At 42.0% G+C, this 57671-nt stretch carries 42 protein-coding genes and 1 tRNA gene (2 of these 43 cut by a window edge); 32 read left to right on the top strand and 11 right to left on the bottom strand.

Annotated features, from left to right (window positions below):
- The 3 genes from gpmI to CZ367_RS06420 form a co-directional block, all read left to right on the top strand.
- Nucleotides 1–88, top strand: the end of a protein-coding gene (gene gpmI, locus CZ367_RS06410; protein ID WP_077196107.1) for a 2,3-bisphosphoglycerate-independent phosphoglycerate mutase. 1433 nt of this gene lie to the left of the window's left edge; the window shows 88 of its 1521 coding nt (coding positions 1434–1521); the start codon falls outside the window, past its left edge; the stop codon is at nucleotides 86–88.
- 299 nt (nucleotides 89–387) lie between these two features.
- Nucleotides 388–1050 (top strand): uracil-DNA glycosylase, encoded by a 663-nt coding sequence (ung, locus tag CZ367_RS06415; protein ID WP_077196108.1) that lies wholly within the window; start codon nucleotides 388–390, stop codon nucleotides 1048–1050.
- 63 nt (nucleotides 1051–1113) lie between these two features.
- Nucleotides 1114–1716, top strand: coding sequence for a DUF3109 family protein (locus tag CZ367_RS06420; protein WP_077196109.1), 603 nt, complete (start codon nucleotides 1114–1116; stop codon nucleotides 1714–1716).
- Nucleotides 1717–1954: 238 nt separating this feature from the next.
- On the opposite strand, the gene CZ367_RS06425 is transcribed toward CZ367_RS06420, so the two are convergent.
- From CZ367_RS06425 to CZ367_RS06440, 4 genes are all read right to left on the bottom strand, one after another.
- The gene (locus tag CZ367_RS06425) at nucleotides 1955–2821 is read right to left on the bottom strand and encodes a helix-turn-helix domain-containing protein (RefSeq protein WP_077196110.1); all 867 of its coding nucleotides are present in this window, start codon (nucleotides 2819–2821) and stop codon (nucleotides 1955–1957) included.
- A gap of 546 nt (nucleotides 2822–3367) precedes the next feature.
- Nucleotides 3368–5338, bottom strand: a complete 1971-nt coding sequence (gene gyrB, locus CZ367_RS06430; RefSeq protein WP_077196111.1) for a DNA topoisomerase (ATP-hydrolyzing) subunit B — start codon at nucleotides 5336–5338, stop codon at nucleotides 3368–3370.
- Between the two features lie 295 nt (nucleotides 5339–5633).
- Nucleotides 5634–5888 (bottom strand): 30S ribosomal protein S20, encoded by a 255-nt coding sequence (gene rpsT / locus CZ367_RS06435; RefSeq protein WP_077196112.1) that lies wholly within the window; start codon nucleotides 5886–5888, stop codon nucleotides 5634–5636.
- A gap of 27 nt (nucleotides 5889–5915) precedes the next feature.
- Nucleotides 5916–5987: transfer RNA gene (locus CZ367_RS06440), tRNA-Glu, on the bottom strand.
- 112 nt (nucleotides 5988–6099) lie between these two features.
- On the opposite strand from CZ367_RS06440, the gene recO reads away from it, so the two are divergent.
- Nucleotides 6100–6825, top strand: a complete 726-nt coding sequence (recO, locus tag CZ367_RS06445) for a DNA repair protein RecO (protein ID WP_077196113.1) — start codon at nucleotides 6100–6102, stop codon at nucleotides 6823–6825.
- A gap of 731 nt (nucleotides 6826–7556) precedes the next feature.
- Nucleotides 7557–7703, top strand: coding sequence for a hypothetical protein (locus CZ367_RS14890; protein ID WP_202613116.1), 147 nt, complete (start codon nucleotides 7557–7559; stop codon nucleotides 7701–7703).
- A 42-nt stretch (nucleotides 7704–7745) separates the two neighbouring features.
- On the opposite strand, the gene CZ367_RS06455 is transcribed toward CZ367_RS14890, so the two are convergent.
- Together CZ367_RS06455 and CZ367_RS06460 are read right to left on the bottom strand one after the other, a co-directional pair.
- Nucleotides 7746–9077 (bottom strand): SLC45 family MFS transporter, encoded by a 1332-nt coding sequence (locus CZ367_RS06455; protein WP_077196115.1) that lies wholly within the window; start codon nucleotides 9075–9077, stop codon nucleotides 7746–7748.
- A gap of 115 nt (nucleotides 9078–9192) precedes the next feature.
- Nucleotides 9193–10218: a LacI family DNA-binding transcriptional regulator gene (locus tag CZ367_RS06460; protein ID WP_077196116.1), complete on the bottom strand. Its 1026-nt coding sequence runs from the start codon at nucleotides 10216–10218 to the stop codon at nucleotides 9193–9195.
- Between the two features lie 263 nt (nucleotides 10219–10481).
- Between CZ367_RS06460 and CZ367_RS06465 the strand changes: the two genes are divergently transcribed.
- The 5 genes from CZ367_RS06465 to CZ367_RS06485 all read left to right on the top strand — a co-directional run bounded on the left by CZ367_RS06465 (nucleotide 10482) and on the right by CZ367_RS06485 (nucleotide 20370).
- Nucleotides 10482–13568 (top strand): SusC/RagA family TonB-linked outer membrane protein, encoded by a 3087-nt coding sequence (locus CZ367_RS06465; protein ID WP_077196117.1) that lies wholly within the window; start codon nucleotides 10482–10484, stop codon nucleotides 13566–13568.
- A 19-nt stretch (nucleotides 13569–13587) separates the two neighbouring features.
- Nucleotides 13588–15222, top strand: a complete 1635-nt coding sequence (locus CZ367_RS06470) for a RagB/SusD family nutrient uptake outer membrane protein (protein WP_077196118.1) — start codon at nucleotides 13588–13590, stop codon at nucleotides 15220–15222.
- 62 nt (nucleotides 15223–15284) lie between these two features.
- Nucleotides 15285–16469: a SusF/SusE family carbohydrate-binding protein gene (locus CZ367_RS06475; RefSeq protein WP_077196119.1), complete on the top strand. Its 1185-nt coding sequence runs from the start codon at nucleotides 15285–15287 to the stop codon at nucleotides 16467–16469.
- Nucleotides 16470–16589: 120 nt separating this feature from the next.
- Entirely contained in the window at nucleotides 16590–17981 is a 1392-nt protein-coding gene (locus CZ367_RS06480) for an Outer membrane protein SusF domain-containing protein (protein ID WP_077196120.1), read from the top strand.
- A gap of 964 nt (nucleotides 17982–18945) precedes the next feature.
- A complete protein-coding gene (locus tag CZ367_RS06485; RefSeq protein WP_077196121.1) occupies nucleotides 18946–20370 on the top strand; it encodes an aspartate ammonia-lyase in 1425 nt (474 codons plus the stop codon).
- A 107-nt stretch (nucleotides 20371–20477) separates the two neighbouring features.
- Here the strand turns inward: CZ367_RS06485 and CZ367_RS16430 are convergent, their stop codons facing one another.
- Complete coding sequence (locus CZ367_RS16430; RefSeq protein ID WP_262500721.1) at nucleotides 20478–20603, bottom strand: hypothetical protein; 126 nt, start codon at nucleotides 20601–20603, stop codon at nucleotides 20478–20480.
- A 750-nt stretch (nucleotides 20604–21353) separates the two neighbouring features.
- Here CZ367_RS16430 and bcp point away from each other — a divergent pair.
- The 4 genes from bcp to CZ367_RS06510 all read left to right on the top strand — a co-directional run bounded on the left by bcp (nucleotide 21354) and on the right by CZ367_RS06510 (nucleotide 28065).
- Nucleotides 21354–21812 carry a thioredoxin-dependent thiol peroxidase gene (bcp, locus tag CZ367_RS06495; RefSeq protein WP_077196123.1) on the top strand — a complete coding sequence of 153 codons (459 nt, stop codon included), beginning with the start codon at nucleotides 21354–21356 and terminating at the stop codon, nucleotides 21810–21812.
- 226 nt (nucleotides 21813–22038) lie between these two features.
- Nucleotides 22039–22836: a TIGR02757 family protein gene (locus CZ367_RS06500; RefSeq protein ID WP_077196124.1), complete on the top strand. Its 798-nt coding sequence runs from the start codon at nucleotides 22039–22041 to the stop codon at nucleotides 22834–22836.
- 413 nt (nucleotides 22837–23249) lie between these two features.
- Nucleotides 23250–25400: a helix-turn-helix domain-containing protein gene (locus CZ367_RS06505; protein WP_077196125.1), complete on the top strand. Its 2151-nt coding sequence runs from the start codon at nucleotides 23250–23252 to the stop codon at nucleotides 25398–25400.
- Between the two features lie 475 nt (nucleotides 25401–25875).
- Complete coding sequence (locus CZ367_RS06510) at nucleotides 25876–28065, top strand: glutamine synthetase III family protein (RefSeq protein WP_077196126.1); 2190 nt, start codon at nucleotides 25876–25878, stop codon at nucleotides 28063–28065.
- Nucleotides 28066–28352: 287 nt separating this feature from the next.
- On the opposite strand, the gene CZ367_RS06515 is transcribed toward CZ367_RS06510, so the two are convergent.
- Together CZ367_RS06515 and CZ367_RS06520 are read right to left on the bottom strand one after the other, a co-directional pair.
- Nucleotides 28353–29345 (bottom strand): glycine N(alpha)-acyltransferase GlsB, encoded by a 993-nt coding sequence (locus CZ367_RS06515; RefSeq protein ID WP_077196127.1) that lies wholly within the window; start codon nucleotides 29343–29345, stop codon nucleotides 28353–28355.
- Nucleotides 29346–29420: 75 nt separating this feature from the next.
- Nucleotides 29421–30236 carry a lyso-glycine lipid O-acyltransferase GlsA gene (locus tag CZ367_RS06520; protein WP_077196128.1) on the bottom strand — a complete coding sequence of 272 codons (816 nt, stop codon included), beginning with the start codon at nucleotides 30234–30236 and terminating at the stop codon, nucleotides 29421–29423.
- Nucleotides 30237–31158: 922 nt separating this feature from the next.
- Between CZ367_RS06520 and mraZ the strand changes: the two genes are divergently transcribed.
- The 18 genes from mraZ (at nucleotide 31159) to CZ367_RS16220 (ending at nucleotide 51416) form a co-directional block, all read left to right on the top strand.
- Complete coding sequence (gene mraZ / locus CZ367_RS06530; RefSeq protein WP_077196130.1) at nucleotides 31159–31632, top strand: division/cell wall cluster transcriptional repressor MraZ; 474 nt, start codon at nucleotides 31159–31161, stop codon at nucleotides 31630–31632.
- Nucleotides 31633–31637: 5 nt separating this feature from the next.
- Nucleotides 31638–32573 (top strand): 16S rRNA (cytosine(1402)-N(4))-methyltransferase RsmH, encoded by a 936-nt coding sequence (gene rsmH / locus CZ367_RS06535; protein WP_077196131.1) that lies wholly within the window; start codon nucleotides 31638–31640, stop codon nucleotides 32571–32573.
- The gene (locus CZ367_RS06540; protein WP_077196132.1) at nucleotides 32574–33248 is read left to right on the top strand and encodes an FtsL-like putative cell division protein; all 675 of its coding nucleotides are present in this window, start codon (nucleotides 32574–32576) and stop codon (nucleotides 33246–33248) included.
- A gap of 4 nt (nucleotides 33249–33252) precedes the next feature.
- Complete coding sequence (locus CZ367_RS06545; protein WP_077196133.1) at nucleotides 33253–35409, top strand: penicillin-binding protein; 2157 nt, start codon at nucleotides 33253–33255, stop codon at nucleotides 35407–35409.
- A 41-nt stretch (nucleotides 35410–35450) separates the two neighbouring features.
- Complete coding sequence (locus tag CZ367_RS06550; protein ID WP_077196134.1) at nucleotides 35451–36911, top strand: UDP-N-acetylmuramoyl-L-alanyl-D-glutamate--2,6-diaminopimelate ligase; 1461 nt, start codon at nucleotides 35451–35453, stop codon at nucleotides 36909–36911.
- Between the two features lie 118 nt (nucleotides 36912–37029).
- Nucleotides 37030–38301: a phospho-N-acetylmuramoyl-pentapeptide-transferase gene (locus tag CZ367_RS06555; protein ID WP_077196135.1), complete on the top strand. Its 1272-nt coding sequence runs from the start codon at nucleotides 37030–37032 to the stop codon at nucleotides 38299–38301.
- A 98-nt stretch (nucleotides 38302–38399) separates the two neighbouring features.
- Entirely contained in the window at nucleotides 38400–39731 is a 1332-nt protein-coding gene (gene murD / locus CZ367_RS06560; protein ID WP_077196136.1) for a UDP-N-acetylmuramoyl-L-alanine--D-glutamate ligase, read from the top strand.
- A 325-nt stretch (nucleotides 39732–40056) separates the two neighbouring features.
- Nucleotides 40057–41331 carry an FtsW/RodA/SpoVE family cell cycle protein gene (locus CZ367_RS06565; protein WP_077196137.1) on the top strand — a complete coding sequence of 425 codons (1275 nt, stop codon included), beginning with the start codon at nucleotides 40057–40059 and terminating at the stop codon, nucleotides 41329–41331.
- Between the two features lie 319 nt (nucleotides 41332–41650).
- The gene (murG, locus tag CZ367_RS06570; RefSeq protein ID WP_077196138.1) at nucleotides 41651–42766 is read left to right on the top strand and encodes an undecaprenyldiphospho-muramoylpentapeptide beta-N-acetylglucosaminyltransferase; all 1116 of its coding nucleotides are present in this window, start codon (nucleotides 41651–41653) and stop codon (nucleotides 42764–42766) included.
- Nucleotides 42767–42822: 56 nt separating this feature from the next.
- Nucleotides 42823–44202 (top strand): UDP-N-acetylmuramate--L-alanine ligase, encoded by a 1380-nt coding sequence (gene murC / locus CZ367_RS06575; protein ID WP_077196139.1) that lies wholly within the window; start codon nucleotides 42823–42825, stop codon nucleotides 44200–44202.
- A 5-nt stretch (nucleotides 44203–44207) separates the two neighbouring features.
- A complete protein-coding gene (locus CZ367_RS06580) occupies nucleotides 44208–45065 on the top strand; it encodes a cell division protein FtsQ (protein WP_077196140.1) in 858 nt (285 codons plus the stop codon).
- Between the two features lie 34 nt (nucleotides 45066–45099).
- Nucleotides 45100–46548 (top strand): cell division protein FtsA, encoded by a 1449-nt coding sequence (gene ftsA, locus CZ367_RS06585; protein ID WP_077196141.1) that lies wholly within the window; start codon nucleotides 45100–45102, stop codon nucleotides 46546–46548.
- A gap of 38 nt (nucleotides 46549–46586) precedes the next feature.
- Complete coding sequence (gene ftsZ, locus CZ367_RS06590; RefSeq protein ID WP_077196142.1) at nucleotides 46587–47897, top strand: cell division protein FtsZ; 1311 nt, start codon at nucleotides 46587–46589, stop codon at nucleotides 47895–47897.
- Between the two features lie 140 nt (nucleotides 47898–48037).
- Nucleotides 48038–48163: a hypothetical protein gene (locus CZ367_RS16435; protein ID WP_262500722.1), complete on the top strand. Its 126-nt coding sequence runs from the start codon at nucleotides 48038–48040 to the stop codon at nucleotides 48161–48163.
- Nucleotides 48164–48497: 334 nt separating this feature from the next.
- Nucleotides 48498–49463: an IS30 family transposase gene (locus tag CZ367_RS06595; protein WP_077196143.1), complete on the top strand. Its 966-nt coding sequence runs from the start codon at nucleotides 48498–48500 to the stop codon at nucleotides 49461–49463.
- Nucleotides 49464–49547: 84 nt separating this feature from the next.
- Nucleotides 49548–50027 (top strand): Csac_0668 family 2Fe-2S cluster-binding (seleno)protein, encoded by a 480-nt coding sequence (locus CZ367_RS06600; protein ID WP_077197386.1) that lies wholly within the window; start codon nucleotides 49548–49550, stop codon nucleotides 50025–50027.
- A 380-nt stretch (nucleotides 50028–50407) separates the two neighbouring features.
- A complete protein-coding gene (gene tnpB / locus CZ367_RS06605; RefSeq protein ID WP_077195214.1) occupies nucleotides 50408–50752 on the top strand; it encodes an IS66 family insertion sequence element accessory protein TnpB in 345 nt (114 codons plus the stop codon).
- Between the two features lie 442 nt (nucleotides 50753–51194).
- The gene (locus tag CZ367_RS16220; RefSeq protein ID WP_237581564.1) at nucleotides 51195–51416 is read left to right on the top strand and encodes an IS66 family transposase; all 222 of its coding nucleotides are present in this window, start codon (nucleotides 51195–51197) and stop codon (nucleotides 51414–51416) included.
- Nucleotides 51417–51630: 214 nt separating this feature from the next.
- On the opposite strand, the gene rpoC is transcribed toward CZ367_RS16220, so the two are convergent.
- Together rpoC and rpoB are read right to left on the bottom strand one after the other, a co-directional pair.
- The gene (rpoC, locus tag CZ367_RS06615) at nucleotides 51631–55989 is read right to left on the bottom strand and encodes a DNA-directed RNA polymerase subunit beta' (protein ID WP_077196145.1); all 4359 of its coding nucleotides are present in this window, start codon (nucleotides 55987–55989) and stop codon (nucleotides 51631–51633) included.
- Between the two features lie 26 nt (nucleotides 55990–56015).
- On the bottom strand, nucleotides 56016–57671 hold the final stretch of the coding sequence (gene rpoB, locus CZ367_RS06620) for a DNA-directed RNA polymerase subunit beta (RefSeq protein WP_077196146.1). Its footprint extends 2154 nt past the window's final position; only the last 1656 of its 3810 coding nucleotides appear in the window; the start codon falls outside the window, past its right edge — the gene reads right to left on this strand; the stop codon is at nucleotides 56016–56018.

A 57671-nucleotide genomic window follows, 5' to 3' on the forward strand; every position in this document is an offset into this window, starting at 1 on the left:
GGCTGACGTTGCACCTTCTATTCTCCATATTATGGGCTTAGCGCAACCTGAAGCAATGACAGGCGAGAACTTGATAGAAGATAAATAATTAAGAGATAAGCATTTTGCCCTATTGTCCATTATGGGACGATAGGGCTATTTTTTGTTTTATTGACTTGTAAAAGGTATTAAACCCAAATCGGTCATTAGCCCGCAAAGGCTTTTTAAAGCGTTTAGCTGTTATGCTTTTCTTCGTCTTTGCACCTTATTTTGGCTTTTTTCGTTTGTTTTTTCAGTTGTTTAGCTCGCTAAACGTCTTCAAAAACAACCAAAAATAGCTCAAAATAAGCTCGCAAATTTCGAAGAAGTCTAACGAGCGATTTGGGTTAAAGCAAGAGAAAAAATACTATGGTAAACATCGAAAAATCGTGGAAGGAAGTATTAAAGGACGAGTTTGAGAAGCCTTACTTCTTACAGCTGACCGACCAAGTACGCACAGAATATAAGCAAGGAAAGTGCTTCCCACCTGGGCGACTTATTTTCAATGCTTACAACCTTTGTCCTATTGACAATGTCAAGGTGGTAATCCTTGGGCAAGACCCTTATCACGACGATGGCCAAGCTATGGGCTTGAGCTTCTCTGTACCTGAGAATGTTGCGCTTCCGCCATCGCTTCAGAATATCTATAAGGAAATTCAGCAAGACTTAGGATTACCTGTTCCGCAGTCGGGCGACCTTACCCATTGGGCTAACCAAGGTGTTTTGTTGCTCAATGCTACCCTTACCGTGCGTGCCCATCAAGCCAATAGTCACCAAAGATTGGGTTGGGCAAACTTTACCGATGCTACCATTAAAGCCATTAGCAACCACAACGAACACGTGGTGTTTATGCTGTGGGGCGGTTTTGCACGCTCTAAGAAAAACCTTATTGATGCTTCTCGCCATCTTATCTTAGAGTCGGTTCACCCCTCTCCCCTCTCTGCCAATCGTGGCGGTTGGTTTGGCAATCATCATTTCTCACGTTGCAATGCCTATCTTACCGAAAACGGACTTACGCCTATTGAATGGTAAAGGTATAAGAAAGCAATAACGGACGACAAAAACATTAGAAAACGACAAGTAAACAAACGATAAATGGACAATAAAAAAATGATGCCTATCATTCAGGTGGGCAATGTTTTGGTATCTCCCGATATACTGACAGAGAAATTCTGTTGCGACCTTGATGCGTGTAAAGGCATTTGTTGCGTGGAAGGAGATGCAGGCGCACCTGTTAAAATGGAGGAAATAGCCGAGATAGAAGAGGTGGTAGACGTGGTTTGGAACGACCTTACAGCTTCGGCACAAAGCATTATTGACAAGCAAGGTGTGGTATATACCGACCGTGAGGGCGACCTTGTTACAAGTATTGTGCACGGCAAAGACTGCGTTTTCACCTGTTATGAGAATGGCTATTGTCTATGTAGTTTGGAACGTTCGTATCGTGCTGGCAAGACAAAGTTTGTGAAACCCATTTCGTGTGCGCTATATCCTATTCGTGTAAAAGAGTTTTCTAACAACCTTGTAGGCTTGAATTACAATCGTTGGGACATCTGCAAAGATGCCGTAAAGAAAGGTAAGGAATTGGATTTGCCTATCTATAAATTCTTAAAAGACCCACTAATACGCCGCTTTGGTGAAGAGTGGTATGCAGAATTGGAAGCTGTGGCAGCGCAATTGCTTGCAGGGGAGGAGTAATTCTTAAACTCAAATCGGTTGTTAGACTAATCATTTTGCAAAGGTAACATTTTGACGAGAAATATTCGCTACCTACCCACACAGTTCGTTATAGAGCCATTTTTTGTGTATTATACATAAAAAGAGCTGAGACTACTTTTGGTGAAGTGTCTCAGCTCTGTATCTTTTTTTTGATACGTGTTTAGCAAATTAACATTATTAGTCGTGTTATTTAAATCTGTTATAGTTTTGTCTAAGTTTAGCTTCTTCTGTATTGCGAAGGGCTCATTCCATAATGTTCTTTGAAGTATTTGCCCAAGAAACTTTGGTTAGGGAAGGTGAGTTCTTCGGCAATTTGTTTAATGCTCATCTTTGTATTTTTAAGCATTACACGTATTTCAAGCATTACGTAGTAGTCTATCCAGTCGCTTGGTGTACGTTTACTAATGTGCTTTATTGTTTCTGAAAGGTACTTTGGTGTGATGCACAATTGTTCTGCATACCAGCTTACGCGACGTTCTGTGCGGAATTCTTTCTCTACCAACTTGATGAAGTCGGCAAAAATAGACTCTGCACGTGTCTTTCCAGTCTTCTCCACATTATGCAAACGGTAGATGACATTGCACATATCGTAAATCAAAACCTTGAGGATTGTGCTCACCATTTCACGACGGAACTGGTGGTCAAGGTCCAACATCTTGATTTTAACCGATTGTACATAAGCTATCAACTCTTTCACCAAGCGGTCGTCGGCGTGGAACACAGGGTGCAAGCGAGCAAACAAGAAAAGAGCCGAAAGCTCTCTGATGCCGCTTACTATTTCTTGAAAGAAGTCTTTCGACAGTGCCAAAACAGTGCCTTTGCAGTCTGCTGACATTTCGAAATCTCCTATCACTTGGCCTTCGCTTATTATCATAAGGTCGCCTTTGCCAATTCTTTGTTTCTCTGTATCCACCGTGTATTCAATATGTCCTTCGGTGCATATTGCCAATATTAGGCATCTCATACGCGAAATTTCCTTCAGACTTGGTAGTCCTGTTGTTTGATCGTATAGCAGACAATCCTTTTCTATGTTGAAGCCATTGGGGAACTCCTGCTTGATCAAGTCTACATTTAATTCTCTCATAATAAAAAAATGATAGGTTAATTTGCTAACTTTTCGAATGCAAAAGTAATCAAAAAAATGGGAAAATCATAACTAAAGGAATTAAAGAACAATATTTTTCAATTTTATAACGTTGGTATATTCTATTTTCAACGATTAATGTTTCTTAATTCCAAATTTTAGTTTTTTCTTCGCATAAGTTGGTTTATAGATTGCAAATTTACTTTACATTACCAATATTTAAATCTCCTTTTCTGGGTTCATTTTGTTAGTATTATGTTGGCATAAGTTCTATTTTGTAAGTTGAACTGTTTCCTTTCATCTCTTTAAATGGTACATTTTGCAGTTGAATTATCAGTGCATAAAAATCCCCTTTTAGATGTTTTAAGTTTGCAAGTGTTGCTTCCCATACCGCTTTCTAAGCTTTTTGGTTGCTTCTTTACAAACCCTTTTTATCTAAAAGGGGATTTTTATAGTTTATGAGGTTGAGGCTTAACGCTTCACTTCTTGCTGTTGAGCTATCAGGTGTGCCTTTGTCAGCCTCTTCTGTTTTCGTTGTTTTACGCTTTATGCGTCAATGTTAGCGTAGGTAGCGTTCTGCTCAATGAACTCTCTACGAGGTTCTACATCGTCTCCCATCAACATAGAGAACATTTCATCGGCAGTAGTTGCATTCTCAATAGTTACTTGTTTCAAGAGGCGTGTCTTAGGGTTCATTGTTGTTTCCCAAAGCTGTTCGGGGTTCATTTCACCCAAACCTTTGTATCTCTGTGTGTGTACTGTCTTTCCGTCTTCCACGCCATTGGCATATTTGTCAATAAACTGTTGGCGTTGTTGCTCGGTGTAGCAGTATTCGCTAATTTTCTTATAGGTACACTTGTACAATGGTGGAGTAGCGATATAGAGGTGTCCTTCCTCGATAACACGTGGCATATAACGATAGAAAAGTGTCATAATAAGGGTGTCGATGTGCGAACCATCGACATCGGCGTCGGTCATTATGATAATCTTATCGTAACGTAGCTTGTCAGTATTTGCCTCAAAGTCAGACTCGCCTTCCACACCAAAGCGCACACCGATACTCTGAATAATATTCATTACCGACTCTGCTTCGAATACACGATGGCGTTGTACCTTCTCTACGTTGAGGATTTTACCACGCAAAGGCAAGATAGCTTGTGTGTAACGGTCACGACCTTGCTTTGCCGAACCACCAGCCGAGTCACCCTCGACAAGGAATATTTCGCAATCCTTAGGGTCTTTGTTAGAGCAGTCGGCAAGTTTTCCAGGCAGGCCACCACCTGTCATTACATTCTTGCGCTGTACACTTTCGCGTGCCTTGCGTGCAGCAATACGAGCTGTGGCAGCAAGGATAACTTTATCGCAAATGAGCTTTGCTTCGGTAGGATTTTCTTCCAAGTAGTACGAAAGTGCTTCACCCACAGCCTGCTGAACTGCGCCCGAAACCTCGCTGTTACCGAGTTTGGTCTTTGTCTGACCCTCAAACTGTGGTTCTGCCACCTTGATAGAGATAACGGCTGTCAATCCTTCACGGAAGTCTTCACCTGTAATTTCTATCTTAGCCTTCTCTATTTGCTTTGCAATAGAAGGTTCGTTGTCTGCATACGACTTGAGTGTACGGGTCAACGCTGCACGGAAACCAGTGAGATGTGTACCACCTTCAATGGTGTTGATATTGTTGACGTACGAGTGGATATTCTCGTTGTAGTCGGTGTTGTACATCACAGCCACCTCGATAGGTATGCCTTGCTTCTCTGTTTTGAGATAGATAACATCGTCAAACAAGTGGGTGCGATGGCGGTCTACGTATCTTACAAACTCCTTCAATCCCTCTTCTGCGTGGAAAACCTCTTGTTTGGTTTTTCCTTCTTCGTTAGGGCGAAGGTCGGTAAGGGTTATTTTGATCCCTGCGTTGAGGAATGCTAACTCGCGCATACGGCGTGCCACGATGTCCCATTGATAAACGGTAGTGGTGAAGATGGTTGGATCGGGCCAGAACTGTTGGCGTGTACCCGTCTTGTCGGTATCGCCTACAATCTTCACATCGTATAGTGGCTTTCCCTTTTCGTATTCCTGCTGATAAATTTTACCACCGCGGAATACTTGCGACGTCATGTGATAAGAAAGAGCATTTACACAGCTTACACCCACACCGTGGAGACCACCGCTGACTTTGTACGAGCCTTTGTCAAACTTACCACCAGCGTGGAGAACTGTCATTACAACTTCGAGTGCGCTTTTGTGCAGTTTTTCGTGCATATCAACAGGAATACCACGACCGTCGTCTTCTACGGTGACAGAGTTGTCCTCGTTAATAGTTACCTCTATATGGCTGCAGTAGCCTGCCATAGCCTCGTCAATCGAGTTGTCTACAGTTTCGTTGATGAGGTGGTGCAGACCCTTTTCGCTTATGTCGCCAATGTACATTGCAGGGCGTTTGCGCACTGCTTCGAGTCCTTCAAGGACTTGAATATTACTTGCCGAGTAATTGTTCTCGTTTTGTTGTATATCTGCCATTTTCTTTTGATTGTCGTAATTCTTTCTTTGATAGCGTCTTTTTAGTTCAGAAATGCGCCCGTATGGCTATTTCTTAATTGTTACTATCTCCTTGCAAAGATACAAAATATTATTGAGTTATGGCAATATTTCTAATCAAAAAAACACTAAAATATAGGCTCTGTACGCTTTGTTGTAAATAGTAGGGTTGGTGGTTGGGTTTTGTGGTTTAGAGTAGTGTAGATATAGCAAAGGTCGCAACCTATTGTGGATTGCGACCTAAATTATTCTTTATTAGCTATGACGAAGTCGAAGATTAACCTAAGCTTGCAATGTGCTTGCAAAGGCCTGACTTCAAGTTTGCTGCCTTATTCTTGTGAATAATATTTGTCTTAGCAAGCTTGTCGAGCATCTTCTGTATTGTAGGATACAGTTTAACAGCTTCTTCCTTGTCAGCGATATTGCGGAACTTGCGAACAGCATTACGCATAGTCTTTGCATAGTACTTATTGTGCAAAGTCTTCACTTTGTCCTGACGGATTCTCTTAAGTGATGATTTGTGATTTGCCATCTTTACTTTCTCTATTTATTTTGTTTGTAGTCTCTAGGGGAATCGAACCCCTCTTGCAAGAATGAAAATCTTGTGTCCTAACCGATAGACGAAGAGACCATTGCTTGATTGCGGGTGCAAAGGTATAGCATTATTTTGAATGTGCCAAATTTTTCTATAAAATTTTTTAGTTTTGGGCGCATTTTTTGTAATTTTGCCCCGTATAAGGCTTATGATAACAAAAACAAAGGGCATTGTGCTGCATAATATAAAGTATGGAGACGCTTCCTTGATAGTGGATGTTTTTACAGAAACTATGGGTAGAGTGGCTTTTCTTGTGCGTATTCCTAAAACTTCGAAGGGTAGGGTGAAGAAGCAGTATTTCCAACCTTTAACGCTTTTAGACCTTGAGTTTGATTACCGACAGCGCAGTTCGTTGCAGCATATTAAGGATGTTCGCATTGCTGTGCCTTATGCTTCTATTGCTTTCGATGCAGTAAAATCTACGCTTTCGCTCTTCCTTGCAGAGTTTTTATACCACGTTACGAAGAGCGAACAGCACAATCCCACCTTATTTAATTATATAAGCAATAGTTTTCAGTGGTTGGACGGGGCTGTGGAAGGTTATGCCAATTTCCATCTTGTGTTTATGATGCGCCTTACCCGCTTTGTGGGTTTTTATCCCAACCTTGACGATTACACCCGTGGGTGTTACTTTGATATGCGCGAAGGAGCATTTACGCCTGTGCCTACCCTCCATTCCGATTTTCTTTCGCCCGATGATGCAAGTAGGGTACACCAATTGATGCGAATGGATTACGAAACGATGCACCTTTTTAAGCTGTCGCACAACGAGCGCAACCGCATCACCGACCTTGCTTTGCATTATTATCGCCTGCACGTACCTACAATGTCCGAACTTCGGAGTTATGATGTACTGCGCGAAGTGTTTAGATAGTTTGTCGTCCTTGGACTTTTTTATAAATATAATAAGGTGTACAAATAGTGTGCCAAACAAAAGTGTGGAAATTTGTGATTTAACATTTGAAATAACGAAATAGGAATGTTTGAAATGTCTTGTTTTGTGTTCTAAAACTCCACTCTTCGGTCTGCTGCTTGTCAAAGTTCAACTTTGATACTGCCAAACATATATGTTTTACCACGCCAAAGTTGAACTTTCAGCTTCTCAAAGTTGAACTTTCATCTCCTCATTTGCCCATAAAACGTGCTTTTTTCTCGTTTTCTTCCTTTAAAAAGTTCTATGTTTCTGCTCTTGGTATGCCTTGTTTTTGCACAATAGGGTTGAAGTTGTTGTAATGTAAAGATAATCAGCGAGTTGTCATTGCACACGCATAACGCTCGTATTTGCTTACTCCTTCCTTGTTGGTTGCAAATACGAGCGTTATGCTCCCTTGATTTAACACATTCTTTGCTTAAAACCGAATAAACGAAAAGTATAGGCGATAAATCTATTAGGGCGTGTAGGGGAGTCAAAGGGAGCTATGCTCAAATGTTTGTGGGGGCTTGTAGGGGGCTTGATTTATTCGCAAGCTCATCAACACGTATCAAGTTCCGATTAACAACTTGTGAGGAGCGGAACTTGATAAATCGAGCCCCTGCACACCCTTGCGCACATTAAAATCTGTTTTAAAAGGAACTTTCTCTTACACTTTTCGTACACCTGTTTAGATGTTTTATTACATTTCACATATTTTGTTTTACACGCTTCATCTTATATTGTTGGATTTGTCGGACCTGTCGGACAGGTCTGACCCGTCCGACAGGTCCGACAGGTCCGACAAGTCCGACTTGTCCGACAGGTCTGACAAACCTTGACTAAAATGTGTAGATGGTGTGTGAAATCATTGAAACAACGACTTATTTCTTGTCCTTTATCATTCCTACGGCGAAGGCACCTATTACTAACGCCACACCAGCCACAATCATCATATTGCTTTGAATCGAACCCACAGCGTTGAGCAATACACCACCTACGAGGGCTGCAATGATTTGAGGAATACAGATAGTGCCGTTGAATAGTCCTAAGTATGCACCCATATGGCCATAACCCTCCAAAGCGTTGGTTACAAAGGTGAAAGGCATAGCAAGGATAGCTGCCCAAGCACAACCGATGAGAAGGAAAGGAATGAACATAACATACTGGTCGTGAACGAAAACAGTCATAGCAAAGCCAATACCACCTAATACCAATGAGAGCGCATAAGCAAACTTGCGATTAGCAATTTGTGGGAGTACCATTGCCCAACCCACAGAACCTATGGCTTGAACGGCAAAGAGAATACCCACCCAGTTGCCTGCTTCCTGATAGCCCGCAGTGGCTGTGGCGTCTGCTGCAAGCATATCTACGCCCCAGCAATTGGCAGCTACTGTGCCGTTGGTATAAGTCCACATATACATAAATGCAAACCAAGAGAAGAATTGTACCAAGCCCACTTTCCAGAAAGTAGAAGGCGCATTCTTTAAGAGTGTTATCCAGTTGGCGTTGCTCTCGTTGTCGGTTTCGCTAAGATTGTGATATTCTGCATATTCTTTTGGTGGCATTTCCTTTACCTTGAGCGTGGTATAGAGTACGCAAAGAATAAGAAAGGCAGCACCTACATAGAACGAGTAGATAACCGAGTCGGGGACAACACCGTTAGGAGCAGAGTTTTTGATACCTATATAAGTAAAGAGGAAGGGGAAAACATAGCCCACCAACGAACCAGCATTGCAAAGAAAACTCTGAATAGAGTAAGCTAAGCCCTTTTGTTTTTCGTTCACCTCGTCGCCTACAAGCATCTTGAAGGGTTGCATTGCCATATTGATACTCGTGTCTAATAGCATTAAGGCAATCAATCCAAATATCATTGTTGTACCAACCGCCATTCCGAACGAACCAGAGTTTGGCAATAAGCACATTACCAATACGGCTACGGCTGCACCAACAAAAAGATAAGGAATACGGCGGCCGAAGCGTGTCCACGTTTTGTCGGACATCGTGCCAACAATGGGTTGAACAAGGATACCCATCAGTGGAGGGAGAATCCAAAAATAGCTCAAGTTGTGAGGGTCAGCCCCCAATGTTGCGAAAATGCGCGATATGTTTGCACTCTGCAATGCGTAAGCGATTTGCACACCAAAAAATCCAAAGCTAAGGTTCCAGAGCTGCCCAAAGCTCTTGTCGGGACGAGTTTTTAATTGTTTATCCATAATCTTTTATTTTTTTTGTTTCTTATTTTCTTTTCGTTTTTGTGGGGGGATTGGACGGGGCAGACGAGTCTGACAGGTCGGACAAGTCTGATGAGCGTAAGCAAGAGCGCTTTTCTTATCGGGTTGTTCCTCTGAGTATGAGTCTTGTTCTTACAATTCGCTTTTCTACTGACTCCATTGGCAGTGCGCCTTCCACCTTATCTATAAGTATGTTGGCAGCCTCTTCGCCTACTCGTATGCCGCGTTGCTCTACGGTGGTGAGCATAGGGTCGCAACTTGTTGCACGCTCTCCATTGGTGAAACCACAGATAGAAACTTCTTCGGGAATACGTTTGCCCATTCGTTTGCACGAGTAAAGAATACCGATTGCAGTGTCATCGTTTACTGCAAAGAAAGCGTCGGGCGGTTCGGGCAGGTCGAATAAGTCGGGCGTGATGGCTTCAGCGTCTGTACGATTGTCACACATACGAATAAGTTGTTCGTCGGGCTCGATGCCGTGTTTGCGCAATGCGTCAAGATAACCATTGTATCTGTTCTTTCCTATTTCGAGATTGAGCGACACCCCATAGAAGGCTATGCGTTTGCACCCACTATTAATAAGGTGGGTAACGGCAGCCATCGAGCCCATGTAATCGTCTATCACCACACGGCTTGCGTGTACACCAGTGCTAATGCGGTCGTAGAAGACGAGTGGGAGACCCTTGTTGATGAGTTGTTGGAAGTGGTCGTACTTTATCGTGTCTTTTGCTTGCGATACGATAACACCACATACTTTATTCTCATAAAACGACTTACATATCTGTACTTCCTTTTCGTAGCGTTCGTCACTTTGAGCTACCATCAGTCGGTAGCCACGTGCCGAAGCCTCTTCCTCTATACCAGCAAGGATAGAAGAGAAGTAGAAGTGAGTGAATTTTGGTACAATTACACCGATAACTTTGAGCGGTTGCACTTTACTTTTGCGCAACGCTTCTGCAAGAATGTTGGGTGAGTAATTGTGTTCGCGTGCAAAACGCTTTATTTCTTCACGCTTTTCAGCAGAAATTCTTGGGCTGTCTTTTAGCGCACGTGATACTGTAGCCACCGAAACACCGAGTTCGCGGGCTATATCCTTCATTGTGTAATTTCTGCTTGTTTGCATAACAAATGTTTGTTTTTAGTTATCTTTTCTATTTTATAGGGCAAATATACACAATTTTACAATAACATTGACCTGTATCAAATAATTAATAATTTTATCACAGTGCAATCGTTTGTCTAAGTTAATAACTGTTTTTAAATAAAAAAAGACTAAACTAAGGGCAAAGTGTCCTATCTTTGCCACAAATATGCCTTGATTGGCTATTAACCAATGCGAATTTATGCAGATTATTATCAATTTTAAATAACTATAAATGTAAAAAGATGAAGCAGGTAAAATGCAAATTCTCTGTCAGGATGACGACACTTATTTTAAGTTTCCTCCTGTCAATCAGTGCCTTTGCACAGTCTACTATTAACGGACACGTTAAAGACAACACGGGCGAACCTCTCATTGGTGCTTCCATTCTTATCAATGGAACAACAGATGGAGCTATGACCGACCTTGATGGTAACTTTGTGCTTAACAACGTGAAACCTGGTGCAACAATCACCGTATCTTACATAGGATACGTGAAACAGCAAGTAACGGCAACTGATGGTATGGTAATCACAATGCTTGAAGATGCTGCACAGCAGATGAACGAAGTAGTTGTGATTGGTTATGGTGTGGCAAAGAAGAGCGATCTTACTGGCTCGGTGCTTGCAATGAAACCCGATGGTAAAAACAAGGGTGTGGTTGTAAACGCACAAGACATGATGCAAGGAAAGATGGCTGGTGTGAATGTAACAAGCGATGGCGGTACTCCTGGTGGCGGTGCGAAAATCCGTATTCGTGGTGGAAGTTCATTGAACGCTTCTAATAACCCACTTATCGTAATCGATGGTGTGGCTATGGACAATACAGGTATTAAGGGTATGTCAAATCCATTGTCAATGATTAACCCTCAAGATATTGAAAGCTTCAACGTTTTGAAAGATGCTTCTGCAACTGCTATCTATGGTTCGCGTGGTTCTAATGGTGTAATCATTATCACAACAAAGAAGGGTCGTGCTAACCAACCTCTTGCAATTTCGTATGCAGGAAGTGTTACTTCAAGTATGAAGAAAAAGAACGTTGATGTAATGGACGGTAACGAATATCGTAAGTTTATTACAAATCTCTTTGGTGCAGACAGCAAGCAGGTAGCTGCTTTGGGCAAGGCTAACACCAATTGGCAAGATGAAATCTACCGCACAGCTTGGTCGCACGACCACAACTTGACACTTACTGGTGCAACAAACATCGGTATTGGTTCGCTTCCATTCCGTATTTCGGCTGGTTATACCAATAATCAGGGTATCTTGAAGACCTCTAATTTTGAACGTTACACTGCAGCTGTTAGCTTGACTCCTTCGTTGCTTGAGAACCATTTGAACATTACTTTGAATGCAAAAGGTATGTATGGTAAGAACCGTTTTGCTGATGGTGCAGCCATTGGCGCAGCTGTTGCATACGACCCAACACAAAGTATTTATGACCACGAGTCGCCAGATGCAGCTAACTTTGGCTTCTATCATACTTGGCGTGGTGCAGGTCTTGCACCATCAGAAGACCCAACTTGGCCTTCTACATACAACTCTTTGGCGACAAAGAACCCACTTGCTATTCTTAATTTGAAGAACGACCACTCTCGCAGCCGTGATGTTATTGCTAATGCAGAGGTAGATTATAAAATCCACGGATTTGAAGATTTGCGCTTGCACGTTACAGCTGGTGCAGACATTGCACAGGGTCAACAGGATACACATATCGACCCAACTTCTCCTTTGGCTTCATACTACGGTTATGATGGTTGGAGCAAACAGTTGAAACGTAACCTTACTTTGAGCTCATACGCTCAGTACTATCACGACTTCAACGACGAAGCTAAGAACCACTTCGATATTATGGGTGGTTACGAATGGCAGCACTTCTGGAGAAAAGAAACAAGTCGTTCATTCAAATATTATCCAAGTACTAACATCGCCAATGCAGGTAAAATCTATAAAGACGACGGTAAGGACTATAACAACGACGGAAAATTGGAAGACTATCGCTACCTCACTGAAAACTATCTCGTATCATTCTTTGGTCGTGCAAACTGGAGTTTGATGGATCGTTACTACGTTACAGCAACCTTCCGTGCTGATGGTGCATCTCGTTTCAAGGAACACTGGGCATACTTCCCATCATTTGCATTCGCTTGGAAGATGAAAGATGAGAACAAGTTCCGTGAAATCAATTGGTTGAGCGACTTAAAGCTTCGTCTTGGTTGGGGTATGACTGGTCAGCAAGAAGGCATTGGCGACTACAACTACTTTGATATTTATCAAACAGGAAAAGGCACAAATGGTTTCTATCCTACCACAGGTGATGGCGTTATCGTTCGCCCACAAGCTGTAAACAAAGACCTTACTTGGGAAACAACTACTACATATAACGTAGGTTTGGATTGGGGTATCTGCAATCAACGATTGACAGGTAGCTTGGATTGGTACTATCGTAAGACCACCGACCTCTTGAATACTGTATATGTACCAGCTGGTTCTAACTTCCGCAACCAAGTATCTTCTAACATTGGTTCATTGACAAATACAGGTATCGAAGCTGCTATTAGTTGGAAAGCTATTCAAGCCAACGATTGGTATTGGACAATTGATTACAACTTGACATACAACAAGAATCAAATCACAAGTTTAACAGGCGGTAGTGATGCTAATTACTTTATCCCAACAGGAGGTATCTCTTCAGGTACAGGCGGTAATGCTCAGGCACACGCTGTAGGTCATCCTGCATCTTCATTCTACGTATATCAGCAGATTTACGACAAAAATGGTAAGGCTATCGAAGGTGCTGTTGTAGACCGCAATGGCGATGGTCAGATTACAGAAGCAGACAAATACTTTTATAAGAGCCCTATGGCTCCTATCACAATGGGTCTTGCTTCACGTTTAGAATATAAGAATTGGGACTTCGGTTTCTCACTTCGTGCAAGCATAGGCAACTATGTATTCAATGATAGAATGGCAGGTCAGGCTAACGTATCAGCAGCTGCAATATGGGCTTCTTCTGGTTTCTTGTCAAACCGTCCTATAGCTTCGATTGCTGATAACTGGCAGACAGGTCATACCACAGCTATCCTTTCAGACCGTTGGGTACAGAACGCTTCGTTCTTGAAGGTAGACAACGTAACCCTTGGTTATAGCTTTGCAGACCTCTTCAAGGTAGGTAGTTGGCGCGGACTTAGCGGTCGTGTGTACGGAACAGCTTCAAACATTCTTACGCTTACAAAGTATGATGGCATCGACCCAGAAGTATTTGGCGGTATCGACAACAATCTTTATCCACGCCCAATGTCGTTTATTCTTGGTCTTAACTTGAATTTCTAATTCTTTAAAGATAATTACAATGATACAATATATTAAGAAAATTGCTCCCGTTGCAGCATTGATGCTCACAATGAGCATTACTTCTTGTGTAGGCGACTTGGATGTTAAACCAATCGATCCTAACTTGCAAACGGAAATTACACCTGATAATTTGTTTAACAAGTGTTATGCAAACTTCGGATTGGCTGGTAATGGTGGTCCTGATGGCGACTGCGATATTGATGGTCTTGATGGAGGTACAACAGGTTTTGTACGCCAGTTGTTCAACTCAAACGACCTCACAACCGATGAAGCTATCTGTAACTGGACAGGTGACGAGGGTATTCCTGAGTTCAACTTCAACAACTATGGTGGTTCTCACCCAATGCTCAAGGGCTTCTACTATCGCCTTTATTTCGGTGTAACTGTATGTAATCAGTACATCAACAACTTTGGTGATGCCGACAAACAAAAGACAGCAGAGGTACGTTTCATTCGTGCTTTGAACTACTATTTCTTGATGGATGCTTTCGGAAACGTACCATTTACAGAGAAAGTATCTGCAGAGCCTGCTAAGCAATACACCCGCAAGGAGATGTACGACTATGTAGAAAAAGAACTTTTGGCTATCGAACCAGACTTGATGGCTGCACAAGCTAAGACTTCAAGCGACCCTAACTATGGTCGTGTAGACAAGGCTGCTGCTTGGTTGTTGCTCTCTCGTTTGTACTTGAACGCTGAAATCTATACAGGTACACCACAATGGGAGAAAGCTGCAAAGTATGCTAAGATGGTTATCGACTCTCCATACAAGCTCTATACAGGCGCAACTAAGAATGGTTGGACAGCTTACCAACAACTCTTTATGGGTGATAATGGAGAAAATGGCGCATCAGTTGAGGCTGTATTCCCAATCCTTCAAGACGGTAAGACAACCGCATCATACGGTACTTCAGTATTCTTGATTAATGCTTGTTATGACGCAGATGCTGTTGTTAATAGCAATGGTGCAAAGGGAGGAAACCTTTACGACAATGCCAACTGGAGTGGTGTTCGTGCTCGTCCAAACTTGATTGCCAAGTTCTTCCCTAATAACAATGCACCTCAGGTTACAGCAGTAGAGATGCCACGTGAGGCAGGCGACGACCGTGCGTTGTTTGATGGTGCTGGTCGCGACCTTAAAGCTGTAAACTCTAAAGACATTGCTGTATTCAAGAAAGGTTATGCTGTATTGAAGTTTAACAACTTCTATTCAACAGGTGCAGCAGCTCACGACCTCCGTTTTGCAGATACCGATTTCTTTATGTTCCGTGCAGCTGAAGCATATCTTACTTACGCTGAGGCTACCGCTCGCACCAACGGCAACCAGACAACTGCTGAAGGTACAGACCTTATCAACCAACTCCACGCACGTGCCCACGCTCAATTGCGTACTACAGGTGCATACTCGCTCGATGATATTCTTGACGAATGGAGCAAGGAATTCTATTTTGAAGGTCGTCGTCGTGTAGACTTGATTCGTTTCCACAAGTTTGGTGGTAATGTAAATTACAACTGGGCTTGGAAGGGAGGCGAAGTTAATGGTCGCAATTTCTCTGAAACACGCAACATCTTTGCTATTCCTACCAGCGACCTCACTGTAAATCCTAACTTGAAACAGAACGCTGGTTATTAAGAATAAACAAGTTGGGGGACTATATTTCTCCAACTTTCACAAACTTTAAAATAATAAGAATTATGACAAAGATATTAAAGTCTGCATTGCTACTCCTTTGTGCTGTTTGTTGCTTTACAGCGTGTAGCGATGACAACGACAATAATCCAGTGGTAACAAAGCCAACAATGTTCCACCTTAACACACCTGCACTTGCTGCAAATGGTGTGTACGATTTGGCCAACTCAAAGGTAGTAGAGCTTACTTGCTCACAACCTAACTATGGTTATCCTGCTGTAACAAAATACACAGTAGAGGTAGCTACCAATGCTGATATGTCAGACGCAAAGGCACTTTCAACTACCTTTACTACTGCTAAGATGAATGTTGATGCAGCAGAGTTGGCAAGCACACTTACCAACTTGTACGTAGCAAAGGGCAAGCAAGAGAAAGATTTCCCTATCACTGCTCCTGTTTACATTCGTGTAAACGCTGTTCAGACTACTGCTGATGGTAAGGATATTGAAGGCACATCAATCACTTCAAACACAATTACCCTTAGTAATGTTCACTTGCGCTTCTCACTTCCTCCAGTTAAGACTCCTGAAAAGCTCTACATTGTAGGTAACTTCAACAAGTGGAGTTGGGACAGTGCATTGGAAATGATTCCTGTAAATGGTGCAACAAACATCTTCTGGCACCTTGTATATATTGGTGGCGAAGGCGATGGTGCTGGTATCAAGTTCAACCAAACTAAGGCTTGGGACAAGACAGCTGCTGGCTTCAACGAAATCAAGATTAACCCTGCAGGCGAGAAAGCAAGCGACATTATCAATGTTAATGGCAATATTGGAACTTCTAAGCCAGGTTGGTACTTGATGATAGTAAACTGCACTGTGGAAGGCCGCGACATTAAGTATAACGTGAGCTTCAACGAACCTAACGTTTACCTCCAAGGTGCTTGTACAGCTTCAGGCAAGTGGGATCTTCTCCCTGAAAACCTGTTCACTGTACCTGCTACTGCTGACGGCGAATTTGTCTCTCCTGCTATTGGCAATGCGGTGGCTGGTGGACCTACCAACGACGACCCAGGTGTACGTATCTGCGTTAAGATACCTGAACAAGATTGGTGGAGATCAGAGTTCATTATCTACAACAACAAGATTGCGTACCGTGGCAATGGCGGTGACCAAACCCCACGTGTTGCAGGTGCAGTAGGTCAGAAGGTGTACTTGAACTTCACAACCGAAGCAGGTGAAATAAAGTAAAAGGAAAATGTAATTGGAAGCGTCCTACCTGTCCTACCTGTCCGACCCGTCTGACCCGTCCGACCCGTCCGACACTTCCAATTAACAACCCCTTAAAAACAATAAAACAAGAAAATAGTTATGAAGAAATTATCATTATATATCACCCTCGCACTTGTAAGCCTTTTCCTTGGGGCTTGTAGTGATGAGTATCAGCCTTGGAGCGAGCCACAAGCTAATCAGCAAGAGGACGCAATCACTTTCCCAGGGCTTAAAGCATTGGAGGTAGCACCACAAGACTTGGCTACCGTTGGCGAACAAGTGCCATTGTTTACACTTACTTCTGCTCAGCTTCCTGAAGGTTTCGAACTTCAGAATGCACGTGTAGAATTGTTGGCTTACGACCTCAATAACGATGGTATCACCCCAACAACTATCCAAACTTCTGTTGATGGCAAGGCTATCACAAAGGATATGCAAGCTATAGCAGAAAAATATTATGGCAAGCGTCCAGAAGCACACCGCTATACAGCTCACGTTTACTTGAATGCTGTTAAGGGTGGTCAGGCTGTACTTATCGATGCGGGCAACATTATGCTCACCGTTACTCCTGCTGCACCATTCATTGACGAGGCTTACTACATTGTAGGCGATATGAGCAGCTGGGATAAGGCAGGTGCAATACAGTTCAAACATAGTGCAGAAGATGTTTACAAAGACCCTGTCTTTACTGTATTCATCGAAACCAAGAAGACTAACAGCCATTGGAAGATTATCACCAAGACCAACTATGACGGCGATTTCTGGGCAAATGGTAAAACTGGTGTTCTCGGTACAGCTGTCGATGGCGATGCAAGTATGGAAGGTACACTTACCACTAACAACCCACAAGCAGGCAAATTGGCTGAAATAGGCAAGTATCGCATTACTATCAATATGTTGAACTACACCTATAAGATTGAAAAAATCAACTTTGGCGAGTTCCTCTATATGGCTGGCGATGCTAACTCTTGGAAGCACAGCGACATTCTTGCAGGTCCAGCATTCGATGGTAAGTACACAGGCTTTATGTACCTCACACAAAAGGGCTTCAAGTTTAGCACAGAGCAAGGTTGGAACGGTACAAACTATGGTGAAAACTTCAGCACCGAAGGCAACGCAGGTAATATTATGATGACCGAAGCTGATGGTTTCTATAAGGTAGAAGTAGACTTGCAGGCATTGGCTTACAAGCTCACAGCTATCAATTCTATCGGTATTGTAGGTTCAGCTGCACCAGGCGGTTGGGATACCGATGTAAAGATGGAATACGATATGGCATCTCACACTTGGACAGCTCAACACGTAGCACTCAAAGATGGCGAAATCAAGTTCCGTGCTAATGGTGCTTGGGCTATCAGCTGGGGTGGTACAGACCTTACAAAGTTGACATCACAAAATGGTGCAAACATCGCTGTTAAGGCTGGAACATATACCATCAAGCTAAAGCCTTCTTATGATGGCAATACTGTAGCTACACTTATTGCAGAATAAGAACTAAGGTGTAGAAATAAAAAATAAAACTTTTTCACTTGAGACGAGCATATTTTTTTGCTCGTCTCTTTTTTTTTGTATGCGGTTGTTGTTGCTTTCTTGCTACCGACAAATAGAACAACCGCACCTGTTCCCTTATTGTTTGCTATTCGTGCTTTTAAAGTATTGATAGTCAGGCGATTAATTTCTTGTTGTAAAACATATATGTTTTGCCGTCCCAAACATATATGTTTTACCTTGTCAAAGTTCAACTTTGACCGTGTCATACATATATGTTTTGCTTCTTAAAGGTTGATGTTTTGTTTTTCATTCTTGACTTAAGGAAAGATAGAACAAAATTCTCACGCTCCTTAAGGTTGTTTTGGGGTTTGAAATTCTGAATTGTTTTAACCCAAATCGGTCGTTAGACTTCTTCGAGATTTGCGCGCTTATTTTGAGCTATTTTGGGTTGTTTTTGAAGACGTTTAGCGAGCTAAACAGCTGAAAAAACAAACGAAAAGAGCCAAAATAAGGTGCAAAGACGAAGAAAAGCATAATATCTAAACGCCTTAAAAAGCCTTTTCGGGCTGATGACCGATTTGGGATGAATATCCTGAGGTAGTTTGCTTAAAGTTGTAAAATATCTGTTTGTACAGTCAATAATTGTGTTGTAAGTGATATAATCGTGTCAAAATGTTTTCTTTAGTTCTGCTTATGCTACAAAATGGTGATATTTGGTACTTTTTAACAATGCGTTAAATATACTTAACATTAGAATGTTTCACCCTAAAACTTGCATAACAAACTAATAATTTGCTACATTTGCAGTGTTAATCAAAGATGGAAGCAATAGCACTTGGTTACTTCTCATCGACACCAATCTATCATTGAAAAAGACAGTGCCTGATAGAGATTGAGCCGATATTGATATTCCAAAGGAAATAACTAAAACAATATACTATCAATTAATAAAATTTGCATCAACATGGCAAACGAGACAAACAACAAAGAATTCCGTATTGAGAGCGACCTCTTAGGCGAACTCCAAGTACCAGCTAACGCATACTACGGTGTGCAGACACAGCGTGCTGTGAATAACTACCACATCTCAGGCAAGAGAATGTGTGACTACCCCGACTATGTTATCGCAATGGCTTACGTAAAGTTGGCTGCAGTTGAAACAAACCGCGAATTGGGAGAAATAGACGGTGCTATTTGCGACGCAATGGCTCAAGCTTGCCGCGAAATTATAGATGGTAAGTTCCACGAAGACTTCGTTACCGATATGGTACAAGGTGGTGCAGGTACATCTGTAAATATGAACGCTAATGAGGTTATCGCTAACCGTGCGTGCGAAATCCTTGGTCATAACAAGGGCGAACACCAATATTGCGCTCCTAACGACCACGCTAACTGCGGACAGTCTACCAACGACGCATACCCAACAGCTATTCACTTGGCTTTGCTTCGTATGAACAAAACATTGGTAGAGCACCTCGCACAGCTCGTAGCATCTTTCCGTAAGAAGGCTGAAGAGTTCAAGAACGACATCAAGATGGGTCGCACACAGCTCCAAGACGCTGTTCCTATGACAAGCGGACAGGAATTTAATGCGTTTGCTAACTTGCTCGAAGCTGAAATCACAAACTTGAATAAGAGTGCTGATATGTTCCTCGAAATCAATATGGGTGGTACAGCTATCGGTACAGGCTTGAACGCTGCTCCTGGTTTCCCTGAAATCTGCGCTCGTAAGATGTCTGAACTCACAGGTTTGGCATTCAAGGCAAGCGAAGACCTCGTTGCAGCTACACCTGACACAACCGACCTCGTTAATTATAGCGGTGCAATGAAGCGCTTGGCTATCAAGTTGTCTAAGATTTGCAACGACCTCCGTTTGATGGCTTCAGGTCCTCGTTGTGGTCTCCACGAAATCAACCTTCCTCCAATGGCACCTGGTTCAAGCATTATGCCAGGTAAGGTTAATCCAGTTATTCCTGAAATCACTAACCAGACTTGCTTTAAGGTTATTGGTAACGATACAACAGTTATGCTTGCAGCAGAAGCTGGTCAATTGCAGTTGAACGTTATGGAACCAGTTATTATGCAGTGCTTGGTTGAAGATATTACTTGGATGTCTGAGGCTATGGATACTCTCCGCGAAAAGTGTATCGATGGCATCACTTTGAACAAGGAACACAATGTAGAAACTGTAAAGAACTCTATCGGTATCGTTACAGCACTCAACCCTTACATCGGTTACAAGAACAGTACAAAGATTGCTAAAGAAGCGCTCGAAACTGGTGGTTCGGTTTACGACCTCGTTTTGGCTAAGGGTGTTCTTACAAAGGAACAGCTCGACCAAATCCTTTCACCAGAGCATATGCTCGGTTCTGAAGCTCGCGTAAAGTAATTTTAGATACTTCATATTAATTACAGCATCGTCTTTTCTTCGGAAATAGGCGATGCTTTTTTTGTGCGAAACAAATTATGGAGTTATCTTACCTTATTATAATAAACCTAGTTGTTCAACCCAGATCGGTCGTTAGCCCAGTCCGACCAGTCCGACCAGTCTGACCAGTCGGACTGGTCGGACTGATCTAACGATCGATTTGGGTTTAATGCTTTCGTTTCATAATTTCTCACTTACGATTTGATATATCTCAAGAATATAACGAAAATCTGTAAATCTTTCTTAAAGCACTTGCAGGTTTCAAAAACTTGTAGTAACTTTGCAAACATAAAAGGTTAATAGATTGTTTAGGTTAGTAATAATTTTTAGGTATTAAGTTATTATAAGGTAAAAGTTTAACAGGTTGTTTTAGGCGGAACAAAGGAGGCTGTGAAGCTTTCTTTTACCAATTAATTTAAATGGTTAAAGATAAAATTTAGATGCTGGAACTCGATGAGAGCTTCAGCATTTTTTTATGTTTTATTATTTGTAGTATAATGTTTTTCTTGGTGAAATGAATTTCTTTGGAACGGAAAAACAGAACAATTATTTGATAGATATTATATGTTAGTTGTTTAGCTTGTAATGTTTTGATTATCAGTAGTTTAATTGTTGTTTCCAATACATATATGTTTTGCCACCCCAAACATATATGTTTTACCCTCCCAAAGTTGAACTTTTGCCACCTCATACATATATGTTTGGGATGGCTAACCTTGATGTATAACAAACAAGAAGGTCGTTAGGCGAAAAATAGAACAATGCAAAATGCCCTTTATACTGTCATTATTGATGATGCGAAAACAGTCTTTCTTGCCCTTTCAGCCTATCTTTATATTGAAGACAAATAATATAAAAACCACTAAAAGATACAGCTATCAGTTTGCTTTCTCTATAAAAATGTGTATCTTTGTACTTACTACAATTTTTATAACACATAAATTATGAACATAGGAGACAAAGCCCCTGAATTGTTGGGCAAAGACCAAGACGGTAACGAAATCAAAGTGAGTGATTATAAAGGTAAAAAGATTGTACTCTATTTTTACCCAAAAGACTCTACTCCGGGTTGCACTTCACAGGCTTGCAACTTGCGTGACAATTACGAACTGATGCTCAAACGTGGCTATGTAGTTATTGGTGTGAGTGTTCAGGATGAGAAGTCGCACAAGCGATTTATCGAGAAAAACAACCTTCCTTTCCCACTCATTGCCGATGTAGATAAAACCCTAAACGAAGCATTTGGCGTTTATGGAGAGAAGAAAATGTGTGGCCGCACCTATATGGGTACCTATCGCACCACCTTTATTATTGATGAAAACGGCGTGATAGAGCAGATTTTTACCCCAAAACAAATCAAGGTAAAGGAGCACGCAGAGCAGATATTTGCAGCAGCAGAGTAGGGTATAGATGGTTTTAAGGCTGGTTCTACAAATTAGCTTTGTTAGATTTTGAGCTTATTTTTGAACCAAAAACGGAGCAAGCCGAATGCAATCAAACTTGTTTGAATTGTTGAGGCGCAGCTTGTTTTATATAAAAAGAAGCCAAAAGACAACAAAACGTATTTCATAAAAATTTAATGACTATATGCGGTGGTAATTTATAGAACCCGCCTTAAAGCTTTTTTATATGCCCTCTTCGTATGTACGAATACCCAAAAGCGTAAAGGAACGCCTCACTACCTATGCCGATATATACGAGCAGCGTAGCTTTCTTGATGGCGACCCTTCGTGGTTTATGCACCAAGTAGTGGGCAAGCGCAATCAAGAGGCAATGGCTTTCATTGCCTCTTGTTTGAGTTATGGCTCACGAAAGGTGTTTATGCCTCGCATACAATATCTGTTGGAATGTGCTAAAGCCGAACCTTATGAGTGGATACGTAAGGGACTTTTTAGGCAACAAATCCCCGATGACTTCGGCTGTTTTTATCGTTTGTACACCAATCACACGATGTACGAAATGTTTACGGCATTGGAAGTGATGTTCCAAACGTATGGCAGTTTATCGGCTTATATCCGTTCGTATGTAAACGAAAATTATGCTTTTCAGCCATCTGAGGCGCATAAGTCTAAAGCCATATATGCTATTGAGGCAGTTTGCACTTATTTTTCTGAACGCCATATTTGTGGTATTATTCCTAAGAATACTACTTCTTCGTGCAAGCGAGTTTGTATGTTTTTACGCTGGATGGTGCGTGATAATTCGCCTGTAGATTTAGGCATTTGGGGCGATTTCATCGACAAACGTTCGCTAATTATCCCCTTAGATACTCACGTTATGCAGCAAGCAGCCGTCTTAGGACTACTTTCGTCGAAAACAACAAGTATGCGTACTGCCGAAAAACTCACACAGCAACTTGCAAAAGTATTTCCTGACGACCCTATAAAGGGCGATTTTGCACTCTTTGGGTATGGAATAAATCAGTAAAGTATATAAAAAAGCCCGATTTCATCGAATGAAATCGGGCTACAACATAACTCTATCTTTCTTAAAAACTTAAACTATTCTATTACGCAGGCAACTTCTTGTTTACCATTACGGCTTGTGCCACTGTGCCTACTACTACTGCTATTACAACTAATAATCCTGTTATCATAATCTTTTTACCTTTCTTGAGCACCCTTTGTGCCCATCTTCTAATTTTGTTATCCTTTATTTTACAAGTGCAAAGGTATAGCTAAAAAGGCTAATAATCTTACATTTTAGGCTTAAGCTCTTGTTTTTCTGCGGTTTTATTGCTTTGTATCAATCCGCTTGATTTTTGTCAATAGCTTATTTGCTATTGTGCTTTCTTTTCTGTAATTTTGCTCTATCGAACCATAAAATTGAGAAAACGAGCAATGGAAAAGAATAAAGAGTTGCGCAATGCGTGGGACTTTGTAGAGCATACGGGCATTAGTATCTTCCTTACGGGTAAGGCTGGAACGGGCAAAACCACCTTTCTTCGTGCCGTGAAAGCACATAGTAACAAGCGTATTGTGGTAGTAGCACCTACGGGTGTTGCAGCTATCAATGCAGGAGGTATGACCATTCATTCCTTTTTTCAGCTTCCACTTGCTCCGTTTGTTCCCGAATCGCAGTTCCAACCTCGATTTGCCTACAGCAAAGAGAAGCGCAAGATAATGCGAACGCTCGACTTGCTTATCATTGACGAGATAAGTATGGTGCGCTCTGATGTGTTGGACGCTATCGATTCGGTGCTCCGTCGTTTTCGTGACCATAACAAACCTTTTGGTGGAGTGCAGTTGCTGATGATTGGCGACTTGCAGCAACTTACGCCTGTGGTGACGCCTAACGAGGAAGCAATGCTACAACGCTATTATGATACACCATATTTCTTTGGTTCGAAAGCTTTGCGTAGCATCAATTATGTTACTATAGAGCTCTCGAAAGTTTTCCGACAGCAAGACGAATCCTTTATTGGCTTGCTCAATAACATTCGTGAAGGATGTCCTACAGAGGCTGATTTTGAATTGTTGAACCAATGCTATAAACCCGATTTCAAGCCCAATGGTAACAGCGACTTCATACGACTGACTACGCACAATCGCATTGCCGATTACCATAATTTGTCGGAGCTGAACAAGCTTTCTACACCTGAATATCAATTTGAGGCAAATATAGAAGGTCAATTCCCTGAATATAACTATCCTGCTGATTATCAATTGACTTTAAAACGTGGTGCGCAAGTGATGTTTTTGCATAACGATAGCGAAGGAAGGTTTTACAATGGCAAGATAGGACATATTACTTATATAGACAACGAGTCTATTCAAGTGACGTGTCCTGGTGAGGCGGAAGCCATAGAGGTTGAACCACAACAATGGGAAAATACAAAGTACACCCTTAACGAGCAAACCAAACAAATAGAAGCGGAGGTGCAAGGCATCTTTACACAGTATCCTTTGCGCCTTGCGTGGGCTATAACGATACATAAAAGTCAAGGTCTTACGTTCAATCATGCTATTATTGATGCGCAGCAAGCCTTTGCAGCAGGTCAGGTGTATGTAGCTTTGAGTCGTTGTAGATCGTTAGAAGGCTTGGTTTTGGCTACTCCTTTAGGGGCTTCGGCTGTAAAAAATGATGAACGAGTGAGTAGCTATATTGCGCAACAGCAAGAACGCACGCAGCAGAGCATTGAGGTTTTGCCACAATTAAAAGAGGAGTATCATAGATATTTGGTAGCCGAATTGTTCGACTTTACCGAACTTTACACTACCGAAACATCGCTTTTCCGTGTGCTAATAGAGTTTGGAATGAAGTTCCCAAAGGTGATTAGCCTGCACAAAAGTACTATTGGCGATTTGGATAGAGCGGTGTTGAGCGTGTCAAACAAGTGGAAACAAATTATAAATGCTATGCCATCAGCCGAGCTACATAGTGATGTGGTTTTAGAACGCATTAAGAATGGTGCACGATATTTTTACAGTCAGATAGAAGAACTTTATCCTCGACTTCTTGATATAACAAAGACGGTGGAGCTGACCAATAAGGTTGGGGCGAAACGACTTAATAGTGTGTTTACCGAACTTGAACAAGTGTACGTTGCAAAGCGAGATTTGTTAGAAGAAATGATTGATACCGACTTCACTACGGCGGCTTATCTCACTGCAAAACAAGAAGCTATACTTGCTTCGATTGGAGATACAACAGCTCGTAAACGCCGCAAAGATGCGAAAAAGAAGGCAGAAAAGCCCGTGAAAGAACCTACGGCGGAAGTTTCGTATCGAATGTTCAAAAGTGGAATGTCGGTTGTTGACATCGCAAAGGAAAGAAATCTTGTGCCAACTACCATTTATTCGCATTTAGCACGCTATGTTTCTCAAGGTGTTTTGCGTGCAGATGAGGTGGTAGATGAGAAAAAATTGAACCTAATACGTAGAATTATAAAGGGATTGGGTGAGGTAAATAACCTTAACGATATAAAACAATTATGCCCGAGCGATGTTTCCTATTGCGATATACGTATCGCAATAGCAGAAAAAAGATAAGTATGTTGTTGCATTAAAATATCTTTTTACACACCAATGTAAATGCTTATCACAGTATAATTGAAATCATAAATTTTAAAAGTTTAACTGCTGTACATACAAAATTATATGTAATCTGCAAAAAAGTATAAATCGAAAGTAAAAAAACGACAATAAGTTTGTGGTTTACGATTTTTATAGTATCTTTGCAACTGTAATTCAATTAGATTTGATTATGAAACAGACAAAATAGTTATTAGTAAGTTAATAGTCAAACAATAGTAGTTGGCCCATCTTTGGGAAAAGGTATGTCAATGAGAATTGAGTCAAGTAATTTTTTGAGTTATTTAGTTAAGTGGCAATGCCTATGTTTGCGGGAGCAAATATAGGCTTTTTTTTGATTTAAATCAATATTATAAATGGTAGTAAGCTTGGTGTTTATGTTGGAAATGGTTACATTTGCAGCGCAAATACTAATGAAAATAAAGAGAAGCTTATGAAGAATTTAAGGTTTGAGGTCGTAAAGGAAGCATTCCAAAAACGACCAATCGCAGTTAATATACCAAAAGAACGCCCAGCAGAGATATTTGGTAAGTATGTTTTTACTCGAAAAAAGATGTACAAGTACTTGCCTAAAGGCACGTTTGAGCAAATGATTGACGTGATGGATAATGGTGCTCGCTTCGATCGTTCCATAGCCGATGTTGTGGCAAAAGGTATGAAACAATGGGCTGAAGAAAATGGTGTAACCCACTACACACACTGGTTTCAACCACTTACAGAAGGTACTGCAGAGAAGCACGATGCCTTTATTGAATTTGATAGTGATGGCGGAATGATAGAAGACTTCTCTGGTAAGCTGCTTGTACAGCAAGAACCAGATGCCAGTTCGTTCCCTTCTGGCGGTATTCGCAATACCTTTGAGGCACGTGGATATTCAGCTTGGGACCCTACAAGTCCTGTCTTTATCATTGATGATACGCTTTGTATTCCCACCATATTTATATCTTATACGGGCGAAGCATTAGACTATAAAGCCCCATTGCTCCGTTCTTTGAAGGCGGTAAATAAGGCAGCAAAGGACGTTTGTCAATATTTCTACCCCGATGTAAAGAAGGTTCAAACCAATTTAGGTTGGGAACAAGAGTACTTTCTTGTAGATTTAGACCTTTATAATGCACGCCCCGACTTGATGTTGACAGGTCGTACATTGATAGGACACGGGTCTGCAAAAAATCAACAGATGGACGATCACTACTTTGGTATCATTCCTGAGCGTGTGCAAAACTATATGAAAGAGCTTGAAATAGAAGCCTTGAAACTTGGAATACCTTGCAAAACCCGTCATAATGAGGTGGCTCCTGGGCAGTTTGAGCTTGCTCCAATCTTCGAGGAATGTAACTTAGCCGTGGATCATAATATGGTTTTGATGTCATTGATGAAACGTATTGCCCACAAACATAGCTTCGAAGTACTCTTACACGAGAAACCTTTTGCTGGCATTAATGGGTCGGGCAAGCATAACAACTGGAGTTTGTCTACCGATACGGGCGTACTTTTGCACAGCAGCGGTAAGGGGCCAAAGGATAACCTTCGGTTTGTTGTCTTCATTGTCGAAACCTTAATGGGTGTTTACAAGCACAATGGACTCTTAAAAGCCTCAGTGATGAGTGCTACCAACGACCATCGTTTGGGTGCAAACGAAGCACCTCCTGCTATTATTTCTTCATTCCTTGGCAAGCAATTGTCCGACCTTCTCAACCATATAGAAAATGCTAACAATGAAGCACTTTTCGATGTAAAGGATAAAAAAGAGTTCAGATTGGACATTGCAGAAATACCCGAACTCTTTATCGATAATACCGATCGCAATCGCACCTCTGCTTTTGCGTTTACGGGAAATCGTTTCGAGCTGCGTGCTGTTGGGTCTGAAGCCAATTGTGCATCGGCTTTAATCGTCTTGAACACTGCCGTGGCAGAAGCACTCACACAATTTAAGCAACGTGTAGATGCACTTGTTGAGCGTGGCGAAGACCTTAATGCCGCCCTTATTGAGGTGTTACGCGAAGACATAAAGACCTGTAAACCAATTCACTTTGAAGGTAATGGCTACAGCAACGAATGGGAAGAAGAAGCATTACGCCGTGGATTGGACTGCGAGCGCAGTACTCCGTTGTGTATTGACAGCTATCTTACTGAAAATTCGGTCAAGATGTTCGAATCGATGAATGTAATGACCAAGAACGAGTTGATAGCCCGTAACGAGGTGAAGTGGGAAACTTACATTAAGAAAGTACAAATTGAAGCGCGTGTAATGGCTGATTTGGCTTTGAACCATATCATTCCTGTTGCTACCATTTATCAAACCAAGTTGGCTAAGAATGTAAAGTCGATGCTCAAAATATTCGGTCGTGAAGAAGGAGAAGTGCTCACTTCGCGCAACTTAAAGATACTTCGTGAGATTGCCGAACGTACCCAACTCATTGAGACAGGTGTAGACGAGCTATATGAAGCTAAAAAGGCTGCAAATGCTATCAAGTGTATTCGTGAGCGCGCCATAGCCTATCACGATACCATTATTCCAAAGATGGAGGAGATACGTTACCATATTGATGAATTGGAAATGAAGGTAAACGACGAAATATGGACACTTCCTAAGTATCGTGAATTGCTCTTCATCAGATAAAACCCCGATGAAATGGGATAGAATTATAGAATAGAATAAAATAAGCCTTCGAAAAGTTGTATCTTAACTTTCGAGGGTTTATTTTTTATATCAATGTTTGAGAATGTTTTTTAACCCAAATCGGTCGTTAGACTTCTTCGAGATTTGCGAGTTTATTTTGAGCTATTTTTGGTTGTTTTTGAAGACGTTTAGTGCGCTAAACAACTGAAAAAACAAACGAAAAGAGCCAAAGCCTTTTCGGCTTTATGCTTTATTTTTGATGTACTATAAATGTGAAGAACAAGGTTTTACTCCTTGTTCTTGTAGATTATTTTGTTTGCTCCACTGGTAAAATTGAGGGCTTCTGGGTGGTCGTTAGCAAAGCTTTCTATATGTCGCACACGTTTTTGTTCGAATATTTCGTCTACTGCTATCAATATCCCCGTCTCTTCTACATCGCCAAACCCATAATTTATGGCAGTTCCGAAAAGCTTCATTGTAGGCGAAAGGTTCATATACGCATTAATCAATGGGGGAATATTAAATCCGAAACTGCGTATTTCTTTGTTCAGAATTTTATAGTCCTCCTTGAATGAACCTCCCGTAAAAAGCGGTTCTAATTCGCTTTCGGGTGTATCCATTTTTAGCGGTTTAATCGGTATTATTAGCTCTTCTTTGTCGCCAAAATACTTTTTCAAGAAGTAGAGTATCATATCTCTGCCCTTGCGAATATACGAAGGATACATTGTAACCTTACCAAAGAAGTATTTGCAATTAGGGTTGAGCACTGTCAGCGCACCAAGTCCGTCCCAAAGGTTGTCCAATGCAAAGATACTTTTTGAGTTGTTGCGCACATTTTGATAATCAAGCGACACGAACGAGCGTCCCAATTCCACCGTATAAGGTGCATACTCCTTCATAAACTTTTCAGAGAAATGGAACATATGACTTGTTGCCAAGATGGGTTGTTGATTATCGTTCAACTTCCATTGGTCGCCAAAGATGTATCGATACCCCCCAATAATTTCCTCTGCTTCAGGGTTCCAAACAATGAGTTGTTTGCAACAATCGGGCATCACATCAAACTCGTCAATATCCTTAGCCTTACCTGTTCCCCCTCCAGCACTTCGGAACGCTACCTCACGGAGACGTCCCACCTCGTCCATAAGATGAGGTGCTTCGTTTGCTGCGAATACATAAATCTTGTTATGACTTTTGTTAGTTTTTCGCAACAATCGTTCTGAGGTAAGCTCGCTTCTTAATAATTCTTTGCTTACAGGCTGGATAATTTCTTCTTCCATTGTTATATCTCGATTTTGATCGCTCCTATTTTTTGAGTCCTAATACCTAATACTCCGATTTTGTCTTGGGTACTTTTATAATTCGTATACCTTGTCTTGTACAAATTTTGCCCATTCCATCGGCTTTTTGCTTTTATCGAATGTTTGCCAAGGGATAGGCTTTCCGAAAGCAATACGGAATGTTTTTCCTACATTTTTGTACATTTCATCGACAAGAAATAGCATTGCGAGGTTCACTTTCTTAACGTATTTGTCGCTAAAGTGAGCTATGCGATAAAAACGTTCCGAGTTTTGCCCGCTAAAGTAGATGGGTATTACGTCGCGCTTATACTCTACACTCTTGGTGATAAATGTTTTTGTCCACGGTAGGTCGTGTATCTCGCCGTTAATCTTACGGCTGTTAAGTCCTGCTGGGAACATTAGGATGTGGCAGTCGCTGCTAAAGCCGGCTTCTACCATTCTTGGGAAATCTTTGCTTTGTTTTCCTGTCTTGTTGATGCCAATGCTTACAGGTTTGAGTCCTGGCAGATTGAGTAGTAAATCGTTTACCAAATACTTGAATTTACCATCGTAATGCTGCCCAATGATTGAGCCGAGAGCCACCCCATCTTGTCCACCGAGAGGGTGATTGGACACGAAGGTGTACAGTTTGCCATCGTTCTTGTCGGGCAAGTTTTCCAATCCGTCAATATGGATTGTCATTTCCAAGTAGCGCACACACTCTGTTAACCATTCTGTGCCCACTTTGTCTCTGCTATCCCACAAGAATTTGTTCACCTCGTCCTCGTGAATAATGCCTTTCAACCAGTTTACAGCGAACTGCGGAACAAACTTTGCTTTGCTCCCCATCTTGCTTGCAAGTATCTTTTCGATGTCTATGGTTTTCTCCATTATACGCTCTTTTCTCTGCTTTATCTAAGATGCAAATTTAACGAAACCTTTTTAATTATTATCCTATTTGAGCGAAAATCTACAAAAAACTTATCTTTGTGTTCGTTAAATCAACAATTTATGTAGCTAATATGCTGAATGTTATGAACGAAGTAGAGGATTTTGATTTTAAACTTGAAGCCGAGATGCGGAACAATAAGCAAAAAGTGTGCCACGGAGGTGTGTTGCTGTGCTGCGAATTAACATTTGAAAAGCCGAAATAGGAGTGTTTTAATCTTCCTTTATTGTGTTCTAAAATGCTGTTTGTCAAGTCTTGCTACCCCAAAGTTCAACTTTGACCTTACAAGACATATATGTTTGGCATTGCCAAAGTTCAACTTTGGCTGTCCCAAAGTTCCACTTTGAGCTTGAAAAACACCTGTGTAAGGCTCGTTTTTTGTTGGTTTTGTCGCTTCAAAAGGTCTATTCTTACGTGTTTTGGCATCATTCTTTTTGCACATATACTTCAATTTTTGTGCTATTAGTTGTATATCAACGACTTGCGTTTGCACACAAATTAAGCCCCTATTTCGGTGTAAATGTGTTGTTGCGTGTAAATCGGCTAAAAACGAACCCTCGATTTAACATTTACGAGCGACTTAACGGAAGAACAGAAACAATAAAACGAAAAATAAGCATTGCTGAATTGCTCGGCTATGAAAGAAAGCGCATTAGCAATCAAACGCAGAAAGCAAGGTTGCTTTTTGTAAATTATTTTCCTGTTTGTCCTAATTTTTCTTATATCCTTCCTTGGATTGGGAGGTGCAAAATATCCGTTAAATAAATAAAAAAAGCCGTTGTTTTGAAAATAATGTGGGGAATGGGGGCGGATTGTGGGGAATTTTGTTTAACTTTGAACCGAGTTTTGAATATATAAGAACACATGCGTTTTTTAGGTAACATAGAAGCCAAGACTGATGCAAAGGGAAGAGCCTTTCTGCCAGCCACTTTTCGTAAGATACTCAATGTATCGGGCGAAGAGTCGCTCATTATGAAGAAAGACGTTTTCCAACCTTGCTTGGTGCTTTATCCTGAGAGCGTGTGGAACGAAATGTTGGACAATCTTCGCAAGCGTCTCAATCGTTGGAACAGCAAAGACCAGATGATTTATCGTCAGTTTGTTTCCGATGTTGAGATGATAAGCCTTGATGGCAATGGTCGTTTTCTTATCCCTAAACGATACCTAAAGTTGGCGAATATAGACCAGCAGATTAAGTTTATCGGTATGGACGATTGCATAGAGATATGGCCTAACAATGGCGAAACAGCATTTCTCGATTTAGACGATTTTAGCCAATCGTTGGAAGCTATTATGGGCAGCCAACAAGGTTTTATGGATAACACACAGAGCGAATAAGCACAATGGTGAAAACCGCAGAAACATATCATATACCCGTTTTGCTCAAAGAGAGCGTTGACGGACTGAATATTAATCCTGATGGGGTGTACGTCGATGTTACCTTTGGTGGCGGCGGACACAGTAGGGAGATACTCTCAAGACTGAGCCCCAAAGGTCATCTGTACAGCTTTGACCAAGATGCAGATGCCGAAGCCAATATCTGCGGGATAGATGCAGAGGAAGGCGAATTGAGCAATTTCACCTTTGTGCGTTCCAACTTCCGCTACTTGAAGAATTGGATGCAATACTACGGAGTGGAAAAGATAGATGGCCTTTTGGGCGACTTGGGCGTGAGCAGTCACCATTTCGATGACGAGCAACGTGGATTTTCTTTCCGTTTCGATGCGCCCTTGGATATGCGAATGAACAAGCGAGCAGGCAAGACAGCTGCCGAAATTCTGCAAGAATACGATGAGGAAAGTTTGGCTAATCTGTTTTATATCTATGGCGAGCTCAAGAACTCGCGCAAGATAGCTGCAACGATAGTAAGCAGTAGAAAGCAAAAGCCTGTACTTACTACAAAGGATTTTCAAGCTGTGGTAGAACCCTTGTTTAAGCGCGAACGTGAGAAGAAGGAAATGGCGAAGCTCTTTCAAGCCTTGCGCATTGAGGTAAACCACGAAATGGACGCACTTAAAGAAATGCTCTTAGGGGCAAGCGAGCTGTTGGCAGAAGGTGGGCGACTCTCTGTTATCACCTATCACTCGTTGGAAGACCGCATTGTAAAGAACATAATGAAGACGGGCAATATAGAAGGAAAGATAAATCAAGACTTCTTTGGACGAATAGAAACGCCCTTTAAACTTGTTAATAACAAAGTAATAGTGCCCGATGCTAACGAACAAGAACAAAACCCACGAAGTCGCAGTGCAAAACTAAGAATAGCTGAAAAGAAATAAATGAACGAAAAGAAACCTATCATTGATACCGAACAAGAGGTTGTGGCAAAACCTATTATCTCGGTTCGTGCAGCCGCTGAAGTAGATAACGAAGAGGCTGCACCACAGGCGGTTTCTGCCCGTTCGGAAGTGGTGGGGGACAAAGATATTCCTTTGGAGGTGGAAGGGCAGATAGATGAAGCTCCGAAAATTATAAGGGAAAAACCAACAAAAGCACACAATGCAGAGGCGACAAAGGCAGAAGAAAAAGCTAAAAAAGAAGCTGCTGAACGTGCAAGGATAGAAGAGGAAGAGGCAGTTTTGAAAGCTGCTATTGCCGAACAGGCTCGCGAAGACGAGAAGCCAGCTTCTAATAAACTTACACTGAGTAAGATTTTGGGTGGAGATATTCTATCAACTCGACTTTTAAGAAACAACGTGCGGTTGATGATGCTCGTAGTGCTATTCCTTATTATATATATATCCAATAGATATAGCGTGCAGAAAGACTTGATAGAGATTGACCGTCTGAACTCAGAATTATCTGATACGAAGTATAGAGCTTTGTCGAGCAGTAGCCAACTCACCGAGAAATCGCGTGAGAGCCACGTATTAGAAATTCTTAAAACCAATAAAGATAGTGTGTTGAAAATGGCTTTGCGCCCACCATTTATAATAAACGTTCCTAACCCATAACAAGATGAGTAAGAAGTTTGATACGAATAAAATTTTACCAAGATTTACTGCTATTGCCATCGTAATGGGATTGTTTGCTATTGCCATTGTGGTAAAGGCAGGGTACATAATGGTGGCAGAAAAAAGCTATTGGGAGGAAGTGGCATCGCAACAAAAGAACGATAGTTTGCCCATTCTGCCTACTCGTGGCAACATTCTTAGTGCTGATGGTGAATTGATGGCAAGTTCGTTGCCCGAATTTAAGATATATCTCGACTTCTATGCAATGAAGGAAGGCAAGAAAGATACTGCCTTTGTTGACAGCATTGATTATATCTGTAAAGGACTGAACGAGATATTTCCAGAGAAGTCGGCTGCTGATTTCAAAACCGATTTGATGAAGGCTTTTGACGAAAAGCGTCGACACTTCCCTATATGGAAACACCGCATCGACTACAATACATTTAAAGAGGTGCAGAAACTACCTGTCTTTAAATTGTCAAAGTACACAAGCGGATTTCACTGGGAGGAGTTTAATGCGCGCCGTCGACCATTCGGCTCATTGGCACAACGCACGGTGGGCGACCTTTATGGTGCTAAAGACTCGGCACGCTGTGGCTTGGAATTGTCGTACGACTCTATTCTGCGTGGTACGAATGGTATTCAAAATCGCCGAAAGGTGCGCAACAAGTTTCTTAGCATTACCGATACGCCTCCAATAGATGGTGCAGACATCATTACAACCATTGATGTGGGCATACAAGACTTGGCTGAACGTGCTCTGCTTGATGAATTAAAAGAAATCGGTGGCAATATAGGTGTGGCTATCGTAATGGAAGTGGCAACGGGCGATATAAAAGCTATTGTCAACTTAGACCGCTGCGAAGATGGCGAATATCGTGAGATTAAAAACCATGCTGTGAGCGATTTGCTTGAGCCAGGGTCGGTGTTTAAGACGGCTTCAATGATGGTAGCAATGGACGATGGTGTGGTAGACACGATGTATTCGGTCAATACTGGAGGTGGCGTTTGGAATATGTATGGACGTGACATGAAGGACCACAACTGGCGAAAGGGTGGCTACGGCACACTCACCTTGCCTTGGTGTTTGAAGTATAGTTCTAATATTGGTATCAGTAGAATTATTGATATGAACTATCACAAGCGTCCTGAAGACTTTGTAAAAGGTATCTATCGTTTGGGATTGGCTGACGATTTGAAAATTCCTATTGTAGGTTATTCGCCTGCTAAGATACGTATGCCAAAGAAAAACAAGCACAATCAGTATGTAAACTGGAGTGCTACGGCATTGCCTTGGATGAGTATTGGCTACGAAACACAGGTGCCTCCTATCTCAACGCTGACTTTCTATAACGCTATTGCTAACAAAGGAAAGATGATGTTGCCACGTTTTGTGAAGCAGATTGTGAAGGACGGACAAGTGATAGCCGATATTCCACCTGTAGTGGGTCGAGAGCGCATAGCCAAAGAGACAACCATTACACAGATGACACGTATCCTTTCAGAGGTAGTATCTGAAGGTTTGGGAAAGAGAGCAGGGTCGGATAAGTTCTCTGTTGCGGGCAAAACGGGTACAGCACAGATGTCGAAAGGTGCGTCAGGATATAAGTCTGGCGTGGTCGACTATCTATTGAGCTTTGCTGGTTTCTTCCCCGTTGAGAACCCGAGATATAGTTGTATTGTGTGTATTCAGAAGACGGGTTTGCCTGCTTCGGGTGGTGGTATGAGTGGTTTAGTGTTCCATCACATCGCTGAAGGTATTATGGCACAAAGCTTGAAGTTGAGTGTTACCGATGCCAAAGACTCTGTGTCGATGCTTACACCTACAGCAAAGAATGGCAATCTGTTGGCTACCGACTACGTTTTAAGTTCGTTAGGCTTTGCAGTAAATGGTGGATGGAATGGTGCTTATCCATTTGGCAACCCTGTTTGGGGAACAGTTTCTGAATCAAGGAACGCTATTTCGTTAAACAAAGCAAAACCAACAAGTGCAAGGGTTGTACCCGATGTGCACGGAATGGGGGCGCGTGATGCCGTTTACTTGATGGAGAGTAGGGGAATAAAGGTAATAATGACAGGTCGTGGCAAGGTGCTTCGCCAGTCGTTAGCCCCGGGCGACAAAATAAAGAAAGGTATGATTTGCAATCTGACATTCGGATAAGCAGATAGAAAACATTAATAGAATATAATTAGTAGCAAGATATGAAATTAAACGAATTACTTGTAAATGTAAAACCTACAAAGGTTGTTGGTGATGCTGAAATTGAAATTCAGGGCATCAATATTGATAGCCGTAAGATAGAAAAGGGTCATCTGTTTGTAGCAATGAAAGGAACGCAAACCGATGGACATCAATACATTGACAAGGCAATAGCGTTAGGGGCAAGTGCTATTCTCTTAGAGGATATGCCCGAAAATGCCAATGCAGAGGGTGTTACCTATGTGCAAGTAGCATCTACAGAAGTGAGTGTGGGCAAGGTAGCCACAACCTTTTATGGCGACCCATCACACAAGTTGAAGCTCGTAGGTGTAACTGGAACGAATGGTAAAACCACTGTTGCTACCTTATTGTACAACATGTTTCGTGCAATGGGTCACAAGGTGGGCTTGCTTTCTACGGTCTGCAACTACATCAACGATGAAGTTGTGCCTGCAAGTCATACTACTCCCGACCCTATAGAATTGAACAAACTCTTGGCACGTATGGTAACTGAAGGGTGCGAATATGCCTTTATGGAATGTTCAAGCCACGCTATTCACCAACGCAGAATAGGCGGATTGAAGTTTACGGGTGGACTTTTCACCAACCTTACTCGCGACCACTTGGACTACCATAAGACATTCGAGAACTATCGTGATGCTAAGAAAATGTTCTTTGACGACTTAGATAAGGATGCATTTGCGATAACCAATGCAGACGACAAGAATGGTATGATAATGGTGCAAAACTGCAAAGCCAACATCAAAACCTACTCTACTAAGCGTATGGCAGACTATCGTGCACGCATCTTAGAAAGCCATTTCGAGGGTATGTACTTGGAAGTTGACGGCAGAGAAGTGGGTGTTCAGTTTATTGGAAAGTTCAATGTTAGCAACCTTTTGGCAGTCTATGGCACAGCATTGATGCTGGGTAAGAATGCCGAAGAGGTATTAGTGGCACTCAGTACATTGAAAACTGTGAACGGAAGACTTGACCCAATATCGTCGCCCGATGGTTACACAGCCATCATCGATTATGCTCACACCCCCGACGCATTAGCGAATGTGCTCAATGCCATACACGATGTGTTAGACGGAAAGACAGGTCGTGTGTTCACAGTATGTGGTGCAGGTGGCAACAGAGACAAGGGTAAACGCCCATTAATGGCAGTTGAGGCTGTTAAACAGAGCGATAAGGTAATCCTAACAAGTGATAACCCACGCAATGAAGACCCACAAGCAATTATCAACGATATGTTAGCAGGGTTGGACAATACACAAAAGAAGAAAGTACTCTCTATCACCGACCGCAAAGAGGCTATCCGAACAGCGTGTATGATGGCTGAGAAAGGCGATGTAATCCTCATTGCTGGCAAGGGACACGAGACCTATCAAGAGATAAACGGAGTGAAGCATCACTTTGACGACCACGAGGTTGTAAAAGAAATCTTTGGTGTCGAATAAGCTGCGAGGTCTATTTCTACACCTCGAAATGTAGGCTTCTTCACCTCGATATGTAAGTCTCTTCACTTTCATATATAGATTTCTTCACCTCATATATAGACGATTTAAACGAAAAGCTATGTTATATTACATCTTCCGCTGGCTCGATGAGTTTGGAATAAGCGGTTCTCACCTTTGGGGATATATAAGTTTCCGTGCCATCTTAGCAATGATTTTGGCATTGAGTATTTCTGCTTGGTTTGGCGAGAAGTTTATTAAGTACCTCAAAAAGAAGCAGATTACAGAAGTGCAACGTGATGCGAGCGTCGACCCGTTTGGTGTTCAGAAGATTGGTGTACCCTCAATGGGCGGCATCATCATTATCGTTGCGCTGCTTGTTCCTGTGCTTTTGTTAGGTCGATTGCGCAACATTTACTTAATATTGATGATTATTACTACCGTATGGTTGGGCTTCTTAGGCGGTATGGACGACTTTATTAAAATCTTCCGCCATAACAAAGAGGGCTTGAAAGGTAAGTATAAGATAATCGGACAATTCACCATCGGACTCATCGTCGGTTTGGTTTTGTGGATGTCGCCAGATGTTAAAGCCAATCTTAATACAGAAGTTGGAGAACAACAGAGTAAAGAGATGGTTGTACAACATAATGAGAAGGCTGAAAAGACCCTCAAAACAACCATTCCATTCATCAAAAATCACAATCTTGACTATTCAGAGATAATGGCATTTTGTGGCGAACATAAGACAGCTGCAGGTTGGATTTTGTTTGTTATAATGACCATCTTTGTTGTTACAGCCGTATCGAATGGAGCCAATCTCAACGATGGAATGGACGGTATGGCAGCAGGCAATTCCGCCATTATTGGCGTGGCTTTGGGTATCTTAGCTTATGTGAGTAGTCACATAGAATACGCTGCTTACCTCAATATTATGTATATCCCAGGGTCAGAAGAGTTAGTGGTGTTTTTTATGGCATTCATCGGAGCGTTGGTAGGCTTCCTTTGGTACAACGCTTACCCTGCTCAAGTATTTATGGGCGACACAGGTAGCTTGACCATTGGTGGTATCATTGCCGTGGGCGCAATCATCATTCACAAAGAATTGCTTTTACCTATTCTTTGCGGAATATTCTTTGTGGAAAGTCTGAGCGTGATGTTGCAAGTTTACTATTTCAAACTTGGTAAGCGCAAAGGTGTGAAGCGGCGCATCTTTAAGCGAACCCCTATTCACGACAACTTCCGCACACAGGACAGTCAGTTAGATCCCGAATGTAAATATCTTATCACTAAGCCACACACGGCAGTGCACGAAAGCAAGATAACCATCCGTTTCTGGATTATCAGTATCATACTTGCCGCACTCACAATCATCACGCTCAAGATAAGATAATCCCGACAAATAAAAGATAAGAAAAACAAAATAGCGTTGTGGAAGGCGACAAAAAGCCGACAAAATTCCCAACCTCAAGATAAAAAGACGATAGCGATATGAAACGAATTGTAGTATTAGGAGCTGGCGAAAGCGGAGCTGGAGCAGCAGTATTGGCAAAGACTAAAGGTTTTGAAGTCTTTGTTTCGGATATGTCGAATATCAAAGACAAATACAAGACATTGCTCAACAACCACGGAATAGAGTGGGAAGAAGGTCAGCACACCGAAGAAAAGATACTCAATGCCGATGAAGTAATCAAGAGCCCTGGTATTCCAAAGGAAGCACCAATGGTAAAAAAGCTCATAGAACAAGGTACACACATCATCAGCGAAATAGAATTTGCTGGTCGCTACACCAATTCTAAGATGGTTTGCATTACAGGCAGCAATGGCAAAACCACCACAACAAGCCTTATCTACCACATCTTTAAAAATGCGGGCTACGATGTAGGTTTGGCAGGAAACATAGGCAAGAGCCTTGCTTTACAGATAGCAGAAGAACCACACGAATACTACGTGATAGAGTTGAGCAGTTTCCAATTGGACGATATGTACGATTTCCGTGCCAATATTGCTATCTTGCTCAACATTACCCCCGACCATTTGGATCGCTACGACTACCAGTTTGAGAAATATGCCGATAGCAAAATGCGCATCATTCAGAACCAAACCAAGGACGACAGTTTCATTTATTGGAACGACGACCCTGTTATTCAGAAAGAATTGGAGAAGTTTGATGTCAAAGCGGTGCAATACCCATTCTCCGAACTCAAAGAGAGAGGCAGCATAGGTTATATAGAAGAAGGTCAATACACCTTAGAACAGCCCACACCATTCAATATGGAGCAAGAAGACCTATCACTCACAGGTAAACACAACATTTACAATTCGCTTGCGGCAGGTTTGGCTTCAAACATCAGCGGTATTAAGAGTGAAGTGATACGAAAGTGCCTTGGCAACTTCCCTGGGGTAGAACATCGCCTTGAAAAAGTATGTAAGGTGAAGGGCGTGCAATACATCAACGACTCAAAAGCCACAAATGTAGATGCGTGCTGGTATGCTTTGGAAAGTATGCGTACACCTACAATTCTCATTATTGGCGGAAAAGACAAGGGCAACGATTATGATGCTATCAAAGACCTTGTAAAAGAGAAGTGTGTAGGCTTGGTTTACTTAGGTGCTGACAATCAAAAGTTGCACGACAATTTCGATGTCTTAGGTATTCCTGTGCGCGACACCCACTCTATGAAAGAATGTGTTAAGGCTTGCTACGAAATGGCTAAACCAGGCGACACCGTATTGTTGAGCCCTTGCTGTGCCAGCTTCGACCTCTTCAAGAATATGGAAGACCGTGGCGAGCAGTTCAAGACCTTGGCACGTGCCCTTTAAATAAGTGCAGCTATCAAATAATAGTAATCATACGATACAAGCAGAGTAGAACGTTGTAGGCGTTCACTCTGTTTACATTAAACCCAAATCGGTCGTTAGAATGCGAATGTATTTTACGATTATTTTGAGATTTATTTTGCATATATCAAAGGAGCATAGCGGGCTATGTGACTGCAGATATAGGTAAAATAAAGCCAAAATAAGACAAAAGACATCTCATAAGTTTCAAAAATAATAAAGTAAGCACCTAAACTGGTCTAATGACCGATTGGGGTTAAAAATAATATATCAATTCAAAACGCAGTAACACTCGGAGCAATAGAAAATGAACAATAAGTCCCTGAACAACATCTTCAAAGGCGACAAAGTGATATGGATGATATTCTTCCTCCTTTGTATGATAAGTATCGTTGAGGTATATTCAGCCTCAAGTTCCTTGTCGTATAAAAGTGGAGTGTATTGGAGTCCGCTTCTCAAACATTTGGCCACACTTATTATAGGGTGGTTTATGTTGGTTGTGGTGATGAATATCAAGGTGCGATTTTTCAAACTCGCCACCCCCTTCCTTATCATGATTTCGTTGCTTATGCTTGCCTTGCTGCCCTTTATAGGTGGCGAAACGAATGGTGCAAGCCGATGGATGTCGGTAGGTGGACTACAGTTTCAGCCGTCCGAGTTGGGCAAAGCCACCCTCATTCTATGTATTGCACAGATACTTAGTGCAATGCAAACCAAGAACGGAGCAGACAAAAAAGCCTTCAAATACATATTAGGCGTGTCGGCAATCTTTATCACCCCCATCGTTTTTGAAAACCTTTCCACGGCAATGCTCATCTCTGCCACGGTTGTTTTTATGATGTATGTGGGCTTAGTGCCTTTAAAACAGATAGGCAAACTTTTAGGTGTGGTTGCCACCCTGTTGGTCATCGCACTTTCAATGGTACTTCTTGTAGGTAAAGAAGAGCAAACAACATCGTCTAAGCAAAACCTTACCGAGCAATCGATAAGGATAGAAAACCAGCCCGAAGAGGAAAAAAGCGCAGCCGAAAAGATATTCCACCGTGCCGATACGTGGAAGGCACGTATCCTAAAGTTTGTCAACAACGAGAAAGTTGCCCCAAAGGATTACGACTTAGACAAGGACGGACAAGTGGGCCACGCCAATATTGCCATTGCATCGTCTAACGTAATAGGCAAAGGACCTGGCAATTCTACCGAGCGCGACTTCCTTTCGCAAGCCTTTTCCGACTTCATCTATGCCATTATCATTGAAGAAATGGGTATCCTTGGTGCCTTCTTTGTTGCCTCGCTTTACATAGTGCTCTTGTTTAGAGTAGCACGAATAGCCAACCGCTGCGAAAATTCGTTCCCTGCGTTCTTGGCTATGGGCATAGGCTTCTTGTTGGTAACGCAAGCCCTGTTCAATATGGCTGTGGCTGTGGGCTTAGCTCCTGTAACGGGACAGCCCCTTCCGCTCATTAGTAAGGGAGGTACGTCCACTATTATCAATTGTGTTTATATTGGCGCATTGTTGAGCATTAGTCGCTTTGCCAAGCGTCGTGAAAGCGAATTGGTTACAGCCGACAAAGAGGAAGAATAGAACAAATTTAAAGGGAAGTGTAATGCTTTGATAGTCAAGGGAATACAAAAAGCCTTGCCAAAGTTCAACTTTGACCACCCCAAACATATATGTTTTGCCTCTTCAAAGATGAACTTTGACTCGCTCAAAGTTTAGCTTTCACAACCTTAAAGATGGGTGTTCTGAAATAGGACAATTCGGAATGAGGGAAAAAGATGTCGACAAAAGAATTTTAGAAAGTTAAGTTCAGATAATTTTGAACCATATATTTTAAAAGTGGAATATAATTCCGCAAAGACAAAAAAAATGATTAACTTTGTCAGTTAAAGACAACAATACAATGGACGAAGAGTTAAGAATTATCATCAGCGGTGGTGGCACTGGCGGGCATATCTTCCCAGCAGTGTCGATTGCCAATGCCATAAAAGCTAAATACCCATCAGCCAAAATCCTTTTTGTAGGTGCTGAAGGTAGAATGGAAATGCAACGTGTACCTGCTGCAGGTTACGAAATAAAGGGTCTGCCTATAAAGGGTTTCAACCGTGCAAACAAGCTGAAAAACATCAGTGTACTTCTCAAACTATGGAAGAGTTTGCGCCTTGCACGCCGCATTATAAAAGACTTCAAGCCACAGGCTGCCGTGGGGGTAGGCGGATATGCAAGTGGGGCAACGCTCTACGAATGTTCTAAGATGGGCATACCTTGCTTGTTGCAAGAGCAGAACTCATACGCTGGTGTTACCAACAAGCTCTTGTCTAAGCGTGCAAAGAAGATTTGTGTAGCCTACGAAGGTATGGAACGTTTCTTCCCTGCCGATAAAATTATCCTTACGGGCAACCCTGTACGCCAGAATGTATTGGAAACCCAACTCAGCGTTGAAGAGGCGCGCAAGAGTTTTTCGCTCAATGCAGCCAAAAAGACCATTCTCCTTGTTGGGGGAAGTCTTGGTGCTCGCACCATCAATCGTGCCGTGTTAGACCATCTCGACCTCATTGCAGCGTCAAACGATGTACAATTTATTTGGCAAACAGGTAAGTTCTATCATCAAAGTATTCTTGACGAACTGAAAGGAAAGGAACTCGCTAACCTTAAAGTGATGGACTTTATCAGCGATATGGGCGCAGCTTATAAGGCAGCCGACTTGGTTATCAGTCGTGCAGGTGCAAGTTCTATTAGCGAATTTCAGCTGATTGGCAAGCCTGTTATCCTTGTTCCAAGTCCTAATGTGGCTGAAGACCACCAGACAAAGAATGCTATGGCATTGGTAAACAAAGATGCAGCCCTCTATGTGAAAGATGCCGAAGCACCTGAAAAGTTGCTTGCTTTAGCTATCAAAACGGTGGCTGACAACGCAAAGCTCAACACACTGAGCGAGAATGTTAAGAAAATGGGACTTCACAATTCGGCTGACGTCATAGCTGAAGAGGTGATGAAACTCGTTAAAGAAAAGAAGTAAAAAGCAAAAGGGTGGGGCAGAATTTAGGTTCTTAACCCATCATAAACAAAAGATAAATGGAAATCAAAGACATAAAAGCAGTTTATTTCGTAGGTATCGGTGGAATAGGTATGAGTGCTATTGCTCGTTATTTCCATCAGCAAGGTTTGGTTGTAGCAGGTTACGACAAAACCCCTTCCGCCCTTACACGACAGTTGGAACGTGAAGGCATCGAAGTGCATTACGAAGAAAATGTAGATTTGATTTCAGAAGCGTGCAAAGATGTGGCTTCTACCTTGGTGGTTTATACCCCGGCTATTCCTGTTACACACGCAGAGCTGGTGTATTTCCGTGACCACGGTTTTGAGATACAGAAGCGTGCACAAGTGTTGGGCACACTTACTCGCACACATAAGGGACTCTGTTTTGCAGGTACACACGGCAAAACCAGCACTTCTACAATGTGTGCACACCTTATGCACCAAAGCCATTTGGGTTGTAATGCTTTTCTCGGTGGCATTTCTAAAAATTATGGCACAAACTACATTCTCTCAAACACGAGCGACTATGTAGTGATAGAGGCAGACGAGTTCGACCGCTCTTTCCATTGGCTTCGCCCTTGGATGAGTGTTATCACCTCTACCGACCCAGACCATCTTGATATTTATGGCACTAAGGAGGCTTATTTGGAGAGCTTCCGCCATTACACAGAACTCATTCAAGAGGGTGGTGCACTTGTTATTCACAAGGATTTGGAGATGAAACAGAATGTGCAAGCAGGGGTTACGGTGTACGAATATAGTAGAAACGAAGGCGATTTTCACGCTGAAAACATTCGCATAGAGAAGGGTACAATCGTTTTCGACCTTGTTTCGCCTATCGAAAATGTGAAGGATATAGAGTTGGGACAGCCCGTTCCTATCAATATAGAAAATGGTATAGCTGCAATGGCTTTAGCTCAGCTCAATGGTTGTACAGCTGATGAGTTGCGCAAGGGTATGCAAAGCTATGAAGGAGTAGACCGCCGATTCGACTTTAAACTAAAGACCGATCGCCACGTGGTGCTTTCCGACTATGCTCACCACCCAAAGGAAATTATTCAGAGTGCAAAGAGCTTGAAGGAAATCTACCCTAATCGTAAGGTTACAGTGATATTCCAACCCCATCTTTATAGTCGCACTAACGACTTCTATATGGACTTTGCCGATGCGTTAAGCCATTTTGATGAGGTGGTACTCACCGAGATTTATCCTGCTCGCGAGCTTCCTATAGAGGGCGTAACTTCGGCACTCATCTTTAATAACCTCAAAGAAGGAACACCAAAAGAGATGATACAAAAGGACGATGTGTTGGACTTTGTGGCTGCTCACGACTTCGATGTACTCGTTGTTTTAGGAGCTGGCAACTTGGATACATACGTTCCACAAATCACAGAAATCATAAAGAATAAGAAATAAAACTGATGCGCATTAGTTGGAAGAAGGTAATTATCTATACATTGGATGTCGTTTTGGCATTCTATCTTGTTATGGCTGTAACCTCGTGGAATACGCCAAACAAGGGGCATCGTGTGTGCACAAAGGTGGATATAAACATCTCCGACTCGAATAATGCAGGCTTTCTTAGTGCCGACGAAATAAAGAAAATACTTCAGAAAGACCAACTTTATCCGTTGGATAAACAGGTAAAATTCATTGAGCCACGTAAGATAGAAGAGGCGTTAAAGATAGGTCCTTTTGTCAATACAGCTCAATGTTTTGTAAGCGAGAATGGCAATGTTAGCATTACGATTTCGCAACTTATGCCTATTGTGCGCATAAAGAGCAATAGTGGAGCTGACTATTATTTGGACGACCACGGTGGACTTTTGCCTAACTCAAAGTACACCAGCGACCTCATCATAGCTTCGGGCAATATCAACCGATGGTTTGCTCATTATGGTATAGCACCTTTAGCTAAAGCGATAAACAAGTCGGAGTTTTGGCTCAATCAGATAGAACAAATACACGTGCTTCCTGATAGAGGCATAGAGCTAATACCACGTATTGGCGACCATATTCTCTTTATAGGTTATCTACCTATTAAAAAGAATAAGGAAGAAAACGAAAAAGAAATAGCCGAGTTTGTGAAGAAAAAACTTACACGCATAGAGAAATTCTATCGTTATGGTCTATCTAAAGCTGGTTGGAATAAGTACGCTTACATCAATGTAGAGTTTGATAACCAAATCATCTGCAAACGTAAAACGGCACAAGAGGAGAAGAAAAATATTAATGCAGCAGAAGAGGATCGCATTAGTACAACCGAAGTGACAGAATAAAAAATCGAAACAACAAAAATAAAATAAAAGGAGTATGGCAGAATTTATTGTAGCCATTGAACTGGGCTCATCAAAGATTACAGGTATTGCTGGCAAGAAAAATCTTGACGGAAGTATCTCGGTGAATGCCGTTGTTAAGGAAGATGCTTCGCAATGTATAAGAAAAGGCATCGTCTACAACATCGACAAGACTGGACAGTGTTTAACCAATATCATTTTAAAGCTTAAGAAACAAATCAAACACGACATAACACACGTGTACGTAGGTGTGGGCGGACAGTCGATAAGAAGTGTAAAGAACGTTATCGTAAAGGAACTTCCTAACGACACCATCATTACAAGTGAGATGATTAATGAGCTGATGGATGCAAACCGTAACATGACTTATCCTGATGCCGAAATCCTTGATGCAGCAACACAAGAGTACAAGGTGAACAACCAACTACAAGTAGATCCTGTAGGTATTCCTGCGAACCATTTGGAAGGAAACTTCCTTAATATCTTGTGGCGCAAGTCGTTCTATGACAATCTAAACAACTGCTTCGAAAAGGCTGGTATAGCTATTGCTGAGATGTATCTTGCTCCTTTGGCTTTGGCAGACAGCGTACTTACCGACAGCGAAAAGCGTGCAGGCTGTGTGTTGGTTGACCTTGGAGCAGATACAACAACCATCTCTGTTTACTACAAGAATATTCTACGCCATTTGGCAGTGTTGCCTTTGGGTAGCAACAACATCACCAAAGACCTCACAAGTATGCAAATGGAGGAAAGCGATGCCGAAAAGTTGAAACTTGTTTACGGCAGTGCTTACACCAACGAAGATGACATTGATAACAACCAGTCATACCCTATCAATCAAGACAGCTCTATTAAAAGTCGTGATTTTATTGATATTGTTGAGGCACGTGTTGAAGAAATCATCGAAAACGTTATCTATCAAATACCTTCAGAATACTTCAATAAGCTGTTGGGAGGTTTCGTAATCACGGGCGGTGGTTCGAATATGAAAAATATAGAACGTGCATTTAAGAACAATGTACAAGTACAAAAAATAAGAACAGCTAAGTTTGTTTCGCAAACCATCAATTCGACCAATGCCGACATCAATGCGAAGAATGGCACAATGAACACCATTCTTGGACTATTGGCAAAGGGCGATAGAAACTGTGCTGGAGCAGAAATCAACCCAGATCAAAACCTATTTGATGAAAATAAACCTATTGCTACTCCGCTCTCAGATGCACATCAACAGCCTCGTAAACCTGCAGAAATAGTAGGACAAGGCGTAGTGCTCACAGCCGCAGAGAAAGAAAAAGCCGAGGCAGAACGTCGTCGCTTGGAAGAAGAAGAGCGTCGCAGACAAGAAGAAGAGGAACAACAGCGACTTCGTGAAGCTGAAGAGAAACGCAAAAATAGTTTCTGGGGAAAGTTTACACGCAAGGTGAAAGAATTTAGTGGTTCAATCCTTGAACCTGAAGAATAGTATTCTAATAAGAAGCAACATAAAACGAAATTACTGTTATGGCAGACAATAATAATATAGACGTATTAGACTTTGGTGTATCTGAACAACCCAACAGCATCATCAAAGTAATTGGTGTAGGTGGTGGCGGTGGTAATGCCGTAAACCACATGTATCGTGAAGGTATTCACGATGTTACTTTCGTGCTTTGTAACACAGACGCACAAGCCCTTAACGACTCGCCTGTGCCTATTCATTTGCAATTGGGTAAGGAAGGACTTGGCGCAGGTAATAAGCCTGAAAGAGCGTGTGAGGCAGCCGAAGAAACCATCGATGATATTCGTAAAATGCTCAATGATGGCACCAAGATGGCTTTCATCACTGCTGGTATGGGCGGTGGTACGGGTACAGGTGCTGCTCCTGTCATTGCTCGCGTGAGCAAAGAGATGGACATACTTACCGTAGGTATCGTTACAATTCCTTTCCTTTTCGAAGGAAAGTTTAAAATAGACCAAGCTTTAGACGGTGTTGAAGAAATGGCGAAACACGTTGATGCCCTCTTGGTAATCAATAACGAACGTATCCGCAAGATATATCCTGAACTTAGTATGCTGAATGCTTTCGGAAAGGCTGATGACACATTGAGCGTAGCGGCAAAGAGTATTGCAGAGATTATTACCGTGCACGGCTTGATAAACCTCGACTTTAATGATGTAAAAACTGTATTGAAAGATGGTGGTGTGGCCATTATGAGTACAGGATATGGCGAAGGCGAAGGCCGTGTGAAGCAAGCTATTGAGGACGCACTTAATTCTCCTTTGCTCAACGACAACGATATTTACAATTCTAAGAAGATATTGCTCTCTATCAACTTCTGTAGCGATGGCGAAGACAACCAAGGCTTGACAATGGAAGAAATGGGCGACGTACACGAGTTTATGAGCCATTTTGGAACAGGTTTCGAACTAAAGTGGGGTATTGCGCTCGACCCAGAGTTGGGGAAAAAGGTAAAAGTAACCATTCTTGCTACGGGCTTCGGTATCAAGAATGTTGATGGTATGAATACACGTTTGGAAAAGCGTTCGCACGAAGAAATGCTGAAATTAGCAGAGACGGAAGAGATAGAAGCGATAAAGAAAGCTCGTCGTGACGGAATTTATGGTACAGACAGCTCGAAAGAAGTAAAACGTCGCCACAACATCTATCTGTTCTCAAATGACGATTTGGACAACGAAGATGTTATTCTTGCTATCGACAATACGCCAACTTACAAGCGTACCAAGCAAATGATAAAAGACTTAAAAGCTACTCCTGAAAAGGTGGACGATACATCTACCGAAACTATTCAAGGAGTTATTAGTTTTACATAATTGCAAAGGCAAATATGCCAACTCCAAAAGGCACTCATCACTTTAATTCTGATGAGTGCCTTTATTGTTTTAAGGTAAGCATCCGACATTAGCCGCCTTTGTGTAACATTCTTGCTTTACTACCTTTGCCCGAAAAACTTATGTTTGTACTCAACGAAACAAATGTTTTTCGGGTTTGTTGCACTCCTGTGGACATGCGTCAGGGTATTCTTCGCCTGTCCCAATTGGTACGCAGCAATGACTTCAATGTAAGCATCCAATATTAGCCGCCTTTCACACCAACAAATAACCCTTATATGCTGCCAGACATATAAGGGTTATTTATTGGTGTGAAAGGCGGCTAATATTGGATGCTTACAGTTAAACGCAGACAGGTGGAGTTTGCGCTGTTTTATATTCCATGATTTTACACAGAATGACTCTTGTGCAGATTCAAAATCGAAGTGCAATAAAAGAGTACCCCTCGCCGAGAGATGCAGACGTTCTCGAAGCGTAGCGAGAGGTTGTCTGCATCTCTCGGCGAGGTAAAGAAACAATCAGCAATACAAATAAAAAAAGGGAGACCGAAATCTCCCTAAGATTAATTAATTTTGTATTGCTATGTCAAATCAACTAATCGAAGCACAAAGATACGAAATCTATCTTGGACTTCAAAGGAAATGGAGCAAATCCCGTATAGCAAGGGAAATCGAAGTGTCCTGCTCAACGGTCATCCGTGAAATCAGGCGAAACTCCAAGCCAGACGGCACGCATGTGTGGAAGTATGCACAATCCAAGTGCGAAGCCCGCAAGCACGGCTTTAAAGGCAATCACCGCAAGCCTGAGGACTTATGGTGGCGTGTTGACCGCATGATAGAGGATGAGGACTGGTCTCCCAGCCAAATTGCAGGCGTGCTCAGACGTGAGGGTATTCACATCGTGAAGCAGACCATCTACAACCACGTCCATGCAGACACCACCGGAAAACTTGCTTCACATATGCCACATAGGCTCAAATACACAAAGAGGAGCAAGGCGTTGCGTCCTACGAAGGCTACCAATATCCCTAACCGTATAAGCATACACCAGAGACCAATGCAGGCTGACGGCACGCGCTTCGGAGACTGGGAACTGGACACTATCGTCGACTCGTGCGGTCATGCCATTGTCACCTTAACGGAACGCTCGACTAACTACATTCTCATGGAAAGACTGCCGCAGGGACGGAAGGCGTTACCAACGGCAAAGACCGTGGCAAAATTGCTCTTTCCATATAGGGAATCACTGCTTACCATTACCACTGACAATGGATGTGAGTTTGCCGCACACGAGGAAATAACAAGGCGGCTCAGCATGAATGGAAGAAATCCGGTGGTGGTTTACTTCACCGATTCTTACTCCTCCTGGCAGAAAGGTGCTGTAGAGAACGCAAATAAACTCATTAGAAGGTACATACCAAAAAAGGCAAACTTCAACGATTTCTCTGACCGAAAAATAATGGAAATACAAAAGAAAATAAACAGAAGACCAAGAGAAAAATTAAATTTTGATACCCCTAAATACAAATTCTTCGAAAACTTTCCATAAATTTGCATTTGCTGTTGGACTCTACAAAATTGGTTTTACCTAGTTTAAAAAAGAAATTATAATGAAAATATGGAGGCTAAGAATATGAAGATTAATAATGAATGTTGTTGTGGATGCAAAACAGAAAAGCCGGATCAAATTAAAGACAATTGTCCTGTATGTAATAATGAAGGGATTTCCGTTAGTAAAGTAACTGTTGAACATCTAGTGGTAGATGATTATCGTAATGCTGTTAACGGAGATCAATATAAGATTTGCATGAACGAGGACTGCGACGTTGTTTACTATAACTTAGATAATGAAATAAAATTCTTGAAAGACCAAGTTAGAGTTCCTATCTGGTTTAAGAAAGATGCAGATCCTAAGTATGCTTGTTATTGTAGCGAAGTCACAGAAAATCAGGTAATTGAAGCAGTTGTAAAGTATGGCGCGAAATCCGTAAAAGAAGTAAATGCCATCACTGGGGCAATGAAAAATTCTAATTGTAAAGAAAACAATCCGTTGGGAGTTTGTTGTCATAAGATTATTCAGGAAGCTATCGATAAAGGCTTGAAAATGAAATAATTACAGTCGATATGTTCCTACAAACGAGAGCCAATCTTTGATATGTCTCCATCTACGAGCGTGGATATGTTCCCCATAACCATAGGGGTTGAGACTGTAGTATTGATGTCAAGAAAATAGAATAACAAGCTATAAAACTTATAAAATCAATGGCTTATAGGATTTTAAAAGAAATCAGTTTTATAATAAATTAAAAATCGTGTTGGTAGAAAAATCGTCTACTTCTACCAACACGATTTTACAAAGAGCCAGTACTTACATCTCTTTTTCTCCTGTAAAACTATTGTATATTGATACTTTAAGGAGTTTCAATCGTAAGCATCCAATATTAGCCGCCTTTGTGTAACATTCTTGCTTTACTACCTTTGCCCGAAAAACTTATGTTTGTACTCAACGAAACAAATGTTTTTCGGGTTTGTTGCACTCCTGTGGACATGCGTCAGGGTATTCTTCGCCTGTCCCAATTGGTACGCCGCAATGACTTCAATCCTTCTGATGGTGTTGTCTACGTTTTCTACAATCGATCCCGTAACCGAATTAAATTGCTGCACTGGGAACGCTGTGGTTTTGTCGTGTATCATAAACAGATGGCACAGGGTTGCCTGAGTCCTAAAATCATACGGGCGAGAACTGGATTTTATGAACTTCGCTGGGACGAATTGGTACTCTATATTGAAGGTATAAATCCTAATTGCTACCGAAGAAAAAGATACAACAAATCTTAGTGTTTTCTTGCCAGTGTCAGATATTTTTTGTAACTTTACATCGTATAAAGAACTGATAATGTGATGGATATGCCTTATTGCACAATGACATCTGACTACCATTCTCTCACTCGGGAAACTGTTGTTAAACTTCTTGAGCAAAGGGATGCTGAGCTTAAGATTAAGGATGCTGAGCTGGAACGAAAGTCCCGTCGTATTCTTGAACTTGAGCGCATGGTATTTGGCAGGCGCAGCGAGAAACGCCTGCCTGAGAGTGCAAGCGGCTGGGCGGGTACGCTTTTTGACGAGCAGTGGGCCAAAGAGGGTTCCCTGGCTCAGGTGGAAGCCCTTCCCATCATCAAGGAGATAAAACAGCAGGCCGGACAACGCAGGTCATCACGCCGTGTGAGCCGTCCTTCCAGAAAGGGTAGGGCCTACGCCTCCTATGTTCCCGAGAATATNCATGGAACAGGTCATCAGGCCCATCACGCTTGGAAGAAAGAACTACCTGTTCTGTGGTAACAATGAGGGAGCAGAGAACAATGCCATCTTCTATACCTTCATGGCGTGTTGCAGGGAAGCAGACATAGAGCCATACAAATGGATGAAGGAAGTTCTTTCAAGGCCCCTGCTCGATATGACGGAGGAGGAACTCACGAAAATGCTACCTTCAAACTTCAAATAACAAATAACCCTTATATGCTGCCAGACATATAAGGGTTATTTGTTGGTGTGAAAGTCGGCTAATATTGGATGCTTACTATGTATTTATTCGCTCTTTAAACAAGAAATATTTATAGTATAAATAAAAAGAGCTCATTCAGTTAAGAATAAGCTCTTTTTATAAGTAAGTATTAGTTTCAATCAAGAATAAACATTCTATAAGAAACTAAATAAGTTTAATCTTCTTTCTTGTCAGCAAAGTCGAGTACATTCTTCTTGTTTGCTTCCATACGTACGTGTTCTTCTTTAGAACCTACGATGAGCTTTTGCCACTGGCGAAGACCTGTACCTGCAGGAACAAGGTGTCCGCAGATTACATTTTCTTTCATACCTTCAAGCATATCGCTCTTGCCACGGATAGCTGCCTCGTTGAGCACCTTTGTAGTTTCCTGGAAAGAAGCCGCCGACATAAAGCTCTTTGTACCGAGAGCTGCACGGGTAATACCCTGAAGCATCTGAGTAGCGGTAGCTTGAACAGCATCACGCACTTGAACGGTGCGGAGGTCGCGACGCTTAAGACTTGAATTTTCATCGCGCAACTTGCGTACTGAAAGGATTTGACCCTTGTAGCAGTTCTCTGAATCGCCCGGGTCGGTAACAACCTTCTTACCCCAGATACGGTCGTTCTCAGCCGAGAAATCGAGCTTGTCGCACATCTCTTGCTCGAGGAATGTTGTATCTCCAGGGTCGTCAATACGTACTTTACGCATCATCTGACGAACGATGATTTCAAAGTGTTTGTCATTAATCTTCACACCTTGAAGACGATATACGTCTTGAACTTCGTTTACGATATATTCTTGTACAGCGGTAGGACCTTTGATAGAAAGAATATCTGCTGGAGTGATGATACCGTCTGAGAGTGGTGTACCTGCACGTACAGCATCGTGTTCCTGAACAAGGATTTGCTTAGAAAGACTTACGAGGTATTTGCGCTGTTCACCTGTCTTAGAGGTTACGATGATTTCACGATTACCACGCTTTACCTTACCCATTGTAACCTCACCATCGATTTCTGAAACAACAGCAGGGTTAGAAGGGTTGCGAGCTTCAAACAACTCAGTAACACGTGGAAGACCACCCGTGATGTCACCCGCACCACCAAGCGAACGTGGTATCTTAACAAGGGTTGTACCTGTCTTGATTTCTGCACCGTCTTTAACTATTTGTTCCAAGTGACCACCCACAGGGAGGTTGTATGTACCAAATATATCTTCTGGAGCATAATTGCCATCAGCACCCTTCTTAGCACCAATACGCACGATGTCGACAGTAGGAACTTTCGACTTGTCGCGAGATTCGGTAATAATACGTTCGGTAAGACCGGTAGCATCGTCGGTTTCAGCCTTATAGGTCAATCCTTCTATCACGTCGTGGATACGGAGCGAACCTGCATATTCGCTTACAATAACGGCATTGAATGGGTCCCACTTGCAAATCAAGTCGCCCTTCTTTACCTTATCGCCACTCTTGAAATAGAGCGAACTACCGTATGGTACGCTTTCGGTAAGGAGTACAATTCCTGTATTAGCATCGATGAAACGTACTTCAGCCAAACGGCTCACAACTTTTTCACAAACCTTGTCTTCTTCATCGATGAATGGAACGGTGCGGAGTTCATCAAACTCTATCTTAGCTTCGTTCTTAGCAACGATTGCCGCATTAGCAGCAGCATTTGAAGCAATACCACCAGCGTGGAAAGTACGGAGGGTAAGCTGTGTACCAGGTTCACCAATAGCTTGTGCTGCGATAACACCAACTGCTTCGCCTAATTGAATCATTCGAGCAGTAGCAAGGTTGCGTCCATAACACTTCTGACAAACACCCTTCTTGCTCTCACAGGTAAGTACCGAACGGATTTCAACCATCTCGAGTGGCGACTCGTCTATCATTTTCGCCTTTGGCTCTGTAATTTCTTCACCTGCACCAACGATTAGTTCACCAGTTGTTGGGTGAATTACATCGTGTACAGATACACGTCCAAGAATACGCTCATAAAGAGAAGCAATAACCTCGTCACCATTCTTCAACGCACGGCACTCAAGACCACGGAGCGAACCACAGTCGGCTTCGGTAATAATCACGTCGTGAGACACGTCTACAAGACGACGTGTCAAGTATCCAGCATCGGCAGTCTTCATAGCTGTATCAGCAAGACCCTTACGAGCACCGTGAGAAGCAATAAAGTATTCGAGTACTGACATACCTTCCTTAAAGTTAGAAAGGATTGGGTTTTCAATAATCTGCGCACCTTCAGCACCAGCCTTCTGAGGCTTAGCCATCAAACCACGCATACCTGCAAGCTGTGCAATCTGGTCGGCAGAACCACGCGCACCAGAATCGAGCATCATATATACAGCATTGAAACCTTGGTCGTCTTCAATCATGTGCTTCATCACGCTTGCTTTCAAGTTATTGTTAACGTGAGTCCACGCATCAATTACCTGATTATAACGTTCCTTATCGGTAATGAACCCCATTTCATAGTTAGCCTTCACTTGATCTACTTCTGCTTGTCCCTTACCTACAATTTCAGGTTTCTCAGCAGGTACGATAATATCGCCCAAGTTGAACGAAAGACCAGCAGAATAAGCCATATAGTAACCTAAGTTCTTAATACCATCAAGGAAAGCACAAGCACGTGCCATACCAACAGCCTTAATAACATCGGCAATCAAACCACGGAGCGATTTCTTAGAAATAATTCCATTGAAGAAACCTACTTCTGTTGGAATAATCTGATTTACAATCACACGACCCACAGAGGTTTCTACCATACGCTTCTGAAGTTTACCATCAACAAGGTCGTCAACAATAACTTTCACTTGAGCGTGAAGGTCGCAACGTCCTTCATTGTGTGCAATGATAGCTTCTTCCGAACCATAGAACGACAATCCTTCACCTTTAGCACCTGGACGTATCTTTGTGATATAATAAAGACCAAGCACCATATCTTGAGAAGGAACGGTAATAGGCGCACCATTAGCAGGGTTCAAAATATTGTGACTTTGAAGCATTAATACTTGTGCTTCAAGAACAGCCTCATTACTCAATGGAAGGTGAACAGCCATCTGGTCGCCATCGAAGTCGGCATTGAACGCTGTACAAGCCAATGGGTGGAGCTGAATAGCCTTACCTTCTATCAATTTAGGTTGGAAAGCCTGAATACCAAGACGGTGAAGTGTAGGAGCACGGTTGAGCAATACAGGATGTCCCTTCATTACATTTTCAAGAATATCCCAAATTACAGGCTCACGGCGGTCTACAATCTTCTTAGCACTCTTAACAGTCTTCACAATACCACGCTCAATGAGCTTACGGATAATGAATGGCTTGTAGAGTTCGGCTGCCATCAACTTAGGCAAACCACATTCGCCCATCTTCAATTCAGGACCTACAACAATAACCGAACGTGCAGAATAGTCAACACGCTTACCAAGGAGATTCTGACGGAAACGGCCTTGCTTACCTTTCAACGAATCTGAAAGTGATTTCAAAGGACGATTGCTCTCGCTCTTCACTGCTGAAGACTTGCGACTGTTATCGAACAAAGAGTCGACAGCTTCCTGAAGCATACGTTTCTCATTACGGAGAATTACTTCAGGAGCTTTAATCTCCATCAATCGTTTCAAACGGTTGTTACGAATGATAACACGACGATAAAGGTCATTCAAGTCGGATGTTGCAAAACGACCACCATCTAATGGTACCAATGGGCGCAACTCTGGAGGAGTTACAGGTACAATCTTCATAATCATCCATTCAGGACGATTAATATCTTTAGACTGACGGAATGCTTCTACAATCTGCAAACGCTTCAAAGCCTCAGTCTTACGCTGCTGGCTTGTGTCTGTTGTTGCACGGTCACGAAGTTCACCTGCCAAACGGTCAAGGTCAATATCTCTCAAGAGGTCATAGATAGCCTCTGCACCCATCTTAGCAATAAACTTCTTTGGGTCAGAGTTCTCTAAACGTTCGTTACCTTCTGGCAACTTGTTATCTATAATCTCAAGATATTCCTCTTCGCTTAGAAGGTCATATTTATGCGAACCATTTAATTCATCCTCTGTATCAGAATTTTTCATTCCTTCTACAACACCTGGCTGAATAACGATGTACTTCTCATAGTAAACTACGCTATCCAACTTCTTTGTAGGAAGACCCAACAAATAACCAATCTTGTTAGGAAGACTTCTGAAATACCAAATATGTGCTACTGGAACAACAAGTTCGATGTGTCCAGCACGCTCACGACGCACTTTCTTTTCAGTAACTTCAACACCGCATCGGTCACAAACAATTCCCTTATAGCGAATACGCTTGTACTTACCGCAGGCACATTCATAATCCTTTGTAGGACCAAAGATGCGCTCACAGAACAAACCATCACGTTCAGGCTTGTAAGTACGGTAGTTGATTGTTTCTGGCTTGGTTACCTCGCCAAAAGAATTCTCAAGGATTTCTTCTGGAGAAGCTAAACCAATCGTAATCTTGTTAAAATTACTCTTAACTTTATTATCTTTTTTAAAAGCCATGTTTCTTTTATTTTGGGGTGTTCAAATTAATCAAGTTTGATGCTCAATCCAAGACCACGAAGTTCATGTAGCAATACATTCAACGATTCAGGAATACCTGCTGCAGGCATAGGTTCGCCCTTAACTATTGCTTCGTAAGCCTTAGAACGTCCAACAACGTCGTCCGACTTAACTGTCAAAATTTCCTGAAGTACGTGTGATGCACCGAAGGCCTCGATGGCCCAAACTTCCATTTCTCCGAAACGCTGTCCACCAAACTGTGCCTTACCACCAAGAGGTTGCTGTGTAATGAGTGAGTATGGACCGATACTACGAGCGTGCATCTTGTCTTCAACCATGTGTCCTAACTTCAAGAAGTAAGTTACACCCACTGTTGCAGGTTGGTCGAAACGTTCACCTGTTTCACCATCATATATATAAGTAGAACACATTGGAGGCAAACCTGCTTTATCTGTCCATTCCTTCAAGTCATCAAGTTTAGCACCATCAAAGATAGGGGTAGCAAACTTAACACCGAGGTTACGGCCAGCTGCACCGAGGATAGCTTCGAAAATCTGTCCAAGGTTCATACGAGAAGGCACACCCATAGGATTCAATACCAAGTCTACAGGACGACCATCTTCCAAGAATGGCATATCTTCAGCACGTACCACCTTAGAAACAATACCCTTGTTACCGTGGCGACCAGCCAATTTATCACCAACTTGAATCTTACGTTTCTTAGCAATGTAAACCTTAGCCATCTGAAGAACACCCGATGGAAGTTCATCACCAATTGTGATAGCAAACTTTTTACGCTTCAATTCAGCGTCCATCTGCTTGAACTTACGGATGTAGTTCATTATCAATTGCTGAATTAAGAAGTTGGTATGTTCATCATCTGTCCAACCATTTGATTGAATACCCTCATAATCAAGGTTCTTTAAAGCTGCAACTGTAAACTTGCTACCCTTAGTAATTATCTCTGCATTAGAATAATCTTTAATACCTTGAGAAACCTTGTCTTCAGTCAATTCCAAAAGCTTGTCTACCAACAGGTCTTTCAAGTCATTATTCTTAGCTTCTTGCTCTTCATCAATACGTTGGAGTGTTACCTTATCTTGACGCTTGTTTTCACGAGTCTTGATAGCACGAGCAAAGAGTTTCTTATCAATTACTACACCACTCAAAGATGGATTAGCCTTCAATGAAGAATCTTTCACGTCACCAGCCTTGTCACCAAAGATAGCACGAAGCAATTTCTCTTCTGGAGATGGGTCGCTTTCCCCCTTAGGCGAAATCTTACCAATCATAATATCGCCTGGCTCTACACGAGCACCAATGCGGATAACACCATTTTCATCAAGGTCTTTTGTTGCTTCTTCACTAACGTTAGGAATATCAGCTGTAAATTCTTCTACGCCACGCTTTGTTTCACGTACTTCCAAAGAATATTCATCTACGTGAACAGAAGTCAATACGTCTTCACGTACCATACGTTCTGAAATAACGACAGCATCTTCATAGTTGTAACCCTTCCAAGGCATATAAGCCACAAGGAGGTTTCTACCCAATGCTAATTCGCCATTCTCTGTAGCGTAACCTTCTGTCAATATATCGCCAGCCTTAACACGTTGACCCTTATCGCAAATAGGACGAAGGTCAATAACCATATTTTGGTTAGTTCTGCGGAACTTAGGTAT

Source organism: Prevotella ihumii (assembly GCF_900155655.1).
Classification (GTDB): Bacteria; Bacteroidota; Bacteroidia; order Bacteroidales; family Bacteroidaceae; genus Prevotella; species Prevotella ihumii.

Bases quoted from the DNA above. Each gene is read 5' to 3' on its own strand.
- CZ367_RS06565 (WP_077196137.1), top strand. From the start codon at position 40,057: ATGAACAATAAGTCCCTGAACAACATCTTCAAAGGCGACAAAGTGATA.
- CZ367_RS14890 (WP_202613116.1), top strand. From the start codon at position 7,557: ATGTTTTATTACATTTCACATATTTTGTTTTACACGCTTCATCTTATA.
- CZ367_RS06475 (WP_077196119.1), top strand. From the start codon at position 15,285: ATGACAAAGATATTAAAGTCTGCATTGCTACTCCTTTGTGCTGTTTGT.
- CZ367_RS06470 (WP_077196118.1), top strand. From the start codon at position 13,588: ATGATACAATATATTAAGAAAATTGCTCCCGTTGCAGCATTGATGCTC.
- CZ367_RS06515 (WP_077196127.1), bottom strand. From the start codon at position 29,345: ATGGAAGAAGAAATTATCCAGCCTGTAAGCAAAGAATTATTAAGAAGC.
- bcp (WP_077196123.1), top strand. From the start codon at position 21,354: ATGAACATAGGAGACAAAGCCCCTGAATTGTTGGGCAAAGACCAAGAC.
- CZ367_RS06455 (WP_077196115.1), bottom strand. From the start codon at position 9,077: ATGGATAAACAATTAAAAACTCGTCCCGACAAGAGCTTTGGGCAGCTC.
- murG (WP_077196138.1), top strand. From the start codon at position 41,651: ATGGACGAAGAGTTAAGAATTATCATCAGCGGTGGTGGCACTGGCGGG.
- CZ367_RS06545 (WP_077196133.1), top strand. From the start codon at position 33,253: ATGAGTAAGAAGTTTGATACGAATAAAATTTTACCAAGATTTACTGCT.
- CZ367_RS06595 (WP_077196143.1), top strand. From the start codon at position 48,498: ATGTCAAATCAACTAATCGAAGCACAAAGATACGAAATCTATCTTGGA.
- ftsZ (WP_077196142.1), top strand. From the start codon at position 46,587: ATGGCAGACAATAATAATATAGACGTATTAGACTTTGGTGTATCTGAA.
- rpoC (WP_077196145.1), bottom strand. From the start codon at position 55,989: ATGGCTTTTAAAAAAGATAATAAAGTTAAGAGTAATTTTAACAAGATT.
- CZ367_RS06600 (WP_077197386.1), top strand. From the start codon at position 49,548: ATGAAGATTAATAATGAATGTTGTTGTGGATGCAAAACAGAAAAGCCG.
- CZ367_RS06520 (WP_077196128.1), bottom strand. From the start codon at position 30,236: ATGGAGAAAACCATAGACATCGAAAAGATACTTGCAAGCAAGATGGGG.
- CZ367_RS06485 (WP_077196121.1), top strand. From the start codon at position 18,946: ATGGCAAACGAGACAAACAACAAAGAATTCCGTATTGAGAGCGACCTC.
- CZ367_RS06510 (WP_077196126.1), top strand. From the start codon at position 25,876: ATGAAGAATTTAAGGTTTGAGGTCGTAAAGGAAGCATTCCAAAAACGA.
- ung (WP_077196108.1), top strand. From the start codon at position 388: ATGGTAAACATCGAAAAATCGTGGAAGGAAGTATTAAAGGACGAGTTT.
- gyrB (WP_077196111.1), bottom strand. From the start codon at position 5,338: ATGGCAGATATACAACAAAACGAGAACAATTACTCGGCAAGTAATATT.
- CZ367_RS06580 (WP_077196140.1), top strand. From the start codon at position 44,208: ATGCGCATTAGTTGGAAGAAGGTAATTATCTATACATTGGATGTCGTT.
- rsmH (WP_077196131.1), top strand. From the start codon at position 31,638: ATGGTGAAAACCGCAGAAACATATCATATACCCGTTTTGCTCAAAGAG.
- CZ367_RS06500 (WP_077196124.1), top strand. From the start codon at position 22,039: ATGCCCTCTTCGTATGTACGAATACCCAAAAGCGTAAAGGAACGCCTC.
- tnpB (WP_077195214.1), top strand. From the start codon at position 50,408: ATGTTTGTACTCAACGAAACAAATGTTTTTCGGGTTTGTTGCACTCCT.
- CZ367_RS06425 (WP_077196110.1), bottom strand. From the start codon at position 2,821: ATGAGAGAATTAAATGTAGACTTGATCAAGCAGGAGTTCCCCAATGGC.
- CZ367_RS06420 (WP_077196109.1), top strand. From the start codon at position 1,114: ATGGACAATAAAAAAATGATGCCTATCATTCAGGTGGGCAATGTTTTG.
- CZ367_RS16435 (WP_262500722.1), top strand. From the start codon at position 48,038: ATGTTTGTACTCAACGAAACAAATGTTTTTCGGGTTTGTTGCACTCCT.
- ftsA (WP_077196141.1), top strand. From the start codon at position 45,100: ATGGCAGAATTTATTGTAGCCATTGAACTGGGCTCATCAAAGATTACA.
- murD (WP_077196136.1), top strand. From the start codon at position 38,400: ATGAAACGAATTGTAGTATTAGGAGCTGGCGAAAGCGGAGCTGGAGCA.
- recO (WP_077196113.1), top strand. From the start codon at position 6,100: ATGATAACAAAAACAAAGGGCATTGTGCTGCATAATATAAAGTATGGA.
- rpsT (WP_077196112.1), bottom strand. From the start codon at position 5,888: ATGGCAAATCACAAATCATCACTTAAGAGAATCCGTCAGGACAAAGTG.
- CZ367_RS06540 (WP_077196132.1), top strand. From the start codon at position 32,574: ATGAACGAAAAGAAACCTATCATTGATACCGAACAAGAGGTTGTGGCA.
- CZ367_RS16220 (WP_237581564.1), top strand. From the start codon at position 51,195: ATGGAACAGGTCATCAGGCCCATCACGCTTGGAAGAAAGAACTACCTG.
- CZ367_RS06480 (WP_077196120.1), top strand. From the start codon at position 16,590: ATGAAGAAATTATCATTATATATCACCCTCGCACTTGTAAGCCTTTTC.
- CZ367_RS06555 (WP_077196135.1), top strand. From the start codon at position 37,030: ATGTTATATTACATCTTCCGCTGGCTCGATGAGTTTGGAATAAGCGGT.
- CZ367_RS06460 (WP_077196116.1), bottom strand. From the start codon at position 10,218: ATGCAAACAAGCAGAAATTACACAATGAAGGATATAGCCCGCGAACTC.
- CZ367_RS06550 (WP_077196134.1), top strand. From the start codon at position 35,451: ATGAAATTAAACGAATTACTTGTAAATGTAAAACCTACAAAGGTTGTT.
- CZ367_RS06465 (WP_077196117.1), top strand. From the start codon at position 10,482: ATGAAGCAGGTAAAATGCAAATTCTCTGTCAGGATGACGACACTTATT.
- mraZ (WP_077196130.1), top strand. From the start codon at position 31,159: ATGCGTTTTTTAGGTAACATAGAAGCCAAGACTGATGCAAAGGGAAGA.
- CZ367_RS06505 (WP_077196125.1), top strand. From the start codon at position 23,250: ATGGAAAAGAATAAAGAGTTGCGCAATGCGTGGGACTTTGTAGAGCAT.
- murC (WP_077196139.1), top strand. From the start codon at position 42,823: ATGGAAATCAAAGACATAAAAGCAGTTTATTTCGTAGGTATCGGTGGA.